Annotated in this window: 43 protein-coding genes, 1 pseudogene and 1 riboswitch (1 of these 45 cut by a window edge); of the genes and pseudogenes, 12 read left to right on the top strand and 32 right to left on the bottom strand. The window is 51.1% G+C overall.

Going from position 1 to position 57,671, the window contains the following annotated elements:
• The 3 genes from PA598K_RS13460 to PA598K_RS13450 form a co-directional block, all read right to left on the bottom strand.
• A protein-coding gene (locus PA598K_RS13460; RefSeq protein WP_128657469.1) for a carbohydrate ABC transporter permease crosses the window boundary here: on the bottom strand, nt 1–118 show its start. It extends 806 nt beyond the left edge of the window; 118 of the gene's 924 nt are visible here — the first part of the coding sequence; it begins with the start codon at nt 116–118; the stop codon falls past the left edge of the window.
• A 56-nt stretch (nt 119–174) separates the two neighbouring features.
• On the bottom strand, nt 175–1,599 hold the full coding sequence (locus PA598K_RS13455; RefSeq protein ID WP_128657468.1) for an ABC transporter substrate-binding protein: 1,425 nt from the start codon (nt 1,597–1,599) through the stop codon (nt 175–177).
• A gap of 87 nt (nt 1,600–1,686) precedes the next feature.
• Complete coding sequence (locus PA598K_RS13450) at nt 1,687–4,350, bottom strand: alpha-mannosidase (protein ID WP_128657467.1); 2,664 nt, start codon at nt 4,348–4,350, stop codon at nt 1,687–1,689.
• A 125-nt stretch (nt 4,351–4,475) separates the two neighbouring features.
• On the opposite strand from PA598K_RS13450, the gene PA598K_RS13445 reads away from it, so the two are divergent.
• A complete protein-coding gene (locus PA598K_RS13445) occupies nt 4,476–5,642 on the top strand; it encodes a GntR family transcriptional regulator (protein WP_128657466.1) in 1,167 nt (388 codons plus the stop codon).
• Here PA598K_RS13445 and PA598K_RS13440 read toward each other — a convergent pair.
• A complete protein-coding gene (locus tag PA598K_RS13440; RefSeq protein WP_128657465.1) occupies nt 5,637–8,270 on the bottom strand; it encodes a glycosyl hydrolase family 28-related protein in 2,634 nt (877 codons plus the stop codon). The genes PA598K_RS13445 and PA598K_RS13440 overlap by 6 nt on opposite strands.
• A gap of 29 nt (nt 8,271–8,299) precedes the next feature.
• On the bottom strand, nt 8,300–12,616 hold the full coding sequence (locus PA598K_RS13435) for a glycosyl hydrolase family 28-related protein (RefSeq protein ID WP_185601923.1): 4,317 nt from the start codon (nt 12,614–12,616) through the stop codon (nt 8,300–8,302).
• 222 nt (nt 12,617–12,838) lie between these two features.
• On the opposite strand from PA598K_RS13435, the gene PA598K_RS13430 reads away from it, so the two are divergent.
• Entirely contained in the window at nt 12,839–13,774 is a 936-nt protein-coding gene (locus tag PA598K_RS13430; protein ID WP_128657463.1) for an AraC family transcriptional regulator, read from the top strand.
• 111 nt (nt 13,775–13,885) lie between these two features.
• The gene (locus PA598K_RS13425; protein WP_128657462.1) at nt 13,886–14,941 is read left to right on the top strand and encodes an aldo/keto reductase; all 1,056 of its coding nucleotides are present in this window, start codon (nt 13,886–13,888) and stop codon (nt 14,939–14,941) included.
• Between the two features lie 61 nt (nt 14,942–15,002).
• Here PA598K_RS13425 and PA598K_RS13420 read toward each other — a convergent pair whose 3' ends face one another.
• Nucleotides 15,003–16,031: a hypothetical protein gene (locus tag PA598K_RS13420; RefSeq protein WP_128657461.1), complete on the bottom strand. Its 1,029-nt coding sequence runs from the start codon at nt 16,029–16,031 to the stop codon at nt 15,003–15,005.
• Between the two features lie 214 nt (nt 16,032–16,245).
• Between PA598K_RS13420 and PA598K_RS13415 the strand changes: the two genes are divergently transcribed.
• Nucleotides 16,246–16,767: a hypothetical protein gene (locus PA598K_RS13415; protein ID WP_128657460.1), complete on the top strand. Its 522-nt coding sequence runs from the start codon at nt 16,246–16,248 to the stop codon at nt 16,765–16,767.
• A 113-nt stretch (nt 16,768–16,880) separates the two neighbouring features.
• Here the strand turns inward: PA598K_RS13415 and PA598K_RS13410 are convergent, their stop codons facing one another.
• The 4 genes from PA598K_RS13410 to PA598K_RS13395 form a co-directional block, all read right to left on the bottom strand.
• A complete protein-coding gene (locus PA598K_RS13410; RefSeq protein WP_128657459.1) occupies nt 16,881–17,150 on the bottom strand; it encodes a hypothetical protein in 270 nt (89 codons plus the stop codon).
• Complete coding sequence (locus tag PA598K_RS13405) at nt 17,134–18,168, bottom strand: hypothetical protein (protein WP_128657458.1); 1,035 nt, start codon at nt 18,166–18,168, stop codon at nt 17,134–17,136. The genes PA598K_RS13410 and PA598K_RS13405 overlap by 17 nt, the downstream gene beginning before the upstream one ends.
• 190 nt (nt 18,169–18,358) lie before the next feature.
• Nucleotides 18,359–19,030 (bottom strand): hypothetical protein, encoded by a 672-nt coding sequence (locus tag PA598K_RS13400; RefSeq protein ID WP_128657457.1) that lies wholly within the window; start codon nt 19,028–19,030, stop codon nt 18,359–18,361.
• 50 nt (nt 19,031–19,080) lie between these two features.
• Nucleotides 19,081–19,659 (bottom strand): hypothetical protein, encoded by a 579-nt coding sequence (locus tag PA598K_RS13395; RefSeq protein WP_128657456.1) that lies wholly within the window; start codon nt 19,657–19,659, stop codon nt 19,081–19,083.
• Nucleotides 19,660–19,931: 272 nt separating this feature from the next.
• Between PA598K_RS13395 and PA598K_RS13390 the strand changes: the two genes are divergently transcribed.
• Nucleotides 19,932–21,353: a hypothetical protein gene (locus PA598K_RS13390; RefSeq protein ID WP_128657455.1), complete on the top strand. Its 1,422-nt coding sequence runs from the start codon at nt 19,932–19,934 to the stop codon at nt 21,351–21,353.
• Between the two features lie 64 nt (nt 21,354–21,417).
• Here PA598K_RS13390 and PA598K_RS13385 read toward each other — a convergent pair whose 3' ends face one another.
• From PA598K_RS13385 to PA598K_RS38865, 11 genes and pseudogenes are all read right to left on the bottom strand, one after another.
• Nucleotides 21,418–21,768, bottom strand: a complete 351-nt coding sequence (locus PA598K_RS13385; RefSeq protein WP_128657454.1) for a hypothetical protein — start codon at nt 21,766–21,768, stop codon at nt 21,418–21,420.
• Between the two features lie 121 nt (nt 21,769–21,889).
• The gene (locus PA598K_RS13380; protein ID WP_128657453.1) at nt 21,890–22,372 is read right to left on the bottom strand and encodes a hypothetical protein; all 483 of its coding nucleotides are present in this window, start codon (nt 22,370–22,372) and stop codon (nt 21,890–21,892) included.
• Between the two features lie 221 nt (nt 22,373–22,593).
• Nucleotides 22,594–25,071 carry a BNR repeat-containing protein gene (locus PA598K_RS13375; RefSeq protein ID WP_185601921.1) on the bottom strand — a complete coding sequence of 826 codons (2,478 nt, stop codon included), beginning with the start codon at nt 25,069–25,071 and terminating at the stop codon, nt 22,594–22,596.
• A gap of 221 nt (nt 25,072–25,292) precedes the next feature.
• Nucleotides 25,293–26,165, bottom strand: a complete 873-nt coding sequence (locus PA598K_RS13370; protein ID WP_128657451.1) for a carbohydrate ABC transporter permease — start codon at nt 26,163–26,165, stop codon at nt 25,293–25,295.
• Between the two features lie 13 nt (nt 26,166–26,178).
• Complete coding sequence (locus PA598K_RS13365; protein ID WP_128657450.1) at nt 26,179–27,090, bottom strand: ABC transporter permease; 912 nt, start codon at nt 27,088–27,090, stop codon at nt 26,179–26,181.
• A gap of 33 nt (nt 27,091–27,123) precedes the next feature.
• Nucleotides 27,124–28,785, bottom strand: coding sequence for an extracellular solute-binding protein (locus tag PA598K_RS13360; protein ID WP_260405398.1), 1,662 nt, complete (start codon nt 28,783–28,785; stop codon nt 27,124–27,126).
• Between the two features lie 248 nt (nt 28,786–29,033).
• A complete protein-coding gene (locus PA598K_RS13355) occupies nt 29,034–31,379 on the bottom strand; it encodes a helix-turn-helix domain-containing protein (protein WP_128657449.1) in 2,346 nt (781 codons plus the stop codon).
• 153 nt (nt 31,380–31,532) lie between these two features.
• The gene (locus PA598K_RS39015) at nt 31,533–31,697 is read right to left on the bottom strand and encodes a carcinine hydrolase/isopenicillin-N N-acyltransferase family protein (RefSeq protein ID WP_376739045.1); all 165 of its coding nucleotides are present in this window, start codon (nt 31,695–31,697) and stop codon (nt 31,533–31,535) included.
• The gene (locus tag PA598K_RS37915; protein ID WP_260405397.1) at nt 31,640–32,059 is read right to left on the bottom strand and encodes a hypothetical protein; all 420 of its coding nucleotides are present in this window, start codon (nt 32,057–32,059) and stop codon (nt 31,640–31,642) included. The genes PA598K_RS39015 and PA598K_RS37915 overlap by 58 nt, the downstream gene beginning before the upstream one ends.
• 274 nt (nt 32,060–32,333) lie before the next feature.
• Nucleotides 32,334–33,422, bottom strand: a complete 1,089-nt coding sequence (gene tnpB, locus PA598K_RS13345; RefSeq protein ID WP_128657447.1) for an IS200/IS605 family element RNA-guided endonuclease TnpB — start codon at nt 33,420–33,422, stop codon at nt 32,334–32,336.
• Nucleotides 33,423–33,549: 127 nt separating this feature from the next.
• Nucleotides 33,550–33,630: pseudogene (locus tag PA598K_RS38865) on the bottom strand (DUF2268 domain-containing putative Zn-dependent protease); the annotation flags it as partial.
• A 59-nt stretch (nt 33,631–33,689) separates the two neighbouring features.
• Nucleotides 33,690–33,773, top strand: a riboswitch (ZMP/ZTP riboswitch).
• Between the two features lie 79 nt (nt 33,774–33,852).
• On the opposite strand from PA598K_RS38865, the gene PA598K_RS13335 reads away from it, so the two are divergent.
• Entirely contained in the window at nt 33,853–34,731 is an 879-nt protein-coding gene (locus PA598K_RS13335) for a bifunctional 5,10-methylenetetrahydrofolate dehydrogenase/5,10-methenyltetrahydrofolate cyclohydrolase (RefSeq protein WP_128657446.1), read from the top strand.
• Nucleotides 34,709–35,344, top strand: a complete 636-nt coding sequence (locus tag PA598K_RS13330) for a cyclodeaminase/cyclohydrolase family protein (RefSeq protein WP_128657445.1) — start codon at nt 34,709–34,711, stop codon at nt 35,342–35,344. The genes PA598K_RS13335 and PA598K_RS13330 overlap by 23 nt, the downstream gene beginning before the upstream one ends.
• Here the strand turns inward: PA598K_RS13330 and PA598K_RS13325 are convergent.
• The 8 genes from PA598K_RS13325 to PA598K_RS13290 all read right to left on the bottom strand — a co-directional run bounded on the left by PA598K_RS13325 (nt 35,341) and on the right by PA598K_RS13290 (nt 47,503).
• Complete coding sequence (locus PA598K_RS13325; RefSeq protein ID WP_128657444.1) at nt 35,341–36,519, bottom strand: MFS transporter; 1,179 nt, start codon at nt 36,517–36,519, stop codon at nt 35,341–35,343. The two genes, PA598K_RS13330 and PA598K_RS13325, sit on opposite strands and share 4 nt — an antisense overlap.
• A 139-nt stretch (nt 36,520–36,658) precedes the next feature.
• Nucleotides 36,659–36,961: an ArsR/SmtB family transcription factor gene (locus PA598K_RS13320; protein ID WP_128657479.1), complete on the bottom strand. Its 303-nt coding sequence runs from the start codon at nt 36,959–36,961 to the stop codon at nt 36,659–36,661.
• Nucleotides 36,962–37,093: 132 nt separating this feature from the next.
• Complete coding sequence (locus tag PA598K_RS13315; RefSeq protein ID WP_128657443.1) at nt 37,094–39,547, bottom strand: S-layer homology domain-containing protein; 2,454 nt, start codon at nt 39,545–39,547, stop codon at nt 37,094–37,096.
• A gap of 185 nt (nt 39,548–39,732) precedes the next feature.
• Complete coding sequence (locus tag PA598K_RS13310) at nt 39,733–40,503, bottom strand: nucleotidyltransferase domain-containing protein (RefSeq protein ID WP_128657442.1); 771 nt, start codon at nt 40,501–40,503, stop codon at nt 39,733–39,735.
• Nucleotides 40,504–40,825: 322 nt separating this feature from the next.
• Nucleotides 40,826–43,831, bottom strand: a complete 3,006-nt coding sequence (locus PA598K_RS13305; RefSeq protein WP_185601917.1) for a discoidin domain-containing protein — start codon at nt 43,829–43,831, stop codon at nt 40,826–40,828.
• A gap of 31 nt (nt 43,832–43,862) precedes the next feature.
• The gene (locus PA598K_RS13300) at nt 43,863–45,620 is read right to left on the bottom strand and encodes an extracellular solute-binding protein (protein WP_128657440.1); all 1,758 of its coding nucleotides are present in this window, start codon (nt 45,618–45,620) and stop codon (nt 43,863–43,865) included.
• A gap of 61 nt (nt 45,621–45,681) precedes the next feature.
• The gene (locus PA598K_RS13295; protein ID WP_128657439.1) at nt 45,682–46,575 is read right to left on the bottom strand and encodes a carbohydrate ABC transporter permease; all 894 of its coding nucleotides are present in this window, start codon (nt 46,573–46,575) and stop codon (nt 45,682–45,684) included.
• Nucleotides 46,576–46,606: 31 nt separating this feature from the next.
• Nucleotides 46,607–47,503: an ABC transporter permease gene (locus tag PA598K_RS13290; protein WP_128657438.1), complete on the bottom strand. Its 897-nt coding sequence runs from the start codon at nt 47,501–47,503 to the stop codon at nt 46,607–46,609.
• A 183-nt stretch (nt 47,504–47,686) separates the two neighbouring features.
• Between PA598K_RS13290 and PA598K_RS13285 the strand changes: the two genes are divergently transcribed.
• Together PA598K_RS13285 and PA598K_RS13280 are read left to right on the top strand one after the other, a co-directional pair.
• Entirely contained in the window at nt 47,687–49,564 is a 1,878-nt protein-coding gene (locus PA598K_RS13285) for a sensor histidine kinase (protein WP_128657437.1), read from the top strand.
• Nucleotides 49,539–50,765, top strand: a complete 1,227-nt coding sequence (locus tag PA598K_RS13280) for a response regulator (protein ID WP_128657436.1) — start codon at nt 49,539–49,541, stop codon at nt 50,763–50,765. Before PA598K_RS13285 ends, PA598K_RS13280 begins: the two co-directional genes overlap by 26 nt.
• Nucleotides 50,766–50,850: 85 nt before the next feature.
• On the opposite strand, the gene PA598K_RS13275 is transcribed toward PA598K_RS13280, so the two are convergent.
• From PA598K_RS13275 to PA598K_RS13265, 3 genes are all read right to left on the bottom strand, one after another.
• Entirely contained in the window at nt 50,851–52,056 is a 1,206-nt protein-coding gene (locus PA598K_RS13275; protein ID WP_128657435.1) for an acyl-CoA dehydrogenase family protein, read from the bottom strand.
• A 78-nt stretch (nt 52,057–52,134) separates the two neighbouring features.
• Nucleotides 52,135–53,208, bottom strand: coding sequence for a dimethylsulfone monooxygenase SfnG (sfnG, locus tag PA598K_RS13270; protein WP_128657434.1), 1,074 nt, complete (start codon nt 53,206–53,208; stop codon nt 52,135–52,137).
• A 285-nt stretch (nt 53,209–53,493) separates the two neighbouring features.
• The gene (locus tag PA598K_RS13265) at nt 53,494–54,102 is read right to left on the bottom strand and encodes a TetR/AcrR family transcriptional regulator (protein ID WP_185601915.1); all 609 of its coding nucleotides are present in this window, start codon (nt 54,100–54,102) and stop codon (nt 53,494–53,496) included.
• 181 nt (nt 54,103–54,283) lie between these two features.
• Here PA598K_RS13265 and PA598K_RS13260 point away from each other — a divergent pair, with 181 nt between their 5' ends.
• The 3 genes from PA598K_RS13260 (at nt 54,284) to PA598K_RS13250 (ending at nt 57,641) form a co-directional block, all read left to right on the top strand.
• A complete protein-coding gene (locus PA598K_RS13260) occupies nt 54,284–55,774 on the top strand; it encodes a 4-hydroxyphenylacetate 3-hydroxylase family protein (RefSeq protein WP_185601913.1) in 1,491 nt (496 codons plus the stop codon).
• A gap of 36 nt (nt 55,775–55,810) precedes the next feature.
• The gene (gene ssuD / locus PA598K_RS13255; protein WP_128657431.1) at nt 55,811–56,962 is read left to right on the top strand and encodes an FMNH2-dependent alkanesulfonate monooxygenase; all 1,152 of its coding nucleotides are present in this window, start codon (nt 55,811–55,813) and stop codon (nt 56,960–56,962) included.
• Nucleotides 56,963–57,377: 415 nt separating this feature from the next.
• Nucleotides 57,378–57,641: a hypothetical protein gene (locus PA598K_RS13250; RefSeq protein ID WP_128657430.1), complete on the top strand. Its 264-nt coding sequence runs from the start codon at nt 57,378–57,380 to the stop codon at nt 57,639–57,641.
• The last annotated feature ends 30 nt before the right edge of the window (nt 57,642–57,671 follow it).

Raw genomic sequence — 57,671 nt, 5'->3', positions numbered from 1 at the left:
AAAACACCACCGTAAACAACCCGATCACAAGAAATAAAAGTACAGCAGGAGATAGCAGCAAGTAAGCGGTAAACATTTCACGCAATGGATACTTCCGGGTAGCCCCGCCCTTTTTCATAATAGGCCTCCAATTAGAAAGGAAAGAGGGAGCGCATCACTCCCTCCGTCCATGACTCATTTTTCTTTTGCTTTTTCGGCTGCAGCGTCTTTATCGAACTGCTCCGCCGCTTGCTCAGCCGTGAGCTCCCCGAGCATCATCCGCTGCTTGTTATCATGGAACCCAATCCATTCCTGATTACCGAACTTGCCCACCACATGAGGATTGGAGAAAAACCAGTTCGGTTCCATGCTCAAGGACGACATCATCGAATTGATCGCAGGCAGCAGCGCTTCTTTATCCTCGATGTTCACCGCCGGAATATCGAAGGCCTTGTTCGCATACAAGATCATGCCCTCTTCGGAGGTGAGGAATTTGACGAATTCAACGGCTTCTTCCACGTGCTGCCCCTTGCTATTGACAACCATACTTACCAGCGGGAACGGATTCACCTTGGCATCCGGTTCCACCGAGTCCTTATAGGCTGGAACCCGGAAGCTGATGACGTCATCCATGTTCATCCCCATCGCGGAAAGGCTGGCATAGGTGAACGTACCGCCTAGCAGATAGGCCGCCTGCTCTTGGGAGAACGCCTGGTCCGCCGGATCGATATCCAGGGCGACCGCTCCCGGCATGAGCAGATTTTCCTTTGTGATCGTTTCGATAAACTCCGCCACATGCGCGTGCTTCGGATCGGACATTTTTTCCTCGCGCATCATGAACGCTTCGAACGATTCGGGTCCGTTCTTCATGTAGTCGACGAAGTTGACGAACCAATTCTCGTATACGGCGAATGTGTTGCCCGCCAAGACCAAGCCTGGCTTGTCGGCTTTTGCTTTCACGGCTTGCATGCGCTCCAGCCACTCCTCCATCGTCGCAGGCGCATCCGTGTCAACACCGGCCTCCTCCAGAATCTTCTTATTGCCGTAGATCGTATAGAAGCTGCCTACATCCAACGGGATGCCGTATACTTGTCCCGGCTTGGTCTCGTTTTTCTTCCATGCGCTGATGGCATCTTCTTTCTTCCAGGCATCGATATAGTCCTGGGTAACCTGGACGCCCGACAAAGCACTAGGGAAAAACGAATCCCTCCATGCGGCATCGGATTCCAGGTCGCCGCTCCACTCATAAGCCAACCCGTCGTAGGCGCCTTCAGCCGGCGCCGCCCAATACATGTAGAGATCTGGAGCGTTCTGGGTCGTAGCTGCTGCGGTCAGCTTCTGACGATACGCGTCGTCCGGGGTCGTCACCTGCGTCTCTACCTTGATGCCCGTCTTTTGCTCGAAGGCTTCGGCTACAGCCGCAAACCCCGGATCAAAAGCAACCTTGAAATGCCATAACGAGAGCGTGACATCGCTTTTGGGAGCATCCGAGGATGTCGCAGCCGGATCCTTCCCGTTCGCGTTACCGCCGTTCTGCGGATCAGGAACGTTTTTACCTCCGCTGCACGCCGAGATCATGACCATCGTTGCACAAATCGTCAAAGCCACCCATTTTTTCACCTTACGCTTCACCTCTGTCTTAGTATGAGAACCCCTAACAAATATACAAGTTAATTAAGTTGTCTATTACAATATATCATGTATACCTCAATCTTGTAAAGAAAGCGGAATCATTTTCGTCATGATTTTTTTGGCCGGTACGCTAGCTCGCATCTCATCGTTCGCGATCGCTTCGTAGCCGAGCGGAATCTCCCGCAGATCCGCATCCCGCACCCCTTGGACATGTTGGAACAGCGTCCCCCTGAATACCGCCCGGGCTTCTGCCTGGCTTAGGTTCACGTATCGCAATACCGCTTCCTGCGTTCCCTCGTTAAGCTTCAAGCTGGTCAGCACCACGCTATCCTCGCCGTCATGGGTTAACCACGCCTGGCTGGCCGGGAGCTTGCCTGACGGAAGTTCTCCGAATACAGATCGCAGCGGCAATAAAAAACGCTGCGCCTCTACAATTGCAGTCGTATGGCTTCCCGAGAAAGGTATGATAGAGAAACGGGCATATTGTTCGCCCAGACATTGCGCCCCCGGTGTCGGGAAGTAGTTCCAGTCCCCCATCTCGCCGACGCATCGCAATACCGTTAACGCCATCGTCCGGCGTTCATCCCGCAGCACTTCATACTCCGGCAGCCCGTCTGCGGCTACCATCAGTCCTCGCGAACCGTGCTGCAGCGCAAAAAAGCTTTGCATGCGCTCGCACCGGCTCGGATTTTCCCAGCCCTCCCAAGGCTCGATCCTTCGCTCGACAACGTCAAACGGCGAATCGGCATAGACGACATCCGTTCGGATATCCGATGGGAACAGAATACGCAAGCGATGGTCCTTGGATTGATTCACCCATGCCGCCTCCACATCGATCCGATCCGGTTTTAGACTTAGGGTCAGCGCGATCCGATGCTTTTCTGTACCAACGCTTCTTCCGCTGCCTTCTCTCTGCGCAGGAAGCTCCATCTCGTGAACCATTCGCAGCCTCGGTTCGATCCCGTCCGACGCATCCTCCACGAGCACCGCGGTTCCCAAGGATAATCGGGGCGCCGAGCCTTCCGCTTGCCGGTATTCGTACTCGTTGCCGATGTCGCCTGTATCCTCCAGGATCATCAGATCGCGATAGATCTCTCCCGAACGCAAGTCTTGCAGCGACAAGCAGCCGTCTTCCTGGACGGTCAAGCGAAGACGCTCGTTCTCCATCTTCCACGTCGCTGCGGCGGGATCGTAACAAGCGCCCGAGGCGGTTGCCTGCACCAGCCGTTGCTCGGGAATACGGGCCATATAATAGAGCGCATGTCCGATCCCCGGCACGTCGCTTGCGAGGAAGGTCACGGTGTATCGCCGCTTCGTCCATCGTACCCGGAACCGGTCATCAGGCAAGGTGAAGCCATGGACGACACCGTGATCCTCTATCTGACAAGCCACACGCTCGCCCTCTGCATTGAAGAGCGTATAACGATCCCAATCCGTCTCCTCCGTCTCGAGGATCGTGGTCACCTTATCGGTCTGCGGCCGGTCGCAAGCATTGAAAATAACGATCGAATAGACGGCTCCCTCCGAATCGATCGTTAACTGCTTCCATGCCCCATGCCCATCGATTTTGCTCGCAATCGACCTTAACGCTTCGTCCGTGACGCTGCTCGCAATCTGGTCCGCTTTTTTGAACCGGGTGATCATTTCGTCATGCACTTCGTCGATACTGCATCCGCAAATACTATCATGCGGGTGATTTTGCAGGACATACTTCCAGGCTTGTCCGATAAAAGCGCCCGGGTACCCTGCCCCGAAATCCGCAGCCATCGTCGAGAACGGCTCCGACCATCTTTCGAGCTCGCGCTGCAGCCTTGCGTTCCAGCGCTTTAATATCATTCTTGAGGAGGCCGTATTGACCAGGCTTCCCCATCCGTTCGTCCGCTCTCCCGTCAGCTCTCCCGTAACGGTACGGCAGTCTTGGAGCTCCGCCTCTACAGCAGCGATATATTCCGGGAAGCTGCTATGGCGCGCTTCATAGTCCGCCCCCATGACCTGATTCAACACCGCGATGGCTTCGGCAACATTTTTCTGAACCGGTTGATGGTCGCACCCGTTCAACCATAACAGATGCCTCGTCAAGGCGTAGCGCTCCGTGTTGTGCGCGATCACCTCCGCCCTTTGGCGGGCGGATTCGGGATCGACCGGGAGCTCCATCGCATTATGATACCAGTTCGCCAGGAAGATCCCCAATATGCTTGAGCCGTCAGGGGATGCCCAGCGCATTTCCGAATGAACATCTTGCGGGTCCGCTTGATTTTTGATGTTGTTATTTTCATTTATGGCTTGAATTCCTCTGCCAAATATTGCAGACTTAATTCCAAAGCCCTGCAGAAGTTGTGCGGATTGCGAAATATTGCCAAACGTGTCTGGATAATACCCGATCATTGCGGCCCCGCCAAGTTCCTCGGCGCGTTGCAGTCCCAGTTGCATATTGCGCACCTGCGCTTCGCCGCTCGTAAGGAAAGCATCCTGCAGCACATACCACGGACCGAGCACCAACTTACCTTCGCTGACGAGCTTGCGGATGATCGGTTCCTTTTCCGGCCGAATCTCCAGGTAGTCGTCGATGAGCAGCACATGACCGTCCAAATGAAACGACTTGAACCCCGCATCGGCTTCCAGCAAGGCTATAACTTCATCCAACAAACGAACAAGCCGCATCCGAAAACGCTCGAATGGCATATACCATTCCCGGTCCCAGTGACTGTGCGAGATAAGGTGTATTTGTTTTTTAGGCATTGTAATCCCTTTCTATCGATAATATTACAGACAACTTTACTCACCTTGTATATTTGTATATAATAAATATTACCACCAGAAAATACGCTTGTAAACGACAACATCTCATATAGGAGTTGAACGAATTGAGCAAGCAAGCCCCGCGCGTGCCGATGTATACGCAAATTCGCGATTACATCTTGGACAATATAAAACAGCAGGTGTGGAAGCCTGACGACCGATTGCCTTCCGAGAACGAACTGGCCAAACAATTCAAGGTCAGCCGCATTACTGTAAAAAACGCCTTGAGCGAGCTGACGGAGAGCGGCCTCATCTATCGCGTGCAAGGAAAAGGCTCGTTCGTGTCTTCCAGCGAACGCGGCGAGCCTCAGCTCTACGAATCCGAGCCGGCGAGCGACGAGAAGCCACTCGTAGCTTTTATGATGCCGTGGCTATCGAACATGTTTACGGCCCGGATTCTTAGCGGCATCGAAGAGTATCTATCCGCCCACGGTCATCACCTGATCTTCGCGAAGACGCATGATTCCCAGGCCCAGGAGAAGGACGTCATCAAACGTATGCTTCAACTGAACGTCAAAGGCATCATCATCTTCCCCGTCGAAGAACAAACCTATAATGAGGATATTTTACGCCTGACCATGAACCAGTTTCCCATCGTCCTGGTCGACCGGTATTTTCGGGGAATCGACACCAATTGCGTCTACTCGGATAATACGGACGGGGCTTACCGCGCCGTCAAGCATCTGCTCGAATTGGGCCACACCCGCATCGGCGTGCTGAGTACGCGCAGCTACGGCACGACAAGCATCGAGGACCGGCTGCTCGGTTACGACAAGGCGCTGGCCGAGCATCACATTCCGGTCGATCACCGATTAAAGCTCGAGCATTTCAATAATGAAAAGATGAATACCATTTTGGATACGAATGCCGTCGATCCCGATTACAAGGAAGAAATTAAAGCGTTCCTTCGAAGTCATCCCGACATGACCGCGATCTTCACGATCAATTCCGCAACGGTCTATACGCTTCTGGAGGCCGCCAAGGAGCTGCAGCTCCGAATTCCAGAGGATTTGTCCGTTGTGAGCTACGACTATGATCCGCATCCGGTCGCCAGCATTGCGCTGAGCCATGTCAGGCAGGATGAGCATCGTCTGGGCACGGAGGCAGCTCGGCTGCTGCTCTCCGTCATCGCCAATCCGAAGCAGGAACGGCAAAACATCGTGCTCTCTCCGAATCTGAACCTGCTGGATTCGACCGCCGCATTGGTCGTGCCCCGCAAAGACGAGTTATGAGGTTGCGGCTACGTTTCCTCTCAGCACTGCGCGGCCTTCCGTATAATCGACGACCTTAAACGTATCCTTCGCTACGTTGCCTTCGACGACAGCCTCTCCAGCGCTGCCGATGCTGATGTCCGTGACGTCCTGCTGTCGAGAGAAGCCCTCGCCGTGGATCGGTCCGATATGGCTAAAGGTACACGTCTGCACATGCAATCTACCGTTGTAGAGCTTGATCGCCCCATTCCGGAACAGCGCGCTGTTCGCGCGGAAGTGCGCTTGCTCGATGTGTACCTCTCCCCCCTCTACAACGATGCCATACTGCGGATTCAGGTTGTAGCCGCCGAAGATGCTGTTCGCCAGCTTCAGCTTGAATGCGGCGCCGGCGGGTGGCGTAAGGTACAGGTAAGCGTCATTGACGATGTCCACGTTCGTATTGATCATCAGCAGACCGTCTGGATCAGTGGATGCGATGATCATGCCTTTGACCGTGCCGTCACAGCCGGTACCGAGCAGGACGCCGCGGAAGGCCGCTCCGTCCTGCTCCTCCATCCGCAGCCCCACATACGAACGGTAGCTGAAGCTGTTGAATACCGTCTCCTGCCAGGTGCGCCCGAAACGAAAGGCATATTCGAGATGAACGTCCATATACGCCAACGTCTCATGGAACATCGTCTCTTCTTCCGTCCGATCCCTGGCGCCGCCTGGCAACCCGGCCATCGAAGTGCGGAAATAGAAGTGCGGATTCATATGAACGTTTTTGACCCAGCCCGCTTCGTCGGAGGAACCGATATACAGCCCCTCTCGCAATGCGCAGCCCGCCAAAAATTCAATATAATGGCCGCCGGAGGGATACGAGCCAAAATCGACCGCTTTGTAGCTGTTGCCAAACGTGACATAGACGAGCCAATTGCCCCTCCCTCGGGACTGGATCGTCCACGGGTAGCGTTTCACCGAGCTATAGGATTGGTCGGGATGCCACACCGTTACGCCTCGCAAACCGCAGCCCCCGCTCAGGACCAGGAAGGGCTCGGCCTCCTCGTCTCCTTCTCCCTGCACCGTCAGGAGCACCGTGCCGCCCCCCATCGTATGATGAGGCATCTCGCTGACGCCGCGGATTTCCGTGCCGGACGGCACGACAAGCGAGCCCTCGAATCGGTACTGCCCGGGCGGAACGAACAACGTCCCGCCGCCTTGCTCCGCCAACTGCTGCAGCGCGTCCTGGAAGATCGCCGTATTATCCCGCACACCGTCAGGGCATGCGCCGTAGGGTGCATGCGTAGCGACAATCAAGGCCTGACCTTGCGGAGCTGGCGCTTCGCCCAATTCCAGCTCGGGGTATGCCATCCTCTCGCCCCGGCTGACATCGGCATCGATCACAACCCTGCCATCCTCCTCACCCATCGATACGAATTGCGCGGCGTCGATCGCGCGGCTCCCCAGAACAGAAGCCGCCTGCACGCCGCCATGAAGACGCACGCATCTCTCGATGCCCGAGAAGTCGCAGCTATTCATCAACAGGGTCCCGCCCTCGATGTCCACGGCGAATGCCTCCTCCTCCGTGGAGGAAGCATGCCGGTTTATCGTTGCTTGATGAAAGGAAAGCGTCCCCGTCGCCGCCGCTGCCATCGCGATGGCCCGCCCTTCCGTCTCCAGACTGCATCCGTGGAATTGGGCGACGGAGGCAAAATGGGGACCTGCCTGGACAGCGACGCCTCCCGTTACCGTCTCAAACCGACTGTTCGTCATCGCTAATCCGATCGTATTCAAGTAATCAAGCTTGATGCAGATTCTGGCCCCCGTAAGGGATAGACCATACATTTGACCGTTGGCTCCGTCCGTCACATCCGGCGATTCCGGGTCTTTGTCAAATGCAATGCCGATCCCGTAGTCTACTGTCGTGAACCGGTAGACGTATTCCCAATCGCTCCGCTGGATGCGCATGCCGATCGCCTCCCGTCGCAGCCACTCCGTCAGCCGTTCCCGCTCGATACCGCTCTGCGGATAATCGCACCAATACTCAGGCGAGAAGTGCACCTCTTCGATCCGGCCGATATCATACGTTTTGTTAATGGCGATCCCGACCTTCAAAGGACATCCATATACGTTCTGAACCGTATGCAGCTCGTTATTCAACGGACCTACGAGAATGCCGATGTACGGATTGACGAGCGTCACGTTGCGAATCGATGCAAAGTCTCCCATGACTTCTCCTAATTGAATCGCCGCAGGATACGGAATAGGTGAATCCAGTCGCTGCTCCGGGTAATAGATCGTCAGCCCGACGACCCCCGCGCTTTGATCCACAATAAGGAGTGGCTCCGGATGATCGGCAGGCGGACAAGCCAGCAGGATCGTCCCTTGTCCGAGCCCGCGCGGAGGAGCTTGCCATTCGCCGACGAGATAGACCGAGCGCGGCAGCTTCAACGTACCGCTAATCCGATAGCGCCCCGCTGCGAGCCATATCGATCCGCCGCCGGCCTCGGCTGCCGCCGCAATCGCCTGGCGCAGTGCGGCTGTGCAATCCGTCACTCCATCCCCTACCGCGCCGAAGTCCGTTGCGCGGAAGGCAGAGATAACCGGAGCCCCTCCCGTCCATACCGTCTGTACGACTTGCGCATCGTAATGGCGCTGATCCCTTGTCATCTCATATCTCCAGCCTTTCGATCGCAAGCCTAATTTGCGATGTTGAATTGTACTTCAGCTTGGGCACCCGCCTGATTAACAAGATCAAAGCGATTTCTGCTGACGTTGCCGATAACCTGTGCCGATACGGCCGTTGCCCCGATGACGACGTCCTTGACATCGGTCTGTGTCGTGAACGCCTCTCCTGCGGCATCGATCGGACCGATCCGACTGAACACGGTATTGTACACCTTGGCCTTCCCTCCCGTAATCGAGATTCCGCCATTGCTTCCCGATGCATTCGTCTCCACATGCGCCTGCTGGATAAGCACGTCGCCTCCCTGGATGACGACGCCCCCTGGAGGGACAAGATTGTAGGAACCGAAGATCGAGTTAAAGAACTTCAAGGGCGCATTCACGCCGACGGTATCAGCGATCGTGAGGAAGCTCTGACTGATCGAGTCCGTCGTCAAGTTAACGAATACCGCTCCATTCGGACTGACGGCATCGATAACGACAGGTTGAACGGAGCCGTCCTCGCCTTGCCCATAGACCGTGCCGTGAAATGCCCCGCCAGGCTGCGAGATCAAGTGCAAGCCTTTGCTGGAGCGGTAGCCGAAGTTGTTGAACAGCGTCTCGTTGGTCGTATGCCCTAGCTTAATATGCGCATCAAGATTGGAGGAAACATAGTTAAACGTATTGGGTACGATCGCATCGTAATCGGCGTAATCCGTCGATCCCGGCAAGTACGTCGTCCAGGTCTTGAAATAGAAATGAACGTTAAACTGGGTGTTGAGCACCCTCCCGGCAGACGTCGAATTGCCAATGAAGATCCCTTCCCTTAAGGGCGAGCCTGTAATATTCGCTATATAATGCCCACCCGAAGGATGGGTGCCGAAGTCAACCGCCTTATACGCATTGCCCAGCGCGATATTCATGGCCCAGGCATTCGTCCCCGCCGCTTGAATTGTCCAGGGGTAAGCCTTGACATCGGCATGGTCTTGCTGCGGATGCCAGATCGTCAGTCCGCGGACGCCTGCACCGCTCTGCAAGGTAATAAACGGCGTTGCCGATTCATTCCCCTCGCCCGTTACCGTCAGCAGAACAGAGCCCAGGCCTGTCGTATGATGGCCGATGTCATGAACGCCTCGCAGCTCCACGTTGGCAGGAATATTCAATGTCCCGTTCAAACGGTACCGGCCTGGCGGCACGTAGACGATTCCTCCGTTCTGACTCGCTGCGGCTTGGATTGCTTTTTGGAAAGCGGCCGTATTATCGATCGTCGTCACATGCCGGGTATCCACCGCATTGTACGGCGCATCGGTCACGACGATAAATGCATTGCCCGCGACAGTCGGCGCTGTACCCAGCTCGGGATCCTGTAGCGGCACGGGCTCATAATCCTGCGGCGTATGATCGATGATTACGTTCGGATTCGAAGAGGCCTGATTATCGATCTGCGGAGCGCCGACGAACGAATTGCCCAGTATGTTCGCGGCTGCAGCCGTCGCAGCGATCCGCACCGCCAGCTTGGACTGGTTGAAGGCGCTCCCCTGTACCATAACCGTGCCGCCTGCCGCCATCACGGCAGGATGATCGAGGGTGCCGGTGTATCCCCAATTCGCGAAGTTGGAGCCTTGGACCGTTACCGTACCTGCCGATCCTGGAGCCGTGTACAGATTATGCTTCGGCGTACCGCCGAACGTACAGCCGCTGAATTGCGCTACCGATGCGAAGGAAGCGCCGGTCTGAATATTCATCGGATCGGCGCCGCTCGTCGCCTCCAGCGTACAACGAGTGACGGAGATGCCGTGCTTGTTCAAGCCGTTGAGGACGATGGCTTTGTTCGCACCCCGAATATCGACCTTGAAAAACTGGCCGTTCCCCGCCCTCGTCAGGCCCGAAGCCGTCGCGTCCTCTTCGAATAACATCCCGACCCCATAATCGATGGCATTAAAGTCATACACATATTCCCAATCGCTGCGGAGTATCGTTAACGCCGTAGCGCTCTGCAGCGTTGTCTTCAGCAGCGTTACGTCGACGTCGGAGCCGGGATAATCGGCCCAGTAGCTCGGAGCGAACTTGACTGTCTGTATGCGCCCGACATCCGTCGTATTGCCGACCGAGATGCCGTATTTCAGCGGAGTGCCGAACACATCGCGGATCACATGATTCTCGTTCCCCTCAGGTCCGATCTGGACGGCACGATACGGATTCACAAGCGTCAAGCTCTCTGCGGTTGCATACCCGAATCCGTTATCCTGCAGCTTGATTGTTGCCGGATAGACCGCAGGGTTGGACGGCGTCTGCTCGGGGTAGAGGATCGTCATGCCTCGCACCGCCGCACTCGGTCCGACCGTAAGGAACGGCTCGGCATTCGCGTCCCCTTTGCCGGCATAGGCCTGGAGGATGGTGCCCACGCCAAGCCCGTTCGGAGCGTCAGGATTTTTCCAGTCCCCTTGCAGAGTTACGGATTTGGGGATGTTCAACGTCCCGCGGATCACATATACGCCCGTCGGAACCCATACCGTTCCTCCGCCCGCCGCGAAGGCATGATCGATCGCGGTTTGCAGGGCAACCGTGTCATCCGTCTTCCCGTCGCCTCTCGCATTAAAATCCGTGGCCACGAATCCCGCGATGACGGGCGTCTCTACCGGGAGCGATGTGGTTATCTTCTGCGCGCGGAATGGAATCGTCGACGGGTTCCATACTGCGCTCAGCGAGGTATCCGAGGCGACGACCCCGTACGCCAGCTCCATTGCCGCGCTTGGCGGAGCTGCCTGGTCTTGATAGATAATGTTCTTGATCGTCCCGCCATTCGTAACGGTCACATGATCGAAGTATGCCGCATATTGCAGCCCATTCTGGTCGGATTCTCCGGCAACGATCCACTTGTCCGCCGTCTTGCCAACCATGGCAGGCGGCACAGGAAGCTTGCGTGTATACCAGCTGCCATAGGCATAATCGGACAGGTCGCTGCCCGGATGGCCGCTTATCCCGTTCTGATCCTGCCAGCCCGAATCGCGGAAGCATTCTTGTGTCGTGACGCACACATCAAGTCCGGCTCTCCCGCCTTCCGGCCGGGTGACGAGCACGTTATATTCGATCACATCGCCGGGCTGGAATACATGCGTGTTCGTAGCAAACCGATAATAGGCCAGTTTGTTTCCGCCCGCATTATCATTCGTTACATTTAAATACAACGCATAGTTTTTGTAGCCGCTGAGGCTCCCGCCATCTACGCCGGATTGCGTGAGCGTATCGGTGTGAGCCGGATTCCCTTGAACATCGCCATCCTTGTATCCCCAGAGGACAGCAACGCCGTTTCGAACGACCCGCAGATTGTCGTACAGCGAAGCATACGTATAACCCGGCTGATCGTTTTCGGCAGCTACATACCAGCCATCGATCATCTTGCCGACCATCGAGGAGGGCACCGGCAAGGAGCGATGATACCATTCGTTCAAGGCGTGGGGGCGCAGGTCGTTAGCCGGATGACCGCTGATGTTGTTTTGATCCTTCCAGTTCGCCTGATCCCGGAAAAAATGCCCATCCGTTGTCTTGATATCGATGCCGCCAGCGTTCGCCGCATCGCTAAGCAGCTTGACCGAATATTCGATGCGATCTCCCGATTGGAAAACAAATTCGTTCTCCCCGGCAGTGGAAATGCGCTTGTATTGATGCCGATTCGCCGTGCTGTCTGTCGCATTAGCGACCGTGTAGTTGATCGCGAACCCGGAAGGCTCCGTAAAATCGGCCTTGCGGCGAACTTCCTTCGCCGTCAGCGAATAACTGCTCGTTCCATTCTGAAAAGCGGTTTGATTGAGAACCGGCGTTCCGTTCTCATAGGCCGTTAATTTCACCTCGTCGTTATTCATAATCCGAATATTGTCGTAATACGCGGTATACGCTAGTCCTGCCGTATCGTTCTCCCCGGCAAGTCTCCATTCCTGAATCGTTTTTCCTGCAGGCAAGGTCAAGGTTCTCGTGTACCATCGACCATAAGCATGCGCGGTGAGATCCGTCGCCGGATGTCCCGACAGGGCATTCAGATCTACCGTGTTGTCCCTTAGATTTTTCCCTCCGTCAAATCCGATGTCGATGCCTCCGGCGCCTGACAGGGGCTCGGCAAGCTTGACATCGTACACGAGTCGATCGCCCGGCTGCGTTACATATGTACCGATACCCGCATTGGAGAATCGAACATAGGCGAAGCGATTTGATTCGGAGTCTGTACCGTTATGGACCGTAAAAGCCAATACCGTATCCGCAGTGCCTGACGCGTTTGCGAAGCTTAAGACGGGCACGAACGGGACAAGCAAAACCATGACGAGTACAAATCCAAGAAAGCGTTTACCTTTTTTCACTGCATACCCTCCTTTGGGAAGTAAAGCGGAGTCACTTAACATCCGATTAACTTGTATTATTACAAGTATATATCGTTTAGTCAACATTATTTTTTTGTATATTTGGCATATGAATAGAACCACACCAGCCAATCTTGCTCGACGCATTTTTTCATAGCCAAAAAGTCGCCCACCCGGTAAAATGTTTGTACCTGACAAACCAACGATTTTGAGAGGATTATGATGCCGAATTCATTCGCAGCTTTGCAAAAAGAGCTTGCCGTGCTCGTCGATCGTCATACTTTCAGAGAAGGGATGCATTGCACCGACATTGCTAATCTTGTCTTTTTCAGACATTCGATTCCCTACCGTTCCAACCGATCGGCCCCTCCTTACAAGATCGACAAGCCTTCGATTTTTATTATGGTTCAAGGCGTCAAGGATGTCCTGTTCGGCGAGGAGCGTTTCAGCTATGGTCCTCCGCATTACCTTGTCGCCTCCATGGATTTGCCGATCGTCGCCGAGGTTCTCGAGGCTTCCGCTGCCGTGCCCAATTTGTCCTGTAAAATCGAGTTTTCGCGCAGCGATATTTTAGAGCTGTTAAGCGACGACGCGCAAACGGGCAGTCACAGAGGGCAATCAAGCCGCAGCTTAAACGTGGCGGAAATGGATCGTGCTATGCTGGATGCCGTCGTCAGACTGATCGGGCTGCTGGATACACCGGCGGACATCCCGGCGCTTGCCCCGTTGTTCACCAAAGAAATTGTCTACCGCGTGCTGCACGGCGAGCATGGTCGCTCCCTTCGACAGATTGTGACGGACGGTACGCCTGCTATGCATATCCAACACGCCATCCAACACCTTCTCTATCATTTCCAAGAGCCTCTTCGAGTTAGCGACCTGGCGGATATCGCGAAGATGAGCGTTCCGTCGTTTCATCGGCATTTCAAGCAGATCACCGCGATGAGCCCGATTCAGTTTCAGAAGCAGCTGCGGCTTCAAGAGGCCCGGCAGCTTTTAATAACGGAGGATGCAATAAATGTCGCTGATACAGCCTTCCGAGTCGGGTACGAGAGTCCGACGCAATTTATCCGTGAATATTCGCGGATGTTTGGTGTCTCACCCAAAAAAGACAGGCGACGCATTAAAGAAACGGACGAACATGGAATAGAGCTGTAAATTTCAAGTGGTGATAGGATTGGGCAGTTTTTTGATGGGAATGGGTTACCGGGTGCCGTAGCCTCGAAGATATAATCGGGATAGCAACTACAACGAATCTAGGAGGCAAACATGCAAAATAGGAAGCTTGGCAATTCCGGTCTTGAGGTTTCGCCCATCTGTATCGGCTGCATGGGCTACGGCAACCCGTCACATGGCTACCCTTCTTGGTCCATCCGAGAGGAAGAGAGTCGCGCTGTCATTCGATATGCGATCGAGGCCGGAATCAATTTCTTTGATACCGCGAATATGTACTCTCAAGGGGCCAGCGAGGAGATCATCGGTCGAGCGATCAAGGATTTCTCTACACGCGACAGTGTCGTCCTGGCTACCAAGCTCGGCGCTCCCATGCGCTCTGGACCTAACTCGTTTGGTCTCTCGCGGAAGTCGATTATGACTGAGATCGATCACAGCCTGCGTCGTCTCGGAACAGACTACATCGATCTTTACCAGATTCATCGCGCCGATCCCTTCACGCCATGGGAGGAGACGCTCGAAGCCCTTCATGATCTGGTGAAGATGGGCAAGGTGCGCTATCTGGGGGCCTCCACGATGAGGACCTGGCAGTTCGCCAAAGCGCTCCACCTGCAGAAAACGAATGGATGGACACGCTTTATCTCCATGCAGCACAATTACAATCTGGTTGCCCGCGAGGAAGAAAACGAAATGCTCCCGCTCTGTGCCGACGAGGGGATCCAAACGATCGTCTACAGCCCGCTGTCGCGCGGACTGCTGGCCCGTCCTTGGGGTGCGAACACGAAGCGCACGGAGGCCGAATCCGGCGCTGCCAAGTTTTTCGAAGCCACTGCGGCAGCCGATCACAATATCGTCGAAGCGGTGGGGCAAGTGGCAGAGGAACGCGGGGTCAGTCGGGCGGAGATCGCGCTTGCCTGGCTGTATCGCAATCCGGTTGTGGCTGCGCCCATCGTAGGAGCGACCAAAACGAGCCACATCGATGATGCGCTCAAAGCTGTCGCGATCAAGCTGACGGACGCAGAGGCTGCGCGGTTGGAGGAAGCCTACACGCCTCGTATCGATGTGAATGTTCGCAACTCCGATCCGAAGGCCATCGTCAAAATGGCAGCGACCGTCGGCAACCATATTACGGTCCCAGTCGCTTCTAAGTAATACGAACGAACCGCCCACACTCACCAATGGGCGATCCGTGAATCGGCGATCCACGGGACGATCAGGAGATCGAGAAACAAATCAGCTCGGACTGCGCGTTGTCGGAATCCCGTAGCGCCGCCTTGGCCTTGGTCGCAAAAGCAACCTTACAATCAGGCCAAATGCTCTGGATCTCGAATCCTTCCGGAACGCGTAACCAGGACAACCATTGGTAGTCGGAGGTGCGGTAGCAGGCAATATCGGTCTTGCGCTGATATACCTGGCCGTCCAGCTCCTGCGACACCACGCCTGCTACGCAAACCGTCTCGCCATCGGAGGATACGGCAAGCTGCCAGAATGGCAGGGCAAGCTCAATCTCCACCAGATGCTCGCCTGCTGCCAGGTCGAACAATCCAAGCTGGGCGGTCGGCTCCGCCCAGCTTACACGATTCGGCTCCCTTCGCCTTCCCTGGCCCAGCGAGAGCCATAACTGTCCCTGCTGATCCAGCGCAGAATCGCAAAGCGCCGGCAGTTGGGCGCAGCGTCGAGGCGCGGCAGCGAGGCCATAATCCGCGCGCCACAAGCTGCCGTTCCCGCATACGGCGATAAGTCCCCTATCGTCGGCATGAAGCTGCACATCCTCGTCCAGCAGCCTGCGCTTCACGGCGCCAGTCGTGAGATCAATTGCATGCAGACCTGCCGAAGCATGATTGACCGCATGAACAAAGCCCCCTCCGGCGATCAAGCTGTCGCTATATTTCGGGATGCGCGACGTCCATTTACTCCCCAATCGCAAGTCGGAGCGGTCGAGTCGGAACAGCTTGGTGTCCGTTGCCGCCAACCAGCTCCCGTCCGCATCTGGAGCTAGCGCGCGAGCAGCGTTGCCCAGCCTTGCGGCAGCCAGCTCTCGCCCGTCGCTCACATCCAGCGCCCGCAACCGTAACGCAGCGAACGCCACGCCCCAGCCATCGCTCACCATCACACGGTTATATTCTGGGTCAAGCCATAACCGATGCCCCGCATCGCCCGTAATTGTCGTGCGCCAGCGCACCTCAACGTCCGAGGGCTCGGCCAGCGAGGCAGATGATGGCTTCATTTTTGTAATCTTCATTGCTCGCACGACCTTTCTTATCAAATTATCCGCCCATTATAGCAGATATGTAATCGATGTTAATAGGGACGTGAATAGGAACTTCAAACTCGGATGTATCTATAGAGCCCGGCCCGCATTTTCCGCAGGCTGGGCTCTAATTGTTCGTTTATTCGGTCCCCAGCAACTTTCCACCTTACAGCAGCGTCGGAAGGATAAGGAGGTTATATCGAATATGAAGAAATCAGCTTGGCTGTACATTCTGCTAATGTGTGCACTTGCAGGTTGCTCTGCCGACCAGCAAGATTCGCTACAAGTAACCTTGGCGTCAACATCAGCTCCCTCTGCTTCCTCTGAAGAGCAATTTACGGAGTTGACCGGAGACGCCCCTCCGTCTGCTTGGATCGAGTACGAGGGCGAGCGTTACGATGCTCATCGTGGCTCTTACTGCTGGGTAGGTTGCGTAGACATGTCATTTGGCCCCATCGAGCAGCTTGCCGAACCCCCTGCTATTGTGGCACAACCTGGAGCAAAGCTCATGGTGCAGATGGAATATGAGCCGATGCCCAATCAGATTCACGTTAGTTACACAGATGGCGACAAGCAAATCCCGGTTGCAAATAAGGACTTCACCTTTCATGCGCCTGAAGAATCCGGGAGGTATTATTACTCCATCTTCGCCAAATGGACGGTTGAGGATCAGGAGGATGTAACACGAGCCGATTCAATCTACTATATCGTCGTGGAGGTCCAGTGACCTCTATGAGGATAAGCGCAGAACATAAGGCAAGCGACACCCTAGTAAATGGGGGTTTGCGCTTTTCGTAAAACAAGCAGGAGCCAAGTTCACTTGGTTCCTGCTGTCCCGTGTTAATTAGGCTGAAGTTCAATTTTGGAGATAAAAGTAATCGGGCTGTCTTTCGCATACTTCACCGTAAAAATATAAGTGCCCAGGCCGGGCACCTGCACCTCAATGATTGTTGTTTCATTAGCCGTTCCAGCAGCGTCCACTTGAACAATTTTATAATCATTCGAGTTTACTTCTTCAGGAATTAGATTTGCAGCCATAAATTCTACCGTCAATGCGGGAGATGTCTTCCAAGGCGAATGACCTTCATTTACACTACTTCCCTGCTTCAAACTCAACTTTCTGAACGATTGCAATCGACGAATCCGTACCACTATTGAGCGTAACCGTGTAAACGCCAAAATCAGGTACTTCTACTTGTACTACAACTGGTCGATCTTGAAAGCTTTCATATTGGGGCGTAAATACAATTCCGTTAGAGGTGGTAAGAATTTCTTTTCGGTCGCTAAGTTGCTGAGATATGGCTTCATCTTGCAGATAGTCATACGGAACCAGTTCGGATATTGCTAACATTGCCTGAACACGTGGGTCACCCCAAGGCACGCTGTGGCCCTGATTAAAACTATCTACAGCTTCCTGTTCAAAATAGCGAATGTTTCCTTTGCCAAAGGCAGGTATCTTACTCGTCAATTTATCGAACCAGCTCTCATCGAGATCAAGGAGCGTCACACTTCCTTCAAGCTGCTGTAGTGCTTTGGAGGACTCCGGCTGCCAAACCATTTTTGTGATATAGGAGAACACGGCTTTATTCGGATGTTGCAAATGAATCGTAAACGTTCCAAGGCTTGGAACGATCATATCTACAACCGTCGTTTCATCAGCTTGGGATTGGTTCTCTACAGGCACCGCCTTATATTCCACTTGATCCGCTGACATCCCTTCTGGAATCAGATTCTGCGTTAAAATCGAGGCCGCTTGGACGGAATCGCCTCTCCAGGGATAAGAACCATTAGAGAACCCTTGAATCTCCTCTTGGGTGACAAAACCTATATTACCAAAAGTGTAATAGGGAATCTCTGTTTCAGGTTTGCTCAAATCTTCATCCGTCAGTTCAAAAAGGATGACAGATTCAAACGAGACATCCTGCTCTTGTTCCTCTTTATCATCGGCTGGTTGAATTTCTGTTTGGGTTTTAGGCGGTGTAGATGGCTCGTTCTGAGTTGGTGAATTGCTCTGAGCTGCCGGTACAGGTTCATTATCGGCATTTGCATCGGAAGAACTTGGTTGAGACCCACAACCCGAAAGAAAGACAGCAACGGCCACGGTAGTCAACAGGGCACGCAACATCATATTCAATACACTCCCATTTCCAGCTATATAACAATTTGACGTTAACGGAAAAGAGCGCGTTCAAGTTGTCCGCGCAATTGCAAGAATTGGGGAAGTTCAGGTATGCACGTTCATCTCCAGTGAGATAAAAAGAAGCGTCCAACCAAAAGCCTGTTGGCTCTGATTGGACGCTTCTTCTTCTGATAATATGTTATTGATTCTGGACTTCTTCAATTTCAGCTTTAAATCTTTCCTCTACCGCACTCTTCAGTGTATTGTGAAGGTTCTGATCGTCCGCATGGCCATGATCCAAGGAGTCTAATGTCAACGTTTCAGGCTCTAGGCTGAACCGGCCATTATTCATATTAATAACACCATACTCTCCGTACGTGTTCAGCTTTAAATACAGAACATACTTTTCGCCGGCTTGAATCTCATTATAATTTTCAATCGTAATTTTTTGAGAAGTACCGTTCTGCTCGATGATTGAAACAGGTTCGATAATCGTTAAGATCTCATTTTCGAGGGCAGGGGCTTCCTCCGATGGCTTCAACACCTTGAGAATTGTGATAGGCGTCTTGGTATGAAAGTCTTCAATTGCTTGTGGAGAACCTTCCTGGGCCTCATCAGGTTCAAAATATTGAACAACGTGTTCACGATCTAAAAACTCCGTGTCGGTTTGAGCAATCACAACCAAATCCGCATCATCATACAGGGGGCTTTCCTCTTTAAAAGCTTTGTAATTGCCATGAGTCACGACTGTTTCCAAATTCCCCCCTGTGCTTACCACCTCACCTGCATTTTCTCCGGGCGCATTACTAGCACAGCCGAAAAGGACCAAAGAGAACGATGACACCAGCAGCATCAACTTCATTCGTTTCATGCAAACCCTCCTAGATATTCTCACGTTTTCACGTAGATGTTAGTTCTTCATTATGGGAAAACGGGCCATTTTAGATCCACTTGATTTGAATCATAGGTGGTAATAGATGCCGGAATAGGCCACCAGCCCTGTACCATGATAGAGTTAGTCGGAATATTGACATGCGCCATTTTAATGGTATGTCCAATTTCGTGAGCTGCATTATAGCGTACATTTGCTTGCTGATGACCAGAAGCCCGCATGGTGTTATCATACATGATTACATCAACGTAAACCCAGTGTTCATTCGGCTGGGCAATGACTCCGGAACTGTTAATAGGAGCAATTTGACCCCAGAAATCAGGCACCGACGTGTTACCAATATAATAGGTGTCCGGGCGATCAATCGGATTGGAAATTACCGCTCGTGTAATGTTAACCTGGGATTTAGCATTCCAGTACGCTCTGCCCGCATCGTAAGCCCCCGTGTAACCATATTGGGCTACCGTTGAATGATAAAAAGCACTGGGCCGTGATCCATCTTTTCTGGTTCCACCAAAATAGTCTGCGCTCGCAACACTTCCGAATAAGACCAGAGACAAAACAGAAAAAGCCAGCATGGAAAAGTATTTCGCTTTGAGCCTCTTCACAGTTCGACCTCCAATATACGTTATTTTTCAACCTACTACTTCTAGCCTCCACACAACCATAATTAAGGACCAATCATCACCTCCCCACATCATTCTCCACTTATTGACCTCTAGTTGCTGATGGAGCATAATTTGGGATATAGTGGGTTTTCATTTGTATAGACGCCTCTCATCATCGAAAGGTTTCACATTTATCAGAACTTTTACCTTATAAATCCCAAATCAGAGATTGTGAAACTTCCCCTTCGCGTACAGCCAGGGGTTTAAGCACGATGGTGCAACGCCAGCGGAGTCAAGATGCCTGCCCTTGCAGGGAAGGCTTGATGGTCGTGGAGCACCACGAGCCGCCTTGGCTATCTGAAACGCCCCAAACTCGATCATTTCACAACAAATATGCGCTTGATTTCGTCTATTTAGACGAAGCCATAATACTTGAAGTCGTCGAAGAGAAAAGCACATACGAATACGGGGTTGATTTATTCATGAAAAAAATTTTGGCAGCGTTAATCGCATTGGGAGTCATCACGGGATGCAGCAGTCCATCTTCCGATGCTCCTGCAGCAGTGAATACTGATCGTGCAGCCGAGCAATCTGCCAGCAATGGGGTGGCGCCTGAAACAAAGCAATTCCAGTTGAGGTATACATCGTCTTTAACTGCTGATCCACTAAACAAAATCACTTCAGTAGATCAAGCTAAACAATTGAAGAGTCAGGAAGTCGAAGATGCCAAGGTTTTAACCTATAAAAACAATGAAGATGCGGAGCAAATTTTTGCTGCTCTTCAACTTAAGGACGAAACCTATGACCTAGGACAGATCGGGTATGAAGGAGCCAGTGACTATTCGGCAAGTACAGTAGATGTCTTGGGTCAACCTTACCTTAAAGTGACCGGCACCATTGGCGCTAATGCTCCGGTTTCTAGCTATATCTCCCTTAATTCCTCTCCCCCAACGGTACTATACATAGAAGCACACACCCTGGAGGCTGATGTAGACCAAGACGGGATGAAAGAAATCGTTGCTACCGTAGGTACAGCAGCTGAAACGTCGATCTATAAAATGGAGAAGGATTACCTAGTAAGCGTAAATCTCAACGAAGTCATGACTGCCCCTGTCGTGATGTATGACCCGGAATCTAACACGTTTCAAGCAGAGTTGACCAAAGGCGAGCTTTCGCAATGGAAGATTGAAGACAACCTATTGACCGGCTATACAGACCCAGTCCCACAGCCTTCTCCATCCGATCCCGGTGAAACTAATCAAGTCAACAATGACTCTGGACCTGTATCGTACACCAGTAAAGCTGAAGTAAACACAGCGCTGCAGCAATTGCAGCAAGCTGGCATCGACGCCTTACATTACATCGATGAACAACAGTTTAAAGGTGACGAGCTGCTTATTGTACAAACGCTCAACCGGATGATGAAAGCAGTTGTGGATTTTGATATGCAAGCATTAAAGGCTACCTTTGTTCAGGATCATGCCGTACAAGAAGGAAAAGATGAACTGTATGGCATCATTACTTCTATGGATAATCCACGATTTAACCCTTTACACGACGGAACCATTGAAGTCTTTGTATCACAACAGGACGTCCTCTTCAGCGATTCTCCTTTAAAGACTTATGAAGCGGATAAACTTTACCTCATGAAAAAGGAAGGAGAAAACTGGCGTATTTTCTCTATAACCAATTAGGAATGAAAAAGCCGTGAAACCCCAACAAGGGCCTCACGGCTTCTTTTTATTTATCGATTATTGCTTAAACGGGGACGGACTTCGATTTGTTGCGATTGAATAATGAAAGGGTAGCGACGAATTGCACCAACAGGATCAGGAAAAATACGTTCCAAATGGTCGGCATGGAAGCAACGGAGAGGTATAACGAATAGGGCGCCAGCCAGATCAAAGAAATGGCCATCAGCACGCGAAGACCAAGCCAGATGGAAACGGCCATAACGCCTGAAGGCAATAGGAGCATGAGGACCACAATCACGATTGTGCTGCTGGATACGGCCTGATCAGTATAAGGGTTATCAAACAGAAACAAAAAACTTAGCCCAACACCCAGTAAGGATAAGAAAAAGGCCGACCACTTCATCCCGGGACTCAAAGGCCCCACCTCCTCTTCATGGAAACGACATTTACGTATATATCCAATGCAATTATACCTCCTTCAGCAGTTCAACGCAGCCATATATCGTTGCCGCTATCGATCATCTTGAGGATGCCCTTCAATCGCTTACCTGGATTGACTTTCGAGCCGTCTCTATTTTATAGACCTCACTCTCTTCTCCGCTTTGAACCGAAAATTCTGCCATCGCCGAAATCTCGTATGTACCTGGTTGTTTGAACCGGTAGTGCAACTTTTCTAAAATGACATCCCCCTCCGGCATAGGACGTACAACTCCAATATCATCTCTTGCAATCGTATTAATCGCCTTGTCGGCATTATCCCGTACGACATAATAAAATACCGGGTTTCCCGTTGTAATCTGCAGATCCCCTCCAGCTTCATTTTTCAACTCTACAGAAATAACAAATTCCTGATTTGTTTCCACTTGTTTCGGAATAGAAATCTGAGCAGTAAACCGTTCGCTGTTAACGTTCTCCGAGACAGATGGGGTGGGTCTCGTCTTGGACGATATGATGTCCTTCGATTCCGAGGCTTGGCACGAAACCAGGGTCATCAAAAGGAGAATGATCAGCTTGTTCACAATAAACACCTCCAACCTCTTTGACGTAATGACTGTTGGATTTGTTCTACTCCATTATAAAAAGCTAGATAAGCTTCAAGCTTCTTGAATAGGAGCGGTCCGGAAAGTCAGACGAACATACGCAAAGACGCTTTCATCCCCACAGCGATGGTGGTCCTGAAGGGGTCTGGGCGCAGGATTGGGGAGGGGCTCGCTCGCCGAGCCCCTTATCGGACAGCCCCTTACCTCTCCTGCTCCTCCGAGCTCAGGAGATACACTTCGAGCGCTACCGCTTCCGGATACGGAGGCGTGCGTGGTCGGTCCTGGTTGGTCGGCAAGCTCTCTCGTCTCAGTATATAGCGCTCTTGCTCGCTGCCGGAGGACCCCAGATCAGCGCTCCACTGGGCAAGCATCGTAGGGAAGGTCGAGCGAACCGTCGTAATCTCGCTCGGCAATTGGGGCGTGTCGACCTCGATAATCGGTACTAACGTATCCGGGTTCAGAATCCACGTACGCTTGACGCCGCCAACCACGAAATCCAAACGAAGATTGTTATCCGGGAGTACCGCGACTCTGCTCATCGATACCCCGTAGACCAGACTGCCGAAGCCCCAAATATTCCAGCGTCCTTCCCAATTGCTGATTGGATTTATTTCCCATCCATTAGAGGTCAGCCGCGCGATATAAATCTGGGTATTCCCGAGCGCATCAAACTTGTGATAGCTGACCAGCACCCGCCCCTGAGCATCAAAGCTGACCAGATTGCTGCCGTTAATGATGCCTCCGTTCATAGGAATCGCGTCGATCACCTCGCCTGTCCGAAAGGTAATCGGCAAGTCGAGCGGCGTTCCGTCGCTCGTCTCCCAATGGACCAGATCCTGACTGCGCGCGTAGGACAGACGTTGGTTGGTCGCAGCATTACCTGTATCTCGCCACACCCATACCACATGGTAATATCCATCCGGTCCGAGTCTCGGAGCATCCACATACGCATTGCGGAGCCCTTCTCCGTCATGCAACGGCTGATCCAGAAGTCTGCTCCATTGCTGCGTCTCTACGTCATAGATGTTGTAGAAATCAACCCCGTCGCCGCTCTGTCCATTGCGATATCGGAACACCATACGTCCATCGGACGCTTTCAAAAATGTAGGATAGGTGACTGCATCCTCCGTAGCCGCGTCGACCATGTTAGGGACTCGGGTAAGCGTCGTCACATCTCCCGGGGTCGTCGTGCGGAAATAAATCAGGGGCACATTGTGCATGTTGCCCGACACATGGAGCTGACCGTCAGTGTCAAGCGCCATCGTGACATAGTTGTGGCTGTCCCAGCCAACATACGTATCGAGCGGCTGACGAACCCAGACGTCCTCGTCCAGCTTCCGGTGTGCGACCACCATTTGGCGGTTGGCATTATAATAAGCCACATACTGATCGTCTCCCTGCGTTAACAAGGAATGGCCCACGGGATGTCCCGACCAGATCATATCGACCAGGCTTTTATTCACTATCGTCTCCTCGCCCGCCAACATCGGATACGGTTCTCCGGTCCCTGGGGCCGGGATCGCTACCAGCGGGCCGGAAGCAGGGGCTGCAGCCGGCTCGGCCGAATTGACGATTCGGATGTCGTCCACCTGCAATTTCCCCGATTCCGAATACAGCCCTGCGTATCCGCCTACAAGCAGCTTGTCGAGAGGGATCACCTCCGAGCGGGCAAGCACCTGATCTTCGTCATTGTACACTTCTAGATCGATTACGCCATACGAGGGAGAAGATACCCTGACCGTATAATACTGGCCTGTCGCGGCAGCAAGGGTTCCCTGTGCGATCACGCTTGCGTTGCTCACTGTAGAGCGCGTTATTTGCAACAGCTGCCAGGCGCCTTGGTCTGGATTGGCGTGCGTCTTCATCCTCAGTACATAGTAATTTTGCGTACCGTCGCCATTGTCTTCGATATTCCATGCGATACCGTTCCAACGCGATTCTGTGTTGCGCAATCGGGCATCGATCGAATATGTTTTTCCCAGTTCCACGCCGGTTTGTGCAATGACCATTTCATTAGCGCCGCTACCCGACTGAAGCGTCTGGCCCTGGATCGACCATGCGCCGCGCAGCTTCGTCCACTCTTGACCCACATCCGTATGATCTGCCCGGTCGAAGCTGTCCTGCCAGGTCGGGACTTCTGCAGGTTCGGTGGAGCTTCCGATCCTCACCTCGCCAACGCGCAGCTTCCCGGACTCCGAATAGATACCGGCATAGCCGCCGATCAGCTGGTTGCCCACAGGAGTAGAGACCGAACGAGCAAGCAGCTTGTTCGCACCCTCAAGGATAGTAAGGTGTACAACCCCGTACGCAAACGACGACACGCGAAAGGTGTAGTCCTGACCTGTCACCACCGGAAGGGTCCCCTTCGCTATCAGGCTCGCGTTATTAACGGTCGAACGCGTAACCCGCAGCAGTTGCCAGGCGCCCGGGCCTGGATTGGCATAGGTCGCCATTCTTAAGACATAGTAGTCTTGCGTGCCGTCCCCGTTATCCACTAGATTAAAAACCAGACCATTCCAGCGAGCCTCGGTATTGCGCAACGTTGCTTCTATCGTATACGTCCGCCCCAATTCGATGCCGGTCTGGGCAATGACCATCTCATTCGTCGTACTTGCCGGTCGAAGCGACCGATCCTCGATCGACCACGCGCCTCGCATCTCTACCCAGTGATTCCCCACTTCATCTCCATCCTCGCGATCAAAGGTATCCGTCCAGTTCAACCTATCCACCGGAGAAGCGCTTGCTGTTGTTGCGATAAGCGTGGAAGACATAGAGGAAAGTAGCAAGGAAAACACAAGCATCATACGAAGAAGCAATACGACTGCATACTTGCTTTGAGCTTTTAGCATGACCTTCACCTCTTATTATTGATGTCGTCTACAAGCCAATCTACCTGTTGCTATCCCTTAAGCGCGCCGATCAACACCCCTTTGACAAAAAACCTTTGGATAAACGGATAGACGCATAAAATCGGAAGCGTGGCTACCATAATCGTGGCGTATTTAATCGATTCGCCTACCTGAAATGCGTTGTCCGTGGAAGAGAGCATGCTGTCTGTCGAGTTCTGGATCAGAATTTGTCTGAGCACCAATTGCAGCGGAAATTTGCTGCTGTCCTTAATAAACACGGATGCCCAGAACCAGCCGTTCCAATTGCCGACAGCATAATATAACTCGATGACGGCCAATGCCGGAAGAGATAGCGGCAGCACGATACGAAGCAACACCGTCAGGTGACCCGCGCCATCCATCTTGGCCGATTCCTCCAGCGTGACAGGCAAGGCCATAAAGGAGGTGCGCAAAATAATTAAGTTAAAGGTGCTGATCGCAAAGGGAACCACGACCGAGGCCAAGGAATCGATGAGACCAACTCCCTTGACCGTCAAATATAACGGGATAATCCCCCCCGAAAAAAACATCGTAAACACGATGACAAACATAAAGGTATTGTTCCAAAGCACGTTGCGCCGAGAAAGGACAAAAGCGCCCAACGTCGTCATGACGAGATTGACGAACAGCCCAATCACAACAATGTACAGCGTGTTCAGATACCCGCTCATGACGGATGCATTGGATAAAACGATTTTGTATGCGTCTAGATTAAATCCGAGGGGTCTAAACAAGATTCCTCTATGCCGGACGATCTCGCCTCCATCGCTCAGCGAAGCGAACAGCACATGAAGCAAGGGATAGACGGACACCGCCATCAACAGGATAAGTACGGAATAGACCCCTAGATCAAATATTCGCTCGCCGGCCTTCCCGTTTTTCATGGGCGCGCACCTCCTACCATAAGCTGTTCCCGCTTCGCCTACGACTAAAATAGTTGGCCAGCACGAGCAGCATCAAATTAATAACCGAATTGAACAAGCCGACAGCGGTGCTATAGCTCCAGTTGAACTCCAGCAATCCTCTTCGATACACAAAGGACGAGATCACATCCGCTACATCGTAAGTAATCGGACTATATAACAAAATTATTTTTTCGAAACCGACATTCAGTATATTGCCGATCCGCAAAATCAATAAAATCGTTATCGTGGGCATGAGACCGGGCAAGGTGACATGCCAGATCTGCTTTATTCGCGATGCCCCGTCTATCTTGGCCGCTTCGTACTGCTCCTGATCGATAGACATCAAGGCGGCCAAGTAGATAATCGACTCCCAGCCCATCCTCTGCCAAATATCCGACACAATGTAGATGGACCTGAACAGCTCCGGGCGTTGCAGGAGGGCTTGCCCCTCCCCTCCAGCAATCGCAGTATAGGCCGTATTTAGAAATCCATTGGCATTGGTGAAGTCCTTGATCATCCCGCATATGACGACAAGCGAGATAAAGTAGGGCATATACGTGATGGTCTGCACCAGATTTTTGAAATATTTGTTCCGCACCTCATTGATGAGCAACGCCAACATAATGGGCATCGGAAACTCGAAGCAAATGGAGTACAGGCTAATGATGATCGTATTTTTTAGTACCATCCAAAAGTAATAGCTATTAAAGAAAGAAATAAAATGGGTGAAGCCGACCCATTCGCTATCCCATACTCCCTTGATCGGCGTAAAATTTTTGAAAGCAATCAGTGCGCCATACATCGGCGCATAATGGAACACGAGGTAATACAATAAGACCGGGAGCATTAGGAGATACAAATATTTATTCAGCCTAAAGTCCTTGTACACGTTCGAGCGCTTCATCGCCTGCCACTCCTTCTGTCTCTGCGTTCACGGTTAGCGGGAGTTATAACGATCCAGTGCGGCTTGTTGAATTGCAATGGCACGATCGATTTTGGAGGACTTGATTTTGGCGACATAATTGTCAAACTCGGAGATGGGATCGACGCCCAAAATAATCTTCTCCAGCATTTGTTGAGCTAATGTGTTGACGTCTGACATGATGGCAGCAAACTCCGCATTTTCCTCCTGACTTGGCGTGACAGGCGGCAGCTTGTTTTCCTCCGATTGGGTCTGCCATGCCTGGATCGCATCCAACTGCTCCGGGTAGCTATAATACTGCTCGAGGTATCGGATATCCTGGACGAACGGGCCTTGATAGCTGCCGCGCGTATACAACGCCAGCATTTGCGCAATGCCCAGATTATCCGGGTTACTCACGATTAATTCCGAGTACTTGGGATAGCCGTCTTCCATCGTATAGCTCTCGCCTAATATCCCGAAATTCATCAGCATATGCCCTTCCTCGCTGTATCCGTAATCCAGAAATTTAACTGCCGTTTCCAGATTTGTGGTAGAGGCGCTGATTGCGGCGCTATAGACAGAGGTGTAAGCAAAGTCTTTTTGACCAAACTTGGGCGTATCTCCTTTGGTAAGAACCGGATAAGGCGCGCCTACAAGCTGTGCCTTCGGATCGATATCTCGAAGCATCGGCGTCCACTTGCCGATCCCGCCGCCGCTATTGTGGATGGTTGCTCCTGTTGCGCCGTCCAATAGATTGGCATCCAATGTTTTGCCGTCAATCGAAGCAAAATTCTGGTCGAACAGCCCCTCTTCGTACCAACTGCGCATCGTCGTCAAAAACGCCTTGTATTCGGGCTGAATCTGACCGTATCTCACTTCATCTCCAACCCGGTAGAAGCCATGGACGACGCCGTAAGCGCCGACAAAAGCACCCGGATCGAATAGGCCGTTAAGCAACGCCAGCGGCGCGGTTGCTCCTTTGTTTTCTTTAAACGCCTTTAATGTCGTATGCCATTCCTCCATCGTCGTTGGTACCGGCAGTCCCAGTTCATCCAGCCAGTCCTTGCGAATAATCGGGCCCTGAAAAACCTTCAACGCATCGTCGCCGCGAATAAACGGGAAGGCATAATAATCTCCATTATCCGTTTTGATTTGTTTATCCACCTCTGGATGCTCCGCCAGATATTTTTTCAGATTAGGCGCCCATTGCTCAATGGCATCATTCAGCTTCAGAATATAGCCATCCTGGATTGCCTTCTCAGGTCCTCCCGGGAAGCCTTTGAGCCAATCCCACTCCACAATATCAGGCAGATCGCCCGAGGCCAGCAAAATATTAAACGAATCCTTCTCTTGCCCGATTGCCGGACTGGTATAGGAAACGGTTACGCCGGTTGCCTGTTGCAGCGCTTCATAGAAAGGCGTTTCGTTGTAGCTTGCCTTGACGGTATTAAGCGCTGGATTAAACGGCGCCCAATACGTCAGCGCCGCATCGGTGTGCAACGGATAGGTCGTATCGGAAGCGGTTGCAGAATCGGCCGGTTGGTTGGTTATCGCTTGATTCGATTCGCTCCCTGCATTCGGCTTCGCTTGGTTGCCCGGTGCATTGCTTGAGCATGCCGAGATCGTTAATGTTAATGTCAGCATCGTGGCGATCCACAGGTTGTTTCTCTTTCTTGTCTGCATGCTGCTGTTCATGGTTGAACCCTCCTTGTATGTTGGACGATCAGTGGCTGATCACATTTCTATCGTAAGGATTTGCCCTCCTGATGAACATATTGATTATGTCCAATCGCATTGATTTTTCCGGTCTGACGATGGATAAAATCGATATCGCATGATCAAAACCTCCCTTTGGGCCGGTTCAAACGAAAAAAATCCCTCTCAATCGATACGGAAGGGCTCCCCTGTCCATCATCCATTGAAAAGGATCGTCTATCTATGCCTTAATCGATCGCTTTAAATTTGCCTGGCGTTATGCCCTCGACTTTCTTAAAGACACGAATAAATGTGGCCGCTTCATTAAAACCTACGCGCTTGGCCACCTCGTTTACAGTGCATGCCTCCGTTTTTAAGATCTGCTTTGCCTCGTCGATTCGCACCCGGTTCACAAAATCTAATAAACCTTCCCCTGTTTGTTCTTTGAACAAGCTGGAGAGATAGGTTGGCTTGAGCTGAAAATGTTCACCTATCGAGGATATATTAAGACTGGCATCGTTATAATTTTCGCGGACAAAGCTTCTAATTTGGTCCACCTTATCGGAGACAGACTGATGGCGCAATTGCTTGGCTTGTTCCGACAGCTTGACGGCCATATACTCGCAAACCTCTCGGAGCAGCAGCGACAACTGGGCATACATGCCTTGCAACGTATCCGACTCCATGATCGTATCGATCCAATAGACATGATCGTGTACAAACCGATCTTCGTTGGTCCCCATTTCATTGGTGGTCTTCATAATCGTGCTGATCAGGTTAAACATCAAGCATTTCACGAGCTGGATCGAGACCGCGGATTGCCCCACGTTCCGTTCCTTGATCTCATCAAGCACCGATTGCGCTTTTTCATACGATCCAATCTTGATGCAATTAATTAATCGCTGCTCTACTTGCAACGGATAGTAGAATGCCTTGTTGGACTGATCATGAATCGCACGTTGCAGCTCATCGTACAGTATCACTTCCTTTTTGCCCATGACAACCCTGTACTCCATCGCTTCTATGGCTTCCTGGTAAGCTTGGGCGATGCCAATCAACGAGTCATGCACGCCACTGATCGCAATGATCAGCTCCATGTGATATTGCGTGTGCAGAAATTGTTGCGCTGCCTGAGCAATATGCAGCAGATGCTCTTTCTTGTCATCGGCAGATGTTCGGAAATTCACGATACAAGCCAGCCCCTGATCCACTTCCGTTACATAACCGATCTGATCCTGATCCGCCACCTCTTGGACAACATTGGAGATAATAAAGCGTAATAGCGCCGCTTTATCCTGGAGGCTCACATGATGGAAGCGGTCGATCGCCATGTTCTCGTCCTCAAGCGCCAACAGGATGACGGCAAATTCGTCGGATTGAAAAAAAATGTTAAAGGTCGCCATGGCTTCTTCCAGCGGAACGGGACCGTCCAGTTTTCCCTTAAGCAATCGAAGCAGCGTATTGGAACGCATTACGTTGTTTTGCAGCTTCAATCGGAGCTTGATTTGCTCTTGCTCGCTTAGCGTATTCGAAACCACACGTTGAATAAAGCCAAACTCATTGGATTCCAGGCTTCCCGTTTCATTGGACGAATGCGAGAGAATCTCGACCAGTTGCTGTACAGGTCTGTAATTTCTGCGAAGAAACATATATGTCAGGGCGCCAGCCCCTATCAGACTGATCAGCACGCTAATATACGTGAATTTGCGGACATACTCCGCTTTTTCCCACACCAATCTGCTCGGCATGATCGACACATATTTCAGATCGGCCGTCCGAGATTGGATATGCAGCACTTCCGAATCGGTCCCTTTATATTTCTCATAGAAAAAAGCGCGTTCTCCTTCGAACGAGCTCGAAAGCGTCAATCTCTCGCCTTCCTCATCCGAATTTGATAAAATTATCTCGTTGTCCCCGTTCAGGATAAACACATCGCCGCGGTTAAATAATTCCACTCGCTGAGCCAACCGATTGACATCCACCATAATAACGATACTGCCTGCGCCTATTGTGTTGACGCCATTACTCAATGAGCTGACGTAGGCCAACGACTTATCGATCGAACCATCAGCCATGATACGCGGGATCGACACAAATCCTCGAAAGCCTGGCTTGTTGAGCAACGCATGCCACTGGTCATAGCTCAGTTGCCCGCCGGCATGCAAGTTGTCATATCCCATCCTGCTCGTCCAATACGTCCCGGACATCAGCAAAGAATCTTCGGCTTGCCAATACACGTAGAATTGATCCACCAATCCATTAAACACTTGCATCTCACGGAACTCCTCGATGACTCGAGCCGTCGTATATTTGGCTTCGGCTTTGGATGGGTTGGAGAATATCAAATATCGGAGCTGCTGGTCCAGCGTAATGGCGAGATGCAAGCGCATAACCTCCGCCATCTGCTTATCCATCACTTCTTGCAGCTGTTCCATCAGCATTTCGTTGGATTCGCGGATCTCATTCCTCAATGCTCGACTCGCTTCGTGATAGATTACAACACTGAGCAACATATTCAGCCCATAAATGACCAAATAGGAGATGAGCCAGGTTAAAATAATACTCCTTCTTCTCTTCCATAATTTAGATATCATTTCCCTTATGGATTCTCCTGTTCGCGTTTTTTAAGGAAATACTTCAAATGGAAGCGAATTCATACTAGCATAGATTCATTTCCTTGTCTATTTGAATCCCTAACGGAAAAGAAGGAAGAGGAGTGGACGGAGCCGCCTGGGGCTCATACGGGATCAAGGCAGGAAGCACCGGATGGTTGGTAGCCCAGAGATACTGTTCCGGCGTGGTTGGATCGTCACCGCAAGTCCATGCTCGTTAAATCCGTCATCTCTCCCAAAGCTCATCGTGCTTGTGCCCATGTGCGTGTATTTGCCGGTGACAGAGGTTCGGGCCAACACAAAATCCTCCAGCTGATGATGAAACTCATAGTTGCGGGCAATGGCTTGTTCAGCGCCGTCATGGCTGGCAGCAGAGCAATCTGACTGCAACGCGGCCGCAGATAGGTCACCGCGTAATAAGCGATTTGCCCGGCAGGGATGTGCAGGGCGTCGGCAAAGCCGGCGATTTCCTCGGAAATGCCGGGGCACGACTCATCGAACAGCCGGACCGCCTCTTCGTATTCGGTTGGCCCAAACCCCTCGAGCGTGCGAGTGTAGGCGAGCTTGAGCGCCGTATGTTCGGAAATGATGCTGCCCTGCTTGTAGCCAATCTCGTAGCATGTTCCTGTTAATTCCACGGTGTAGGCGGATAAATTGTACATGGGCTTGCCTCTTTTTTCTCTATTCTACGAGAGCGAAGGAAGCCTTACCTGATATTTTGTGCTATTTGTTAGGTACATCGTCAATCTCCTAACTCAGGTGTCCTTCATTTTCGGCTCATGCTGCTCGATATGAAGCATAATAGCGCGTTGAACACTCCCGCCACCTGCCGCAACCGGCTGAGATGGGGGATTCTTGGGTAATTGCACCTTCTGGAGCAAAGTGATCCAAGCGATCCCTGTGGTTCCCACAGTTCATGGAATGTGCCGTACCGTATCAGACGGCCATCACCTTTATATTTTTTGCGGCATTGCCATCTCGATCATGCCGGGTCTGGCAGGCGGAGCATTCCCATGCTCGCACACCGAGATCCCGGACCTCGGAATGGATAGCTCCGCACACATGACAGGTTTGGCTTGTCGGGACGAAAGAGGGAACTTCCTTGATCTGCCGTCCATACCATTCCGCCTTGTACTGTAATTGGCGGCGCATCTCGCCCCAGGCCGCATCGGCGATGTGCTTGGCCAGCTTGCCCTTGGTCATCATCTCCACGATGCGCAAGTCTTCGAGGCAGATCGTTTGGTTTTCACGAATCCACTTCGTCGTCTGCTTTTGGAGCACATCCTGTCGGCTGTTCCGAATCTTCTCATGGATGCGGGCCACCTTGATCTTCGCCCGCTGCCAGTTGCTACCGCCTCGCATGCGGCGTGACATCCGGCGTTGCCACTTCGCCAACTGCTGTTCATAGCGTCGTGTGTGTCTCGGATTAGCAACGACCTCGTCATCGGAGGTCACCGCCAGGTACTTCAGCCCTACATCGATTCCGATCGTCCGCTCACAGACCGGCAACGGCTTGATGTCCACCTCGCAGACGAGCGAGACAAACCATTTGCCGCTGGAGGCTAGGCGTATCGTGGCCGAAAGCAGGCGGCCTTCGACCTCGCGTGACTTGGCAAACCGGACGGCTCCCAGCTTTGGAAGCTGAAGTGTGTTGCATTTGACAGCGATGTTCCCGTTCGTATAGCGTGTGGTGTAGCTTTGCACAGGATGTTTACGACTCTTGAAGCGAGGGGCCCCATTCTGTTGCTTGAAGAATCGCTGAAAGCCGTCTGCAAGCTGCCGAACAGCCGATTGCAAGGCTATACTATCGACCTCTTTGAGCCAAGGCAGCTCTTGCTTGAGTGTAGGAAGCGCAGTTGCGCACGTCTGGTAGGACAATCCCTTGCCTGTCGCAGCGTACGTTTCGTTCCACTTGGCGAGGAAATGATTGAACACAAAGCGGGAGCACCCTAAGGTGCGCCGCATCTGCATGGCTTGCTCTGGATTCGGATAGAGGCGGAACTTAAATGCTTTATGTCTAAGCATGGACGAACCAGCCTCCTTATTTGAAGGTCTATATCCCCAATTATAGCACATACGTTCGCTTTAGAGCACCAAAAACCGCCGATTCATCTTCCGCTTATAGAAGACGGGAGTATTCTCGGCTTAGGTGGATAAATTGATACCTGACATTATGATTGCATTCATGTGCCAACGCAGCTTTCATCCGCGGCAACGTGTAGGGACTTGTAACGTCAAAGTCAAGCGGATGCTTTCAATCCAAATGAAACTCTGATAAGATAAGGACTACATAACACTGTATGTGACTGGCGAAAAAAGTGGAATGAACCACGAGGAAGCATACAGTTGAAACGTCCGTTCGCCTGGGGAAAAGTATCTGCGGTTGCTCGTATTTAACGAGGCACCGTGGATGCTTTTTTTCGTTACTATCCAGATATGTTAAGGAGGCAATCGAATGACAGTGCTCATGAAAGCCAAAGAGGCAGCGGATCAGGTATATGATTCGATTCGAACCAGGGTAGAGGAAATGAAGAAGAATGGCCTTCAGCCTCTCATGGCGACGATATTGATTACGGGCGATCCTGCATCTGAGTACTACGCCAAGGCGAAACTAAAAATCGCTGAAAAGCTTGGCGTTGCGTTTCAACTGCATTCGTTCCAGGCAGATGTAACCGAGAAGAAGATTCTTCAACTGGTCACTCAATTGAATGAAGTTCCTTCTGTACATGGGATCATGTTAGAGCTGCCTCTGCCAAAGCACCTTTCAGCAAGCCGTATTGAAAAAGCAATTTCCCCCAACAAAGATGTAGATGGAGTTACGCCTACTAATAAGCTCGCAACGGTTACAGGCTCTGCAGGCCTCTACCCCGCCACCCCCCAAGCGTGTATTAAGCTTCTGAAGCATTATGGCTTTACGCTTGCAGGCAAGAACGTTACCTTGGTCGGAAGGGGACAAACCGTCGGGCTACCTCTCTTCCATATGCTTCAACGAGAAAATGCTACCGTTACCGTTTGTCATTCCCGTACCCCAGATATAGCTTCGCATCTTGGTCATGCTGACATAGCTTTTGTCGCCGTAGGGCGTCCAGATGTCGTCACTCAGACTATGGTTCATTCAAGCTTGGCCATCATCGATGCAGGAATAAATGAAATGGCGGGCGGGAAGATTGCTGGCGATGTAGCCGCTGACGTAAGTTCTTGTGTAGCAGCCATATCCCCTGTTCCAGGCGGGGTCGGAACCTTGACGACTGCGATCCTATACGAAAACCTGTTGAAAGCCATCGATATTCAACTCCGGGAGGCGCATGAAAATGAATCATACAATATGGGATGATTCGATCCGCAATTTTATAAAACAGGCAGGTAGCTCGAGCCCTACTCCGGGCGGGGGGAGTGTAGCCGCTCTGATCGCTGCGCTCGGGGCATCGATGACTTCAATGGTAGGCAACCTGTCCCAGGGGGAGAAATTCGCTCCTATCCAGCCACAGGTCGCCGAAGTTATCGAGCAGATGAGCAGCTTAACCGTAGTATGCGAACAATTGCTTTATGATGATATCACTTCATTCAATAAGTACATGCATGCCTTAAAGCTCCCCAAGATGACGGATGAAGAAAAGCTCCTACGTAAGAACGCATTACATGAAGCTACAATTCATGCTATCGACGTCCCTCTTCGTCTTATTGAGGTTTGCCGGGTTGGTATGGTGTGCACACATAGCATTGCTGAATCGGCTAACAAGAATGTCATCTCCGATCTAGGTATAGGAGCCATTCTGTTCGAAGCAGCTGCACAATCAGCCTTGCTGACGATAGAAATCAATTTAGTCTCGTTGAAGGACTTGGAGCTGAAGCGTGAATACTCAGAAAAGCTATCTTCACTGATCCGTGAGATCGAGGACCTGAAAAGTAAAGCTATACAAGTTACCCGAGAGAGAATCATGCATTAGTCATACTGCAATAGCTTTGATTGAGTTGATTGAGAATTCATTCTATATAAGATGAGCGTAGCGATAATAGCCATCCCAACCCCTGCAGCACCAATCCATGTAATCGATGTTAGCGAAACCGTCTCAATAGCTACCCCGCCTATACCGGCGCCTGCTGCCATAGCAAGCTGCATCATAGACTGATTAAGACCAAGCATAACACCTGATGCTGCGGGTTCAATCGTCGATAAATGATATTGCTGCGTTGGACCAGATGACCATGCGGAGAACGACCACAACACCAACACGACCATGACGCCAATGAATGTATTCGTCACAAGAGACAATGTAATCAGCATTACAATATGGAGGATCAGTCCACTGAACAATGTTGGGTGGACTCCCCATCGATCCGTGCTAAGGCCGCCAATTTTGGAGCCTATCATGCTAGCTATGCCAAATACAAGCAGAGCCCCGCTCAGATATTTATCGCTTATGCCAGATACTTCGAGCAGATACGGTGAAAGATACGTATAGGTAACCGAATATCCGCCCAGCCAAAAGAAGGTGATAGCTAATCCCAATGCGACCTTAGGCTTTTTTAGTAAACTTAATTGTTGCGGTAATGGAATCGGAGCATCTCCCTTCACACGCGGGATTGCGAAAGAAAGGATGACCATTGCAATAATCCCGAGGAGGGCAATTCCCCCAAATACAGATTGCCAACCCAGCGTATCCGCTGCAATGCGCCCAAGCGGTACGCCAATGATTAATGAGGCTGTAAAGCCCATTACGACGGTTGCAATAGAGCTTGCTTGCTTACCCTCAGGGGCAATTTTGGCGGCAATATTTAATGCGGTGACAACCACTACACCTGCGCCTATAGCCATAATGATGCGAGCAAACACAAACAATCCATACCCAGGCAGAATAACGGCGAGAATGTTAGATACCACAAACAAACCCAGACCCATAACAATTAACTTCCGCCTGTCCATGCTTGCGGTCATAGCCATAAGAATAGGCGTGGCCAAAGCGTAGACGAGAGAAAAAACCGTAATTAGTTGCCCCGCTGCAGTAATGGAAACCCCAAGAGAAAGGGATACCTTATCTAAAATGCCAGACAGAATATACTCGGACGTCCCTACCAAAAAGCTAACAATGGCCAAAATGTAAACTTTCCAACGTTGCGACATAAAAATAATTCAACTCCTTTTCTTAAATATGCACAATTCACGAAATGTCGATATGATTGAATAAAAGATATATCGCGAATTGTCGATTTGTAGGGTCGAGATAAAACAGAATTCTGAAGAAAGAACTCCGTCTTATCACTTACATCTCACTCATCGTATACTGAGCTAACTGGCGTATGGCTTCCTCGTCTCTCTGATAATACGTAAATTTGCCTATACGTTTTGTTGTGATCAATCCTGCTCGCTGCAATATCGTAAGATATTGAGAAGCCGTTGACTGCGTCATGTTGAGCTTTTCGGTTATTTGACTTACACAAACCCCGATCTCCTCCATATCCACTCCTTCATGGGGTTTAAAATGAGCGTATGGCTCTTTGAGCCATTGCAAGATCTGTAACCTGGATTCATTCGATAAAGCCTTAAAGACGTCAATGGGATTCATAACGTTTATTATATCGATATTTTCCGATATGTCAATACAAAAAGAGCCATGCAAAAAAACCTCCCCCGCAGTGCGGAGAGGTTAGTAGGCAGGCGACGGCTTGCCGCGATCTGAGTACGCCCGCCTTCATGGCTAGTTAATGAACTGTAACGCTTGCAGCATCCGCTTCAGCATCACGGTCGCTTCTGCACGACTAGCATTCTCTTTAGGCGAGAAAGTAGTCGTTGTTTTACCGTAAATCAAGCCCGCACTCACAGATCGAGCAACGGCATCACTAGCCCAGTCGCTGATAAATGAACTGTCAGTGAATACGGACAAGTCTTCTATGTTGGCAGTTGGCTGTTGGCCAGCAAAGCGCATGGCACGAATGATCATCACCGCCATCTGCTCACGGGTTATATTGACACGTGGTCCAAAGGTAGCCTCCTCCAGACCATCAATAAATCCCGCTTTCGCTGCTGCATTGACTGCGCCTGCGAACCAATCCGTCGATTGGACATCCGAAAATCTGGACGTATCGTCCTCAGAGATCCCCATGGCTCGTACTAAGAGCGTTGCAAATTCAGCGCGGGTCAACTCCTGTTCAGGTTCAAAGCGATCGTCTGACCTTCCTTTGACCACCAGTTTGGAGGCAAGCAATTCTACATCTGCTTTGGCCCAGTGTCCGTTCAAATCTTCGAAGGTTTTGGTAAATTGAACAACGGTGTAAATACTGTTGCCCGTACGCTTCAGCGTCGCTATCGTTGTCCCATCTTCGCCAGTCTGGAAGGTAGTTGGAACGAACGAGAATGTCCCAGACGTCGGATTGTATAAGACGCCCGTAGCAGAGTTAGTTTTTTCACTAATTGTAATGGTTCTGGATACATATACATCTCCAAAATCATCGACCGATGTTGTATTGCCGTATGCTTCTGCTGTTACATGGAAGTCTACCGCTTCAGAAATGGGTCGCAGTCCCGATTGATTCGCTGCACGCTCAATAGTGGTAAGAGACGATCTGCTCACCTTATCAATCGTAACATTGACGTTCATCTCCTCCACTTCCGCTCCTAATTTCTCTGCCATAGCCGGAAGATCGAGAGCTTTTACAGGAAGATCGTAAGTCACGTTATCCACTCGTGCCGAAACCAATGCAGAAGGAACTTGAGCTTGTAGTTCGGCAATCATTCCAGCGCCAAGCAGGACATTTGTTGTCTCCCCATTGCCAGGTACTTCAATGATAATTGTGGGTTTACCTGAAGTTGCCTTAAGGGATTCGATAGCTTTTTGCAAATCAGCCGGGTCGACGGTAGTCGTTGAAACGGTTCTGCCATCCTCGGTTTTTTCGATTGTAGAGGAAACCTTTAAGATGACCGTATGGTTATTCCCATCCGATGAACCGGATATATTCCCCTCCGTTAGTATTGATCCTGTTATGGGTGAGGTTGGTATGATAACTCCTGTCACGGGTGATATAGGCACAACAACAATTGCGGTTGGTTGCGCACTACCCTCGTTGGAAGGGGCGCTTTCCAATCCCTGCTTCACCGTAGTGACGACATAATAGTAAGTCGTTCCGTTTACTGCTGTTGTATCTCGGTAGCTCGCTTCGGTCACATTTGCCGCTATGGTCGTATACGAGCCACCTGACGTAGTGCTGCGCTTTACATGATAAGTGTATCCCTCACCCTGGGCTGCAGCCCAGGCCAGACTCACTTGTCCATCGCCTGTTGTCGCTTTCAAGCCTGTAGGCGGGGCTGGAGCAGTCGTGAACCTAACCGTATATTCACTTGAAGACGCTATGGGGTTGCTTGCAATCAATGCGAAGACATATTCTGTATTCGGTGATAGATCCTTAAGCTCATAGGAAACAGCAGTCACACGCGCTTCAAAATCCTCCCCATCGACTAAACGGTATTCAGTCGCCGAAGGGATTTCATTCCATACTAGCTTTGCAGTCGTAGCGGTTACATCCATTGCTCTCAGATTCACCTCCGCAGCATCGGGCCAAGAGGTTTCCTTTGTTGTGAATTCAATTTCAGCAGCAGCAGAATACTGGAGACCATTGGATGCGTACACCTTTACTTCATAGGTCGTATTCTCTGTTAGATCGCTAAGGGTATACGAACTCTGGTCTACGCCTCCTGCAAATTCGCCATTCACTTCCAGCTCATATCGGGTCGCAAACGGATTAGGGTCCCAATGGATTTCGGCACTGTTCGTCGTTACATTCAAAGCCCTTACATTAGCTGGAGCTGCCAAAACCAACGGAGCTGTGGTAAATTCATGCTTGACCTCGAACGTCTCACCAGCAGCATCCCGGTAGTACAGCGTCATTTCTTGCACCATATTAGGCGTCAAACCTGTCACTTCATGACGGAACTTATCTGTCGTAAATCCAAAGAGCTCCGTCCCGAAGATGTGCAATGAATAACTTACCGCTCCGTCTATGGGGTCCCATTCCAAAGTAGCTATCGTATCCGTTATATCGACGGCTTCGAACCTGGGCGCATCCTCAACGGATGCCGCTACATGCCTATCCATGGACGAAAAAATCACAGTCCATACTAACGTGAATATTAAAAGACTAGCAATGATTTTATTCATGCCGATTCTCCCTATGATGTTTTTCCTTCATCTTAACATCATAGATTAGCGCCTATATGGAATGTAAAGAAAACTTTAGCATGGGCGCTTGCAGATTCTCTGCGCCTCTCGCCCCATCGCCCGTATACCGGGGCCGCCTGGGGCTTCAGGTCAAGCTGCAGCACGACCGTTACCAGATTCGACTTTCAAAGGTCTTTACTTGACCGTCTCGCAGCCATTGCATGTAGTTCCTTCTCAAAATAGCGATATACTTCATCTGCAATTGCTAGGAACTCTTCAACACGTATATGACTATCCAAGTAACATGCATACAGATATTCAACTAAAGCGGAGTCAATCTCACAATAGGTTACTATGGCATTCTTCATCGTATGAATATCATCTTGCCATACCCCTGTATCCTCTAAAACCAACGAATATAAGGCACGAAGCAACCGCTTCGAGTAACCTTTCATATATCTGGTTTTCATTTCGTTATCACTAGCATGAGCAAGCAAACGATGTATCCGATCTACTTCCTCCTTGGTCTCTGTATTCAAGTCTAAAATGAACGCTGGAGAAATCATGATGGGTGGTACTTTTTCGCCAACGTCATCGCCGTAGACACAAACACAAATGATCTTCACCCAAAAACCCCACTCATTCGGTTTGCTTAACACATCGTCAATCGAGCAAATGGTCGTATCAATCTTAGTTAGGATTGGGTATTGTTCCAAAAGCCGCTCTTTAATAGTGGGCAAGCTTTCATAATCAATATCGCTAGGATTCTCACACAAAATAGTAAAATCGGCATCGGACTGAAAAGGTTTGGCCGTTCCTTTCGGGATCGAGCCGCACATATATATGCTATGGATCTTACCTTTAAATTCGGCAAGTAGGCTATTGATAAACTTATCAACAAAATCCTTATATTCACTTTGTATTGCGATTGGATTTATTACTTTATTTAATATCATATCTACTCCCCCTAAACGCTAATCATTTATCATCCTTATCAATAGGTATTGCTTGATGTTTGACTAATTTATCATCCTTGTAGAAGCATATTAGCCAGACCTTCTGAAGGCCTCTGCCTATGTTAACATGGATAACTATAAATGGAAATCATGTTGAGGAGGGGAATTTATATGGAACGGAAGAATGTCTTTTGATATGAATTTAAAAAAAGAAGGCGCATGCATCTTCCGCATAAGAAGATACATCCGCCTCCACAAATGACTCGGTGATGTTACAGAGCCAATCGGATTAATCCGAATTGCCCCCCGCTCTATGCCGCGCTTACTCCGCGTACACCTCGATCTCGTTCACCCGGAGGTAGTCCGGCTGGTTCGTCGGTCCGCTCGTGCCGAGCACTCGCAGCTTTGAGCCGGTTACCGCCGAGAACGTATGCGTCCGATGGTCGAACGTATTGTCCGTAATCGCGGGCAAGCAATCGACCCACGCCGAGCCGTTCCAATATTGAATCTGATAGTCCTTAATCGCGTAGCCCGACGTCGTGTAAAGCTCAACCCGGCCGAAGGTTTTAGCCGCTCCGAAGTCCAATTGCACCCACTGCGGCAACGCGGTTCCATCGGTTGCCCAGCCGCTCCAATCCGTCGTGGCGGCTCCGTCGTTGACCTTTTCTGCGGCATAGCCGTTAGCCGTATCAGTGTTAGACGCCGAAGCTGCGGCGTCCTTCGCGAGGTTGGCCATGGAAGCCGTATTCAGCTTCACCTGGCTAAGCTGCGGACTGTAGACGAGTGTTCCTCCCGTCGGAAACTCGACCTTCACGAATCGGGTTCCAGTCGGAAGTTTGCCCAGCGTATAGACGCGCTTCGTCCAAGCCCCCTCGTTGATCGGCAAATCCGCGTAATGCCAGCCTTGCTGCTCCTCCCACATCACGCCGTCCTTAGCGGCGTAAAACTTAAAGTTGCGAATGCCCGGTTCGTTATCGGTCGCGTACAACGCCGTCAGCTGAATGTCCGTTGCTTCGCTGCGATAGATCACATACTCCGGAGTCGAACCCGTCGAGGTGCGCATCGCCCGGCTGGAATCGCCCAATGCGGCTCCGTGCGCCGTGTCGAAGACCAAGCCAGAGCTGTGCGCACTCGTCTTTGTCCAATCGTTCATCTCGTCGATTATCGGAGCCGAATTCCACGGAACGTCGGAAATTTGCACCTGCCCGATTTGCGGGCTGTATGCGACCGCTCCCCCGGTCGGGAACTCGACCTTCACATAGTTCGTAGGGTCAGCAAGCTTCGTGAGCGTATACACCCGCTTGGTCCAATACCCTTCGTTGATCGGAGAATCCGCGTAGCCCCATCCGTCATGCTGCGTCCAATTGGCCCCGTCCGTGGAAGTATAAAACTTGAAGTTGCGGATCACCGGCTCCTCGTCAGTCGCGAACAATCCGTTCAGCTTAAACCGAGTCGCTCCGTCCAGGCGATAAATAATAGCTTGCGGTGTAGTTCCGTTATTCGCCCGCGTCGCCCGGGTGCGGTCCCCAAGAGCAGAAGCGTTCGACTTGTCGAGTACTAGCCCGGAAGTGTGAGACTGAGCCTTGCTCCAGTCGTCCAGTTCGTCGACAACCGTCGTCCCCACGCTGCGGGCGTTCGTAATCTCATAGAAGACGACGGCGTGATGATCAAGCTCGGGCGTCAACGTCAATTGATTGCCGACGACCGGCACCGTTGTCGTGACTGGCGTCAGAGTTGCCAGCCCTTTGTAATCGGCTTCCCGCGAGTACCAGTAATTTTGGTCGGCCGTATTTTTCAGGCTTTTCGGCACTTCCATCGTATACTTGGACCAGGAATACGCCGTATCCGGAATTCCCCGGTTCGCTTTGTCGTTCCACCAGGTCGGCCAGAAGTTGCCGTGCGAATCGTCCACGATCCACTTCTTCACCGTAACAGCATTGCCTGCGACAGGAGCGATATTGCGAAGCGTAACGGCGGGTGTCTCCGCAGTCGTGCGACTCATGTCGTTATTGTGATTGTAGATCATGAGATGAACCGTATCGCTCGCGGCGTTATAGCCCGCTACGCCGTTCACTTCATTGCTCGGGTCAGCGGGTGCGCCCGAGAAGCTGCCCTCCAGTCGCTTGTCGCCGACCATGCGGTAGCCGAGATTGGCAATATGCGTCGAGACTGCCGGCACGCCGCCCCAGATCGCTTCCGTGCTCAGCCCCCAAGCAGAAAACCAGTCGATGCTCCAGTCGAGCATCGTTTTGAACTGCTTGGCGTCGGAAGAGCCCTGGAAGCTGTGGGCAACGATCCGCGAATACAGCGCCTTGGAATCGGAGCCGGAGTTAATCCGTCCTTCGTCGATACCATACTTCAAGTTCTCGAGCCCGTTCGCGACGGCGCGCTTGCGAAGCGTCTCGATTGTATCCACGAGGCTTTTGCCACCCGGCATCCGGACCCCCGGCTTCAAATCGTAGAACGATACGGTCAGAAAATCGATCTGCGTTCCAGGCAGCCCCGTCTTATAGTTCGTGCCGTTAGGACCAACTCCCGCGACATGATCGATGAAGGCCAACTCGTCCCACAACCCTTCGGTTACGGTCATACTATGAGCTCCGACCGTTAAGTTGGACGCGCCGATCGCAGCCTCCAGCGCCGCGACCGTATAATCATAAATTTTGAAAAAGGCCGTCTGGGTGGAGGCAGGACTCACGCCATCGTCAAACCATTCTGGATTCTCGTATTCGGTAAAGACGCCCCAGGTCCAGGTCTTCACTTCCGCCAGCCCGAACTCCGCGACAAGCGCATCGGCCAGCGCCTTGATGTAGGCGTAGTACTGATTGTAGTCGCTAGGAGGCTTGAGATTCGCTTCCATCACGCCGACCTCCGGTGCGTCGGACAGCTTCATCGGAATGTTGCCGGTTTTGATGTGCGGCTTCAGCCCCTGATCCACGACGTGATGAAGCGCGCCGATCAGCCGGGAAAAATCGTAATCCGTCAACGTCGTGCGGTCGGAAGGATCGGCGAACAAGTCCCGATTGGCGCTGCAGCCGGGGTATCCGACATAGCAGCCTCCGGTTGCCGTCATGAATTGAACGTTCTTGACGAACGGGTAGTGGGTCGCGAATGTATTCGCCGGCTTCCCCACCGCTTTCGTCGTCCAATCGATCTCGTAGTCCCAAGCGTTGATATCGGAAAAAGCGTTATGAATCGTACGACCTTGCGCGGACAGATCAAACGACAACGACGGACCGGAGGCCGCAAAGCTCGGCTCGGCCGGAATCAGCAGTAACGAACCGGATAAAGCGAGCGAACAACCCAATGACGCCATCCTTTTTCTCATCCCACACATCCCCTTTTCGTACTAGGTCTGATTATTGTTGTTTCAGAAGCTCGAAGATCGGCGCAAGCTCTTGCTGCTGCTCGACCGCCTTGCCGTGCCAGTAAGCGAAAATATCGTCGACCTTGAAGTCGTCCAGCCCGGCGATGAAATCGTTTTGCAGCTTGTCGAACTCTGTGTCGTCCTTCGCCAGAATGAGATTGAAAATATTTTTGAACGTATAGTTCTGAAGATTCGTTCCTTGCGTTTTCAAATGCTCAGGCAGCTCTCCGAGACGGTACAGCGCATTCTCCTGATACACTTTGACTTTGGACGAATAGAGATCGAACAGACTGTCGGCCTTGTAGTGCTCCAGCATATCTTGGTGAACCGGCTTCAGCTGGCGGCTGACCGCCTTGTCCGACCACTCGAACAGGTTAACCGGCACACCGGTCTTCGGATCGACCGTCCCGCTGCCGAAGCCGACGAAGTGGTGATACATTAGCGCGCCCGTCCGCTTGTTGAAGGCCAGATCGCTGGAGCTTTGCTGCAAGTAGTCATCGGTCGGAACGGGCTTGCCGTCCTCCATGTTCCAGTTCTCTCCCTCTGGCCCGTTCCAGACGGTACGGGCGTTCTCGTAGGAAGATAGCCAGTTGAGCAGTTCCATCGCCTTCTCCGGGTTCTTCGCGTTCTTCGAAATTGCGAATGTCCGTCCTCCCGAAGCCAAGTTATTGATCAACATGAACGCGTCGGTATTCATCGGCGGCAGCGCCACCATGCCTTTCTCCGGCGTTCCCGCCTTCTCGAAGTGGCTGTTGATATCGGTAACAAGCCAGCCCGGCACGTTGTATAGATAACGGCCCGACTTTACTTTTTCCTCGTACTTGTCGGACTTCTGCGTGAACGACTCCGGATCGAGAATGCCCATCTGATTCGCTTTGTTATAGAACTTTAGCGAACGCCAGAACATACCGTTCTTGTCCTTCAGGTCGTTGTGCGGAGAAATCTCGTTCGTGGCCAGATCGTAATAGACCGTCCGATCGCTCGTCAGATAGCCTTTGCCTTCCGTAAACGACAGCGTGTAGGTGATCGGCCAGTCACCCCAGCCCATACCGTCCGCGAACCAGCCGCCGATCGCATACACCTTCTGCCCGTCTTTGTTTTTCGGCTCCAGCTTCTGCATCTCGCTCAACACATCGAGCAGGTCCGTATCGAAGTTTTCCAGCTTAGGATAGCCGAGCTGCTTGTAGAGGTCCCAGCGGATGAAGTTCGCGCCGAGCGGCTGATTGCCTCCGGTCGTCGCCCCTCTCAGCATGCCGATCGTGTACAGCTTGCCGTCCGGGCTTAACGTCTTCTTATTCAGCTCGATCATCGCCTTGCCGCTCGGATCGGAGGTGATATTATCGCCGTACTGAGCCAGCAGATCGTCCAACTCGTACAGTTGGTTGGCCTTGACCATCATTGGAATTTGCTTGTCCGGATCCGGAACCCAGAATAGGTCCGGAAGATCGTTGCTCGCGATCATCGCGTTGAGCTTTTCTCCAAAATCGGCTCCGACCGCCGTCATGTCCATCTGAATGCCAAGCTCTTTCTCGATCGTTTTCGCGACCGGATTTTGCATGACCCCATTCGGCTCCGCAGCCGCGATACTGGCGGCCACCTTGATTTTGAAGACCTCCTGCCGCTTCTCTCCTCCCGCCCCGGACTCGCCGGAGCCGGAGCTGCCGCCGCTATTGCCGTTGCTGTTCGAGCAGCCGAACAAGAGCATCAGCGCAAGCGCCGCTGCAGCTCCCTTTGTCACCTTTGTCCTCATTCCAATACCCCTCTCATTCTGTTTATATGACAACTCCAGCGAAGAGCCGGAGATGTTCAACTTAGCCTTTGATTGCGCCCAGCATAATACCTTTGACAAAATACTTCTGCATGAACGGATAGATCAGCATGACGGGAATGACCGTAATGACCGTGATCGCGTACCGGATCGACATCGGCGTCACCCGGCCCGTGCTCGCCAGATCGGCGCCCAGCGTCGTCCCGGAGGCGCTTGTCCGCATGATGTCCGCCATATTCGATTTGAGATTTGTATACAGCAAATATTGCAGCGTGTTCAAATTGCTGTCCGTCACAAGGTAGAAATTGTCCGCCCAGGAGTTCCATTGCCCGACAGCGGTGAAGACGGCGATACAGGCGATAATCGGCATCGACAGCGGGAAGATGATTTTGAAGAAAATCGTCAGAATGCCGGCCCCGTCAATCTGCGCGGATTCCTCTAGTGTAGCTGGAAGAGATTCGATGTACGTTTTCACCAGAATGATGAAGAAAGCCGATACCGCTCCGGGCAGGACGTACAACAAAAAATTGTTTTTTAAATACAGCGTCTTCATCAGCATGTACCAGGGAATCAACCCCGGGCTAAAAAACATCGTAATAATAATTAGTCGATAGATGAAGCTGCGCAACGGCAGCTCTTTCTTGGTCACCATGTAACCGACGAAGGCACTGCAAAACACAGTGATGATCGTTCCGATGACCGTCCGGGCTACGGAAATGAAGATGCTCTGGAAGATCGTCGGAATTTGCATCAATTGTTCATAGGAGGACAACGTAATCTCCCTTGGAAAGAAATAGATGCCCTTGGCGATTTCCGCTGGATGGCTCAACGAATTGATGATGATAAAATAAAACGGGTAGACGCACAGGAACGCAAAGATCAGAAGCGTGCCCGAGTTGGCGAATTGGAATAAATATTCTCTCCAGCTCTTGTTCATAGGGCGGTATTCTCCTTTCGCTGGGACTCCCTCATATGATGCTTTGCTTCCGAATCGCTTGGGACAGCCAGTTGGCAGACAGCAGCAGGACGATGCTCACGATGGACTTGAAGACGCCGATCGCGGTCGAGAACGCATACTCGGCCCGAGCGATTCCAAGCGTGTAAATATAGGTGTCTAGCACTTCCAGCTTGTCGATGTTCAGCGGATTCTGGAAGACGTAGTACTGCTCGAAGCCGTTGCTCAGTATGCCCGAGATGGCCAGCAGCAGCAAGACGAAATAAGTAGGCATCAGGCCGGGAACGGTAATGAACCAGATTTTCTGAAACCGTCCCGCTCCGTCGATATCGGCGGCCTGATACAGCTCCTGGTCGATGCCCGCGATGGCGGCCAAATAAATGATCGCTCCCCATCCCGTTCCTTTCCAGGTTGCCACCATCAGTTGGAAAAACCAGGCGTAGCCGTCGCTGCCGAGAATATTCGTCCCGGTCTCGATCAGCCCCATGTCCATCAGCAGCTTATTGACGACCCCGTCCTCCAGCGAGAAGAACGTAAAGAAAATCGAGTACACCAGCACCCAGGAAATAAAATGGGGAATCGCCGTCACCGTCTGGATCCATTTGGATAGCCACTTTCCACGAACCTCCGCCAACGCAATTGCAAAAATCATCGGAAGCGGCGATGTCAGAAGGCCCAGCAAGCTCATGACGAGCGTGTTGCGCATGACGATCGCGAAATCGTTGCCTCCCTCGAAAATAATCCGGAAGTACTTAAAGCCGACGAAATGCTGCTCCATCAGCGGAACTCCCGGGCTGTAATCGACGAAGGCATACGACCAGCCGAACAGCGGCAAATAATTAAAAACGACTACGAGTGCGACGAAGGGAAGTATGAGCAGCAGCATGCCGGCTCTCTGTGTCTTGTTCATCCAAGGCGCTCCTTTCTATAGTTCACATCATAGGGCACGCCCGAATACGTTCTCAATTGTAAAGATTGCAAATCTGTAATAAAAACTATAGATAAGCCGAATCCGCGGCAGGAATCGGCATCTCTTCGTCAAATTCCTACTGCTAGAAGCCACATCACGACAGACACGAAGGGCGGGTTCACGATGCGGTCCTTCTTTAACAATTACATTCGAAATCGCTTTTTTAACAAGCTTCTACTCCTGTATTCCGTTATTATCGTCCTTACCGTAAGCATTCTCATCTTCATTATCGTCACCAATATTACCGGGCTGCTGAAGGAGCAAGCGATCACCTACAACAATCAGGTGCTTCAACTGGTCGGAGATCACTTCCACAAGCAGAACCGCAATCTGAAAAATCGGATGACGAATCTATACGTCCTTAACGGTTCGGACAAGAAGGACTCGGTCTACGATGCCTTTGCCGACGAGAGCCCTCAAGCGCATCCGGATCAGATGACGGCCGATATGCGCGAGAAGGCCGCCTACGTCAATCGTTATATGATGGATACCGTCCTCTCCAGCGATGCCAATATACTGGATATGGTCATGATGAATCGGAGCTTCGACTATGAGATGAGCGCAACGCGATACTCCGCGGGTATGAAGCTGAGCGACTATGTCGATCACGTTCGCCAAGCTTTGACGGAAAGAACCACGGCCGATATTAATGCCAGAAAAACGTACGTTCTTCCCGCATTCAACGGCTCCCGTGGAAGCGATCCGCTCACCGTCTATGCCGTCTACGACTATATTCGATTCCCTGACGATCCTTCGGACTATTCGGGATACATGCTGCTTATCTACGATACGGAATCGTTCCGTCGCGCCTACGAGCCTTACCGCAAGTATTTGATCGGAACGCAGCTTGTACTGACGACGGAGGGCGAGGTCGTCTACGATTCTTCGGGCAAATATTACAATCAGTCTTTCCCTTATTGGGATCTCGTGCAGGAATCGTCGGACAGACGGATCATCGAGGGACGGGAAGCGATCGTCAACGTGGCCAAAGACGACGAATTTCGCTTCGTCACCGTAGGGATCATTCCGCTTGGCGAGCTCAATCAAGGCATCCGCAACATTACCCGAATGATGCTGATCGCCGCTTCGATCTGTCTCCTGGTTACGATCGTACTGGCGGTTCTGAGCACGAGGCATTTCTCCAAGCGATTGAAAGACGTGCTATCTCGTATCAAAGAAATTCGCAAAGGCAATCTGACCGCCATACCGGTCAATGAACACTATGACGAAGTAGGCATCATCTCTAGAAATCTGAATCAGATGAGCGAGCAATTGGACGAGTATATCAAGCGGGAGTTCGTGCTGGAGCTGCGTCGGAAGGATTCGGAGCTAAAACAGAAAACCGCCGAGCTATACGCCCTGCAATCGCAGATCAATCCGCATTTTCTATATAACACTTTGGAAGCAATCCGGATGAAGGCGCTAAAATCGGGAGACGCGGAAGTCGGTCAGATGATCAAGATTTTGGCCAAGCTGTTTCGCAGCAGCATTAAAGAAGAGATGATCGTCACGGTGCGCGAGGAGATGAACTACTGCCAGTCCTTGCTAGAGCTGTACTACATCCGCTTCCAAGGCCGGCTCGAAATCGAATTCGACGTGGAAGAAGAAATTCTCGATTTCGGCGTATTCCGACACATGTTGCAGCCGATTATCGAAAATTCGATCGCGCACGGAATTGATCTGGGCAAATCGCGGAATCTCATTACCGTACGCGGTCGCCAGATCGGCGACTCCATCGTCATTTCCGTGACGGACAACGGAGAAGGCATCGACGAAGACAAGCTGGCCTCCATTGCGGAACAGCTCCGGCAACCGCGAGTTTACGGTACAGGAAGCATCGGTCTGCTTAACGTTGAAGCGAGGATTAAACTGATCTTTGGAGACGAGTGCGGGATACACATCATGAGCGAAAAGGGTCGCGGAACCGAAGTCCCGGTAACCGTTGCGGCCCGGTCGAAGGAGGCGCTTCGGGATTATGTACAAGGTTTTAATCGTGGATGACGAGCCGCTTATTCTCGACGGCTTGCAATATGTCATCGATTGGGAGGAGCACGGGGCGGAGATCGTCGCCATGGCCGGCAACGGCGCCGAAGCGCTTCGCGCGCTGGAGCAAAATGGGATTCACATCGTCATCACCGATATTAAGATGCCGGTCACAGACGGATTGGAATTGATACGCGAGACGAAGAAGCGAGGCTTAAACGTCAAGTTTATCGTCCTTAGCGGCTATGACGAATTCGAGCTTGTGAAGAAGGCCATTGTATACGGTGTGGAAAACTATTTACTTAAGCCGCTCGAAGAAGAAGAGCTGTCCAGCACTTTACTGAATACCATCGAAAAGCTGGATCACGAAATCCAGCTCTCGATTCATCACCGGCAGAATTACAGCATCGTCAAAGAAAACATCCTCTTCCGTTGGGTCGCCGACCGCATTGGACACGACGAGTTGACCAGCCGCGCAGATTTTCTCGGGATCGACCTTTCTTTCGAGCACTATCGGGTCGTCAGAGTAACTCAGGAGCCGCCGCCTCGGGACGGCGAAGCCACCTCCGGGCTGATGGCTTCGGCCATTCTGAACGTCTTCGAGGAAACGATGAACGGCTTTGGAGACTGTATTGCGTTTCGGAGCTTGCACGGGGAGCCGATTCTACTGTTCGGGTGGAACGCCGTAGAAAGCATGGACGGAGACAAGCTGGAGGAGAGGCTGGAAGCCTGCTCCTCCAATGTGAAACGATACTTGAAGCTGGACGTCTCCGTCGTGCTCGGTCCGGTCGTCAACGGCTACCGCTCCGTGGCAACGAGCTACAGAGAGGCATTCCGGACAGAGGAAGATTTCGGAAGCGCAAGTGCCCGCGAGACGGAGGCCGCTCATCCTACGGTGTTGAAGCTGATCGATTACATCGATCGGAACTACGCGGAGGAGATGTCCCTCAAGACGCTCTCTGACATCTTCAACCTTAACGCTGCCTATCTAGGCCAGCTTTTCCGCAGGACGACGGGGGACATGTTCTCCGTATATCTCAACCGCATGCGCATCGAGCAATCGAAGCGGCTGCTGGAGGAATCCCACCTGAAAATGGGGGAAATCGCTGCTGCGGTCGGCTTCAGCAACCTTCAATATTTCTCGAACGTCTTTCATAAGCTTGTCGGCATTTATCCCACCGAATACAAAAGAAAAATCGCCTCGGCGGAAGCGGAATAAGAAGCTGTGACGGCTGCAGCTGCTATGCCGAGACGATTCTGTCCTTATACGCAATCACGCAGTCGCAGGGATGAGCAGCTCTCGCTTAGTCCCCTCCTTCATGCCACAGTTCAAGCGGCAGGCCGACTAGTGCTTTACCGATCCATTCCCGGGCAATATTGTTGGATGGCCCCATGGCGATTCCTGCACGTGCGTCGCGGAATAGTCGTTCAAATACGCCTTTTTTATATCCGTACCCCCCAGTAACATCAAGTGCAGCTTTTGTCGCTTTATTCGCAACCTCAGCTGCATGAATCTTGAATTCAACAAGGGGAAGCAAGAGTTCCACCTGCGGCCGCCCCTGTGCCTGCAGTTCATCCAATTGTTTAGCTAGGGAGATTTGCCACGGCTTCAGGCTTTCAACGAGTATTTTTACTTCAGCCAGCTGCTGACGGATAATTTGATAATCCGCCAAGCGTTTATTGAAATCGCGGTGAACCATGCCTTTAACGTATTCAGTTGCCGCTTCGAGCGCTGCCTCCGCCACGCCTAGCCAAGTAGAACCGAGTCCGATCAAGTACACGGGAGATACCCCGCTCTCTAAAATTTCACGTCCTTGTCCTTCCGTCCCTAATTTATCTTGAGGGGCAACTCTTACTCCTTCGTATTTAATGGGACCGCTGTGATTGCCGCGCACACCAAGCGCATCCCAGACACCCGACGTAATGCCGGGAAGTTTGCTATCGACGATGAAAAAGCTTACGTCCGTAGGCGTCTGTGCACCAGGCGTCCTCGTTTGGAAGACGTAGAAATCCGCCTGTCCAGAGCTTGTCGTGAACGACTTTTCAGCATTGAGGATATAATCCTCTCCATCGCGCGAAGCCTCGCTGAAGTTAAACCACCAATGGCCACCGGATGCTCTTTCGCTCGTTGAATACGTACCAACCGATCCGCTTCGCACCGGCTTCAACCAGCGTTCTTTTTGATCATCATTCCCATATAACGCGATCGTTTGAACGGCTCCGACATGCATAACATAAACAAGCGAAGTGGATGGGCATCCCTTCCCTATTTCCTCTGCCGCTATCGCAAATGCGACATGATCCAACCCCCGTCCTCCCCAGCGTTCAGGGATCAAGACGCCGTTCCAACCAGCTTCCGCGAGTGCCTGAAGGTTTAATCTAGGAAAGGTGCCTTCACGGTCGGTTGCTTCTGCTCTAGGCTTAATAATCTTATCTACAATGTCTCGGATTTCGACCCGCAGGCTCTCGTAGTTCGTTGGTGCGCTTGTATTTTCAAGATTAATGCTCATGGTTGATCTCTCCTTGTTTCATTTTATTTTCGAGCGTTGCTAACAACTCATTCGTTACGATGAATCACCTTTTTCTATTCATACAGAAAGGCTGCGGAGGGCCGCTTCCTTCTCCCTTACCAACGGAATGACCTTCTCTCCGAAAGCCTGGATATCCTCATCATAATGAAGAAAACCTGTAAGGATCAGATCGACACCTATTTTCTTTAATTCGATGATGCGATCAGCAACTTGTTCAGCTGTTCCGATCAGACCGGTCTTGAATCCATCGTTGTACTGTACCAAATCCTCGAAGTTGGAGTTTGCCCACATCCCTTCCCTTTCCGGAGAGGCCTTGCCGGCAAATTGAACTTGGCTGCGGAAGCCCTCAACAGCCTCGGGATCGGCATGACTTATAATGTCGCGCAGGACCTGACGCGCTTCTTCCTCCGTATCCCTAACGATGACAAACGCATTAACGCCGAAATTCAGTTTACGATGATGAGTGGCAGCCAGTCCGGATACTTCCTCTATTTGAGTACGGAACCCTTCGATTGTATTGCCATTCATGAAATACCAGTCTGATACTCTCGAGGCCATCTCACGTGCGGCGGCTGAATTTCCCCCTTGGAATACAGGCGGTATTACGTTAGGTTTTGGTTTATGCGGAGCACCATTAATTCTGTAAAAATCCCCGCGGAAGTCCGTTGATTCCTCCGTCCATAGCTGTTTGAGAACGCGAATAAACTCCTCTGAACGTCGGTACCGCTCATTGTGATCCAGCCACGGCTCACCAAAGCCATGAAACTCACCTTTAAACCAGCCGCTTACGATATTGATGGCAGCGCGTCCCTTACTGATCTGGTCGATTGTCGAAATCGCCTTAGCAATCGGACCTGGATGCCATAATCCTGGAAGAACAGCAGCGATCAACTTGAGCTTCGTTGTAACTGTTGCCAAGGCAGATGCCAAGGCTATTGCTTCCAATTGGTTCTCCGCGCCATAACTGGCGATAAAGCGCGTTTGCAGCAACGCAAACTCAAATCCGACATGTTCTGCGATTTGGGCGTATCTAGCATTATCCTCAAAAGTCCAGCCTGTGTTCTGTGGAATTTTGGAAATGACTAACCCACCGCTTACGTTTGGAACCCAATAAGCGAATTTCAAAGACATTAGGCTTCACCTCTCCATTTCATAAATTTGTTTTTGTATTGCAAATAAAAAACAGACTAATTCGAATCAATGAGCACATGGGTGTCCATTAATAGCGATAGTCTGTCTCTGGCGATCCAGTCGACTAAAATACAAGCACCATGCACAATTCCAACTAAACCAGTGGGCTTTGTATTGTTAGTGCTATTATACCGATGAGAATTTTGAAATTCAACAAACAATCTCAGATGAATTGAAGCATATCCAACACTTTGGTGCCTGTTTGTTGGAAATAAAATCGAGTCCTTATTCAACCCCGATTGCTTTGTATATGCCAAGTGAAGAAAGTCGTGTTAACTGAAGGGCCATATGATGCGGAGTGTATACCGTATTATTTTTCAGCCAGCTTTGCGCTACGCCCATGACAGCGAAGCTTGCATAATCCAAGACAAGATCAAGTGGAACGGATAGCCTCTGTTCCATTTTTAGACCGGAGATTCGTTCATACAATGCATCCCGAATCACCTTTTGCATCTTAATCGTAAAGACATCCTGCTCGAGATGTACAAACATCACCTCATAAAATTTCAAACTTCCCGATATGTGTGCAAACAGTACGGATAGAAACGGATCTGGCTCGTCGAACCTCAATCGAGTGCTCAAAAACTGGTGACTGACATTGCGCAATGAATCGGACAATACGTGTAGTTTTTCTTCAATCACTGTATCCAGCAGTTCGAATTTATCCTGATAGTGTGCATAAAAGGTGGAACGATTAACATTTGCGTGATCAGCAATGTCTTTCACAGATATTTTTTCAAAGCCCTTTTCCAGAATTAGTTCAACCATTGAGTTTTGAATCATCTGACGTGTTCGACTAATCCGACGGTCTTGCGCAGCGGAATCAGCAGCCATGTTCCATTCCTCCTTTATGAATTGGTTGAAATCACTCATTTTACTACTAACCGTGGCTTAAACGCCCGTTTTCCAACACATATTGTGTAAGTGTTGTTTTTCAGACATTACTCAAATTATTGTCGATTGCTAGAAAATAGAATGTAGCTATAATGATAAACATACAATCCCCAGTTTTACAATGGGGTTTATCAAATTATTTCTTCATAAGGAGTTGAGCAAGCATTTGCGAGGAGAACAGTTTATTCAAAGCCTTGATGACGGGAGGAAGGTATGGCTGGACGGGGGATTGGTCGACCATTTACCTCAACACCCAGCATTTAGCGGGACACTAAAGACCATTTCCCGATTATTCAATATGCTGGATGAGCCGGGCATACGGGAGAGCATCGGTTTCGTACCCCCAGGGGGCAAAAAGTATGTTCATGGCTCCTTCCTGGTGCCTTACTCGTCCCAGGATTTGGACAAACGAAGAACTAGCTTTGACCTTTGGTCCAGAGAAACTCACGGCATGATGAGTAGGTTGTCCGACTATGGCCGATCAATGATTACGGGCTGGTACGCAGCACGTGAGGAAATCGGGAAGCTTGATCCGCATTTTGAGTCAAAAATTACGGCGTACTACGAAGAAGCGAGAGATAAAGATCTCTTCCTGACTACCGCCATATTAGATCCTCAGATCGATCGTTCCAACGGGTTGGAGGATAGTAGAATCAACGAGCGCTTCTTGCATGTCGTGAAGGAAACAAGTGAAGGCATTATTGTTCGGGGAGCCAAAATGATTGCGACTGGCGCCCCCTATACCCATGATTTTATTATTTTCTCTTTCCTAAACTTTGAAGAGAAGGACCATAAACACGCACACGTGTTAATTGTTCCTGCCAATTCTGAAGGCCTGAATATCGTTTGCAGAGAATCATTTGCCGATCATCGTGCGCAAAATCATATTCTTAGTTCGCGATATGAGGAAATGGATGCAGTCCTCTTTTTTGATGATGTCTTTATTCCATGGGAAAGAGTTCTTCTCTATGGCAATTCGGAAACCGTGCTGAAGCTTCGGGCGAACAAAACGGCAAATTCGCTCGCTTTTCATCAGACTGTGGTCCGCTATGTATCAAAGCTAGAATTCGTTACTGGAGTCGCCTTCGCTGTGGCTGAATCGATTGGTGTACAGGGGTATTTGCACATACAAGAGAAGCTGGGAGAATTAATTACCCAGATTGATGTGATGAAAGCATTGGTAATCGCCTCCGAAACGATGGCCAAACCAGATAAATCCGGGGTACTCGTACCCGAGCTATCTTATATCGATACAGCCAGAAATATCGGGACAAAGTATTACCCGAGAGCTATAGAGATCTTGCAGCAGGTAGGCGGTGGCGGATTCGTTCAAACTCCTTCTGGAATGGAAGACTTCTATGGTCCAATATCCAATCAAATGCATTTGTATTTCGAAGGGGCTGCCGTTAGCGCCGAGAAAAAGGTACAACTTTTCAAGTTGGGGTGGGATTTAATCGGAAGCCCTCTTGGTTCACGCCACGAATTGTATGAACGCTTCTATGCCGGTGACCCGGTACGGGCCTATGCCAATCAGTATGTGAAATTCGAAAAAGAGAGCCTTACCGATCCGATATGGAAGCTAATAAAAGAATCCAGCAAAGACGTGTACTAATATCCATTCTTGGTTAAGAAAGGACGTGCCATAAACATGGAACTATTTTGGTTTATACCCACTCACGGAGACGGCCGTTATTTGGGAACCCGTGATGGAGCAAGATCCGTCAGCTATTCCTATTGCAAACAAATCGCCCAGGCCGCAGATGAATTAGGCTTTCAAGGTGTGCTGCTCCCGACGGGCAAATCGTGCGAGGATCCGTGGATCGTTGCTTCTTCACTGGTACCTGTTACAGAGAAGCTAAAGTTTTTAGTGGCGGTTCGCCCAGGCTTGGTCTCCCCTACACTTGCAGCACGGATGACCGCTACACTGGACCGTTTTTCAAAGGGACGGCTTCTCATTAATGTCGTGACAGGCGGCGATCCCGTTGAATTAAGAGGCGATGGCTTGTTTCTAGATCATGATGAACGCTACAAACTTACGGATGAGTTTTTAAGTATTTGGCGCAAACAATTAGAAGGCGAGCATGTAGATCATCAAGGGACCCATCTTCAAATCGAAGGCGGTACAGTGCTTTATCCGACCATCCAAAAGCCCTATCCCCCCCTTTATTTTGGAGGTTCATCTGATGCTGGACACGAAGTTGCGGCTGAACATGTCGATGTCTACTTGACATGGGGGGAACCTCCGGCGCAAGTGGAAGAAAAAATCAATACCTTACGCAAGCTGGCCGCAGCCAAAGGACGTTCGCTTAAATTTGGCATCCGTCTACACATCATTGTACGAAAAACGGAAGAAGAAGCTTGGCAGGCAGCCGACGAATTAATTAGTCATCTAGACGAGCAAACCATTGCTTCTGCGCAACAGATTTTTAAGCGAATGGATTCTGAGGGACAGAAACGTATGGCCTCGCTGCATAATGGAGATCGTTCAAAACTGGAGATCAGCCCTAATCTATGGGCAGGTATCGGACTTGTGCGTGGAGGTGCAGGAACAGCCTTGGTCGGAAGTGCAGAAAATGTTGCCGCTAGAATAAAGGAATATGCGGATCTAGGCATAGAAACGTTCATTCTATCTGGCTATCCTCACTTAGAAGAAGCTTATAGGACGGCTGAACTGTTGTTTCCGTTATTGAAGCCCAACCCGAATCAGCAGGATGAACAGACCTTTATCAGCCCGTTCGGGGAAATGATTGCGAATAACCAACGCCCTGCAGCTGAGAAAAAACAACCGCATTACTCGTAAATGTGGCTCCCACTTCACATTATAATGCTCCATGCACTCTATCCTCGGGCAGCCGTCTTCATTTTACTACACGAAATCCGTGATCCATATCGGTTCTTGAATGCGGACGGACTCACACTTTGGTTGATTTTAACTCACATCATGAGATATGGTGGAAACGGGTTGCATGGCGTATCCTTTCCTTAGCACCAATTTCAACCCATAAAGAGCCGTGGACAAGAATGCAAATTCGCTTGCGAGAAAAGCTGCGCAAGCTGAGAATGGACCATGGGCATGGATGAGCTTCGCAAGGAGGAGCGAAGCGATTGCCTTGTCAGAGCGTGTCCTTGCAAACAGTACGAACGAGAAGGTCCGCAGCACCACGAGAGCCAATCTCTGCTTCCTTTACTTGAAGCGGGAGGATCAAGAGAATGCCATGCAATTGGCGAGAACCTTGCCGCATGTATGGGAATGCCGGGAGCTTATTATGCCGGAGATGCACCCGGAGGAGGATTACCGGGCTGAACTGCGCAAGGGCATCCGCACCGCCCTGTCCGCCATCTGTGCAAAAATTGAACATGCGCAGCACTATCCGCATGTCCGCGAAGACCTGTTGATCGCTTTAGGGCCGGATGGCCAAGACGACGGAGACATGACCAAGCAATTGGAGCTGTTGATGCAATTTCTGACGGAAGAGTAAGAAGAGGCAGGCCTTGAACACTCCCGCCAC

The organism is Paenibacillus sp. 598K (assembly GCF_003851045.1).
Taxonomy (GTDB): Bacteria; Bacillota; Bacilli; order Paenibacillales; family Paenibacillaceae; genus Paenibacillus_D.
The sequence above is the reverse complement of the archived record's forward strand: the minus strand, read 5'-3'. Positions and strand labels throughout refer to the sequence as shown.

Excerpts from the sequence above, each read along its gene's own strand:
- PA598K_RS13260 (WP_185601913.1), top strand. The coding sequence starts at position 54,284 with ATGGGGTTTATCAAATTATTTCTTCATAAGGAGTTGAGCAAGCATTTG.
- PA598K_RS13295 (WP_128657439.1), bottom strand. The coding sequence starts at position 46,575 with ATGAACAAGAGCTGGAGAGAATATTTATTCCAATTCGCCAACTCGGGC.
- PA598K_RS13310 (WP_128657442.1), bottom strand. The coding sequence starts at position 40,503 with ATGATATTAAATAAAGTAATAAATCCAATCGCAATACAAAGTGAATAT.
- PA598K_RS13305 (WP_185601917.1), bottom strand. The coding sequence starts at position 43,831 with ATGAGAAAAAGGATGGCGTCATTGGGTTGTTCGCTCGCTTTATCCGGT.
- PA598K_RS13365 (WP_128657450.1), bottom strand. The coding sequence starts at position 27,090 with ATGAAGCGCTCGAACGTGTACAAGGACTTTAGGCTGAATAAATATTTG.
- sfnG (WP_128657434.1), bottom strand. The coding sequence starts at position 53,208 with ATGTCTTTGAAATTCGCTTATTGGGTTCCAAACGTAAGCGGTGGGTTA.
- PA598K_RS13415 (WP_128657460.1), top strand. The coding sequence starts at position 16,246 with ATGAAGAAATCAGCTTGGCTGTACATTCTGCTAATGTGTGCACTTGCA.
- PA598K_RS13450 (WP_128657467.1), bottom strand. The coding sequence starts at position 4,350 with ATGCCTAAAAAACAAATACACCTTATCTCGCACAGTCACTGGGACCGG.
- PA598K_RS13390 (WP_128657455.1), top strand. The coding sequence starts at position 19,932 with ATGGTGCAACGCCAGCGGAGTCAAGATGCCTGCCCTTGCAGGGAAGGC.
- PA598K_RS13275 (WP_128657435.1), bottom strand. The coding sequence starts at position 52,056 with ATGAGCATTAATCTTGAAAATACAAGCGCACCAACGAACTACGAGAGC.
- PA598K_RS37915 (WP_260405397.1), bottom strand. The coding sequence starts at position 32,059 with ATGTACAATTTATCCGCCTACACCGTGGAATTAACAGGAACATGCTAC.
- PA598K_RS13400 (WP_128657457.1), bottom strand. The coding sequence starts at position 19,030 with ATGAAACGAATGAAGTTGATGCTGCTGGTGTCATCGTTCTCTTTGGTC.
- PA598K_RS13420 (WP_128657461.1), bottom strand. The coding sequence starts at position 16,031 with ATGAAGATTACAAAAATGAAGCCATCATCTGCCTCGCTGGCCGAGCCC.
- PA598K_RS13335 (WP_128657446.1), top strand. The coding sequence starts at position 33,853 with ATGACAGTGCTCATGAAAGCCAAAGAGGCAGCGGATCAGGTATATGAT.
- PA598K_RS13290 (WP_128657438.1), bottom strand. The coding sequence starts at position 47,503 with ATGAACAAGACACAGAGAGCCGGCATGCTGCTGCTCATACTTCCCTTC.
- PA598K_RS13370 (WP_128657451.1), bottom strand. The coding sequence starts at position 26,165 with ATGAAAAACGGGAAGGCCGGCGAGCGAATATTTGATCTAGGGGTCTAT.
- PA598K_RS13440 (WP_128657465.1), bottom strand. The coding sequence starts at position 8,270 with ATGACAAGGGATCAGCGCCATTACGATGCGCAAGTCGTACAGACGGTA.
- PA598K_RS13300 (WP_128657440.1), bottom strand. The coding sequence starts at position 45,620 with ATGAGGACAAAGGTGACAAAGGGAGCTGCAGCGGCGCTTGCGCTGATG.
- PA598K_RS13425 (WP_128657462.1), top strand. The coding sequence starts at position 13,886 with ATGCAAAATAGGAAGCTTGGCAATTCCGGTCTTGAGGTTTCGCCCATC.
- tnpB (WP_128657447.1), bottom strand. The coding sequence starts at position 33,422 with ATGCTTAGACATAAAGCATTTAAGTTCCGCCTCTATCCGAATCCAGAG.
- PA598K_RS13355 (WP_128657449.1), bottom strand. The coding sequence starts at position 31,379 with ATGATATCTAAATTATGGAAGAGAAGAAGGAGTATTATTTTAACCTGG.
- PA598K_RS13360 (WP_260405398.1), bottom strand. The coding sequence starts at position 28,785 with ATGAACAGCAGCATGCAGACAAGAAAGAGAAACAACCTGTGGATCGCC.
- ssuD (WP_128657431.1), top strand. The coding sequence starts at position 55,811 with ATGGAACTATTTTGGTTTATACCCACTCACGGAGACGGCCGTTATTTG.
- PA598K_RS13325 (WP_128657444.1), bottom strand. The coding sequence starts at position 36,519 with ATGTCGCAACGTTGGAAAGTTTACATTTTGGCCATTGTTAGCTTTTTG.
- PA598K_RS13250 (WP_128657430.1), top strand. The coding sequence starts at position 57,378 with ATGCAATTGGCGAGAACCTTGCCGCATGTATGGGAATGCCGGGAGCTT.
- PA598K_RS13280 (WP_128657436.1), top strand. The coding sequence starts at position 49,539 with ATGTACAAGGTTTTAATCGTGGATGACGAGCCGCTTATTCTCGACGGC.
- PA598K_RS13315 (WP_128657443.1), bottom strand. The coding sequence starts at position 39,547 with ATGAATAAAATCATTGCTAGTCTTTTAATATTCACGTTAGTATGGACT.
- PA598K_RS13320 (WP_128657479.1), bottom strand. The coding sequence starts at position 36,961 with ATGAATCCCATTGACGTCTTTAAGGCTTTATCGAATGAATCCAGGTTA.
- PA598K_RS13265 (WP_185601915.1), bottom strand. The coding sequence starts at position 54,102 with ATGGCTGCTGATTCCGCTGCGCAAGACCGTCGGATTAGTCGAACACGT.
- PA598K_RS13430 (WP_128657463.1), top strand. The coding sequence starts at position 12,839 with ATGCCGAATTCATTCGCAGCTTTGCAAAAAGAGCTTGCCGTGCTCGTC.
- PA598K_RS13330 (WP_128657445.1), top strand. The coding sequence starts at position 34,709 with ATGAATCATACAATATGGGATGATTCGATCCGCAATTTTATAAAACAG.
- PA598K_RS13405 (WP_128657458.1), bottom strand. The coding sequence starts at position 18,168 with ATGATGTTGCGTGCCCTGTTGACTACCGTGGCCGTTGCTGTCTTTCTT.
- PA598K_RS13285 (WP_128657437.1), top strand. The coding sequence starts at position 47,687 with ATGCGGTCCTTCTTTAACAATTACATTCGAAATCGCTTTTTTAACAAG.